Raw genomic sequence first — 57671 nt, 5'->3', positions numbered from 1 at the left:
TTTCTTCGCGAATCTATACTTCTTTGATTCATCCGGTTTCATTTTCCCATAATAAACACCAAACTTTATTGACGTTGAGCCCTGAATTGTTGCCCACGCCTTAGTCTTTGCCTCAACGTAATTGCAGAATGAAGCCGTACCTCTTCCTGTAACATAATCCTCAATTTTTAGATCTTTTATGGAATTAATTGGAAATTTATTGAGAAAATCACCTCGACTCGCTAGCGCTTTTGCTTCCTTATTTTCGTCATAAATTCGTTCAAAATGCGATATGTCTTTCTTTAATGATTCCGTGACATTCATTAGATATTCCTTTTATCAAGAGGTTTATTTCGTACAAAAAGCAGTGTTAACCTCAATAGTCTTGTTGAATTTCATTTGCTCTAACATTACTCCTAACACCATGCTTTTAAAACATTTATTACTCTCCGCATCACACTTACTGTATTGAATATGCTTTAATACAAAAAAATATAACCAAAGCATATTATGGATAATAAAGTTTATTACAGATTGGGTGAGCTAGAGTTCCATCACCGTATCACAAGGGACGAACTCAGATATCATGTTGAACAAAACTCTTTAAAGTTATCGTTTTTGTTCAAAGAGAAGCAATTCATCATTGGCACAGCTAATAATTCTGCATTTGAATTGATTGGTCATGGCAAGTTGAGTGGGGTGTTTTCAGCTTCTAACGAGCACTCAGCAGTGCTTTTCACAAAGACTAAGATTAAAACTAAAACGCTCGAAATTAGGAAGCTAAACTCTGGTACGTACTCGCACAACTACCCGTTTGCAATTAAAGCGCCCAATAGCGAAGTTTCCAAATATTCACCCAAAAAGTTAGAAGACCTCAAAGACAAAACGTATCTGGTTAAAAATTATCCTAGGTTACAACCATCAAGCGCAGCAGTCGGAGTAGCGTTTTTCGATATGCTTAAGTCTTTTGGTGACGGCAACGATGAAATTGAAAATCCGTTTTCAAAGAAACTCGAACAGGGAAATGCTCAAGAACTCTATTGTGACGAATTTACGCTTAACTTTTCCGATGCTTGCATACTTCACGATGATTTGGTTGCGCTTAACCTAATAGGCTTAAACAAGCCGTATAAACCGCATTCTGAAAGGTTTAAGGTCGAAAAAGTTGAACCAAAGGTTAAACCTAATAGGCTTAATGAAGAAAAATTAACTGACTATTATTCGAGAGGGTCTAAAACCAAGCGTATTGTTTCTAACCTAATAGGCTACGCTCCAAATAAAAGTGCATCAGAATTGTGGCTCATTCTAAGAAAAGCAGTAAGCGATGATGCCTTAACTGACCTAATAGACCCTGAGAGCGATATATTGGAAGTTACTCGAGACAAGATCTTGTGGAATGTCCCAGATGAGGCACATTCGAGTCAGAAACAAGTTATCAGACGCACATTCAACAACGTTGTAACAGAACTAAAAAAAGATTTGTCACGAAAACCATCACGTGATTAGTCGTGACAAATAAGTTCGTTCCTGAAGTTAGATTTAATTACTACAGGAACCGTCATGATGATAGATATAACACCACGACTACTATCTGAAAAAGAAGCCTCTCAGTATATCTGCATGAGCCGTTCTTTCTTGCGACAGGCAAGAATGGACGGTAATCGCGAAAATCGCACACCAGCCCCACCTTTTATCAAAATTGGCCGAGCTGTTCGTTATCTTCGAGAAGACCTTGATGCTTGGCTAGAAAGCTTCGTGCGACGCACCCACCTTTATCAGGATGAAGGTGTAGCGTAATGAAGAAACTATCAATACACCAAATCGAATTGCTCACCTTCTTCTATAACGGCGGAATTGTTGAGTTTTGTACCAGCGTGAGCCCCAAGTTAGGGGATTATCACTTCCCTGCCGAAAAGCCGATAAAGTTTTCTAAGACGGTATTCTTTTCGTTAGTTCGTATCGGGTTATTAAAAGAAACCAAAGAGGAAATGGAGTTTGGCATTCGTTGGAGCAATTTCTCGATTTCTAAAAAGGGAATGAAGCTGCACAACGAACTGGAGGGTCGTGATGAAAACGCATAAAGAAACTCCAATCGCTCGTTCTCTTGACGAGCTGGATAAAATTAATGGTGATTTTTACCGCTCCATATCAAAAGAAGATCGACTGTTTGTAAAAGAACGTATTTCGCATTTTAATGAAGTTATCCAGCAAATACTTATCAACCAATATCAGACCTTTGATAAGCCGTATAACGCTAATAGCTATTTGCGTGAAAAAACTGAAACACTTAATGCACTCATTCCAGAAAAGCTTATTCGTTATTTTAACGCGGGTGAATATGAACTAAGAGAACTTTCAGATGAGTGTTCGAAGCGCTGCGAACGTTTTGCGCTTTACACCTATCCGCTAGAAAACCGTAACGTAACGGGTCAAAAACCCGTTAACGGGAATATGGCGCTTTATAACGAATGCGCGCAGTTCGTTAACGGGTACGGCATCAACCCTCCAGAACTAAACAAATCCGTTAACGTTAACGGTGCAATCAAAAGAATGCAGGACAAATACTGGTGGCTTCGGAAGTTACGAAAAGTGCTACGCCGTACAGAAGAAAAAGTGCTAATTCACCTAGGGCAGGTACACAGTCGAAAAGGAAAGTACTGTAGTGATAACACAGTAAAACATCGTTTAATTCAAAAAGAGCTGCAAAGGCAGATGCTCGAAAATATCGCTATCGTTAACGAAAATAATGAGTCGTTTTCGCTTGCTGAATTGTCAGATAAAAATGTATCTAACCCCGTTAATCGTAAAAATGAACTTATGACACGTATGGCTGGTTATGAAGAAATAGCTAAGGAACTTAACCACAAAGCCTTGTTTGTGACGATTACATGCCCTTCTCGCTTTCATAATACATACGCTAAGTCTGGTGATAGAAACCCCAAATGGGATGGCTCAACACCTTATGAAGCGCAGCAATATTTAAATGATATGTGGGCGCTTGTGCGCGCTGATTTAAACCGTAAGGACATTAAGCTATACGGCTTCCGCATTGCTGAACCACAGCATGACGGAACACCTCATTGGCACATGCTTATTTTCTTAGAGCAACACCAATCGAACGAGCTTAAAGCCGTTATCGAACACTACGCGTTAAGAGAAGACGGCGATGAAGCAGGCGCTATAGAAAACCGTTGTGACTTTAAAGATATTGATTATTCAAGAGGCAGTGCAACGGGCTACATTGCTAAATATGTAAGCAAAAACGTTAATGGTGCAAACCTAGATAGTGATATTGACGGCGGCAATGCTGTTGAAGCGGCGCAGCGTGTTGAAGCATGGGCTAGTTGTTGGGGAATACGTCAGTTTCAACAATTAGGTGCAGGGGCTGTTACTGTATGGCGTGAACTAAGAAGACTTAGAGCGCTTTGCAACGAAACTAAACTCTTCTCTGATATTTTCGAAGCAGCGGATAAAGGCAAGTGGGCAGACTTTGTAAAACTTATGGGGGGCGTATTCTGTAAGCGCAACGATCAAGCCATTCGCCCTCTGTACAAAGAAAAGCTCGATACAGAAACAGGCGAACTTAAACAAAGCTATTTTGACGGAGTGGTTTCAATTTCTCTTCGAGGAATAAAGCTAGGCGAAAAAGAAGTGATTACTAGAATTCACGAATGGCGATTAGAAAAGCGTGGCACTAGAGCCGCATAGCGGCTCAGATGCTTTTACTTGGAGTTCTGTAAATAAGTGTACTAGTAACCGCTTTTTCTATACTACTACCGCTGTTAAAATGGGACTCTATTGATAACCAGTATATGAACAGAGTAATTTATGGCTGACGCAAAACGTTTTCTTGAAAATGACATTAAAGCGTTGGTTCTCGAAAAACTAAAAGCTAGAAGAATATTAAACCCCGGCGACTGCGTTATTAGCGAATTCACTGTGGACAACCATACACGCCGTACTGACCTACTTCTGGTTCGTAGAAAAGACATTTGGGCGGTAGAAATTAAGAGTGAATTTGATTCACTTGTTCGACTAGAAGAACAGGTCAAAACGTATTCTTCTTTCTTTGATAAGGTGATAGTAGTTTGTGCTCAAAAACATACTAATTCGGTTCTAAATATTTCCCCAATGAATATAGAAGTTTGGGAACTCAATCAGCAAAATCATATTAGAATTGTTAGAAGAGGTAAGATAGCTAAAGTTGTTGATAAACAAAATCTTTTGCGGCTTTTTAAGGTAAGTGAGCTACGAAAACTTGCTCGTGAGATTGGCACTTATGACCCCTCTGCAACAAAACGACAACTGTTAAGTATCCTATCTCGTGCACCGCTAGTGATGATAAGAAATACGATAATTGACGGAATAAGAAGCAGATATAAACTCACTTCGATGCATTTTTGGGAGAATACTAAAAATACAGCTGTATCTACTAAAACAATAAAACTGCTTAGTAAAAATACTAACAAAAAAATTGTTCAGGTTGACTGTGATATGCCGAAATGGCTTTAATTTATTTCATGAGAATTGAATAAGCGTCCAAGCTCAACAAAGGTCAATCAATCCATTCATCATCGGTGTCAATTTCCTCAATCTTCGTATTGTAGTGTAGCTGAGTATGCAAATGGATATTAATTCTTACAGCAGTTGCTTTAGCGGGAGAATTTATACCAAATTTATCTCCAAGTGCTGTTTGCTCAATCATTTGCGTTCCCCATAGCCTCAAGTCAGGCGTCCAATATTCTTCCGCCATTATTTTCTTCGCACACAATGTATATAACTCCTCTTTCTCACCATCAAGCGGCAAATTAGAGTCTTTATATTCTTCCCTTACATATCTCCAGTCATTTTTTAAAGGATAGTCTATCCGTGGGGAGGGAATACCGCCGCCGCCAGTAACTTTCTCAGCCCTAGCACCTCCTCTATCGGAATAGAATAAATTGCTGTTATGTCGCTCCCTTTTTAACTGATTAAACAGAATCCTTTCATGGATAGGATTCTCTCCCTTGTTGTATCCAGAAAACTGTGAGGGGAACGACGAAGCAGATATAGATATTGTGCTTTTTGGTAATACTTTTTTTATTAGGTCAATTCTTCCAGTTAAGTCTTCAACTTTAAAATCTTTTCCAGATATTTGACCTAAATCTAACATGATATGACAATTTTTAGGAGAGTATTTCGCGAGAGCTTTTAACGCTTTATCGACCTCATTTGTACCATTTTTTCTTGTTATTCTTACGACAACTCCTCTGCCAATTGAGCTGAGGCTTTCAATTTGATTATATAAATTCTCAATGCTACCCCATTGAACAGTGGGTATTGCAAAAGGCGTCTCATTAATAAAATTAAACCAATTTGAATATCCATTATTTGGATCCAACAAAGCATTAATTTCGCTAAAGACTTCACGCTCTGGATACTTACCAGTTAACAACCACTCCGCATTGTTTCTTACAAATGTTTCATCAATATCTGCAATCCAATACCGCTCACCGATTGATTTCTTTATTCTATCGATTGTTTTTTCGAGGGTTTTTGCTGTAGCCCAGCCTTTCAGTTGAAATAACGGAAGGAGTTTATTTTTGTCTTTATTGGGGAGCTCTTCCAGTGCATTCATTTCTGAAGGACTTATTGCTAAATATGGTATGTAGTAAAAACTTTCCATTTCGTCTATCGATAACAATTTTAGCTCCTTATTCCTTTCCTAGCCTAATCTTCATTGCAGTGATTGACACTTGAGCATCTGCCGCCAATTTCTCTATTTTTTCTTCCATTTTTTGAGCTTCGACATTTGCCATGGCTTCATTTACTAATGCTATGGGCATCAGGATATCCGCTGCTAGTCTATTAGCTTCAGTTTCCAGATTACTTGGAAGCTTCGATCTGTAAAGCACATCATCTACTAAACCATCTCCAATTAGGTCACGATGCAACAGAAAGTGAGCGATTTCATGAGCGACTGTAAACCTTTGACGTTCTTTCACATCATGACGGTTAACTCTAATTACATACTTACCCTCTTCAAGTCTGATCTCGCCAGAAATCCCTGCACCTAGTGTAGAACTTTTAACTGTTAAACCTAATTCCTTTGCAATGTTTCCAACCTTTACAGGAAACTCTTGATGGTATGACGCGATTATATTGCGGCTATCCTTTTCTAACTTTTGCCACTCATAAGAATAATTAGGCATGTTCACCCTTAGTATTATCTATTGCTCATCGTTATCAAAACTGTACAACTGACCGATTCCGCGATAAGTTTGCTTTTCCACTTCGAGCGCTATAATCCTATCAAAACGCCCCTCTTCTATATATTTTATCAACTGACTATTTACAGCACTATTTGCGACTTCTTCAGCTTTATTTTCAGCCGCAGTTCCTGCCACTTCACTTGCTTTCTGAGCAGATTTTTTCAACATATTACGAAAGCCGAACAATGAGAGAATTGCAATTCCGATACCAATAATCGTTAATAAAACGGTTACACCTGTAAGCATGATTGCCATCCAAAACTCAAAATCGAAGCCATTCTCCTCGTTAAATTTGTTTTGGAGTTTTACGATTTCATCTTTTTGGGCATCCAAGCTACTTTTTAGTTTAGTGATTCTGTCATCGAAAGAAGACTTTGCGGAGCCTAGATTTTCACTAGACTGAACTTGAGAGCTTAATTCATTTATCATCAATTGTTGCTTCTCTGAGCTAACTTTCAGTTCAGCCAGTTGCTTTTGAATTAAAAACTCAAAGTCTTGGGGATTAGACGTTTGCTGTTGGATATTAACATCTGAAACTCGAGCATCTTGTATTTCTGCACTGATTACGTGACAACAAAACGAAATGCTATAAATAATGAAAATTGTTTTAAGTTTTATAGATTTGAATTTGCTCATCCTTAACGCCACTTCCATTTTTGAACGACGTCCATGTTAGTCCAGTTTGTTGTAGATGCAAATAACTAGTTTTTTATAACGCGTGAAACTTTCTGCTACACATTTGCTACATATTTAAAAGAAGAGATTTTTAAGAAAACAGAATCAGGCTACAGCCCTTTAAAAATGGCACATCCGGCGCGATTCGAACGCGCGACCTTTGCCTCCGGAGGGCAATGTAATGAATTAGCTTTTCATGGGTTAGCCCTCAATCGCCCTACCAAAGCTTTTATCATTATTGAACACTTTAAACACCTCACACTGTTGTTTTTCCACCCGCTTTTTAATACGGGTAATTATTAGCGCTAATTGGGTTTATAATAGCGGTTAAACAGTTTTTGAATTACATCGACCAACTTGAGTAGAACATGGCCCATAAAGTACGTTATAAGTTTAAAGGTGTGGCAAAAGAGATAAATTTTTCTTACAGCCTCCATCAAAATATGCATGAAGCTGTGGCCGATGCTGAGGGAATAGACCTTTCCCAGTTCTTGCAAACTGAACAGCAACTCGCTGCTATCAGTAAAGACAAAAAAACCGTAAGAAACTTCAGAGATACCGAATTTGCAAAAATGGGGTTTTCTGAATTGTACTTTTTAAAAAACGGTCAGGAATGATGGTTGGGCCCGATAGGGTTCAAACCTCTGATACCGGAGCGCAATGCCATCAATCAGTTTTTGATTGATGGTCTTCAACCAACCCATGAAAAACCTCAATAGCCCTATCAAAGCTTTCATAATTGTCGAAATAAAGCTGGCTTAATCGGCTTTTCTTGATTTTGTAGGTAGCGCTGGCAAAGGCTAGCGCTTCTCTAAAGCTGTTGAACTCTTCATCGAATACTTTGAACTTTTCGCTCTGTGGTTTTGCCACCCGCGTTATATTGCCGTTTACTTCATAGTCGAACCCAGCAAATTGAAGGCGTGAAAGGGTTTCTTTACCTAATCGCATGCCGCCTTTTAGGCTTATTTGAAATGCGGCATCCATTTCTTCAATTTCTTCCATGCTCCAATGGTTATATACCCTAATGGCCTTTTTGTACTTTTCTGCCAATAGCTTTTTTAACACGGTAATTCTAGGTTCTAACGTGGCGTTATTTTCGTTTTTTAGCAAGTCAAAGCATTCGTTACATGAAGGTACGGAAATAAAGTCGGCCTGTAGGTGTCCGCTTTGCCAATCGTGAATGAATTTTATGGGCGGGATAAAGTCTTGGCGGGCCGCTTCGCAGCCGCAGTAAATACAGCGATTGAAGTCAGCCGAATGCACTGCGTTTAAGGGCTGATAGAATTTTTGATAATTCTTTACTGACATACTGCTACTTTTTCGAATGGTTGATGCTATTCGGGTGCTATTAATCCTGGCTACGTTAACACAGCGCACTTTATGTGAAAGTGAAATGTGTGGCATTAAAATGAAAAAAGCGCCACCTTTCGGCAGCGCTTTGCTTTATAGCTTAATCACTATTTATAACTGAACCACCAAAAGCTACAACCGCGACGGTCTGCTATGCGGGTCGCCTTCTATGTGATCTTTCGGTTCACGAGGTTTAGGTTTGGCCGCAATAGGCACATCTTCTTCACTTTCCTCTTCAATGTCCCATGTGCCTTCTTCGCTCCATGGGTCGTCGTCAGGGAATTCGCCAATGTTGATTTCTTTCACTGAATAGTCGGGCTGATAGCGCATGTCGTAATTAGCTGCCCGCACTATGGCAATACACAGCATTAAGGCTACGGCTAATAGCGGCACGCCCCCTATTATTGATGCGGTTTGTAGCGTTTCTAACCCGCCCACAAACATAAGCACAATAGGCATGAAAGATAGCGCAAAGGCCCAGAATAAGCGGTTCCAGCGTAGTGGTTCTTCGTCTACTTCTTTTTGCACTACAGCTGCCAGAATGTAAGAAATAGAGTCGAAAGTAGTGGCGGTGAATATTAGCGCCAATAGGGTAAATACAAAGATAACCACATAGTCCATAGGCAGCGTGTGAAGCATGGCAAAAATAGCCGCTGTTGGGCTTTCTTGGTTAAGTATGGTGACTACGTCTAGTTCGCCTGAAAGCTGTAAATACAGGCCGTAATTCCCCATTACCATGAAGAATAAAAAGCAGCCCATGGTGCCGAAGAACATAGAGCCTGCCACCATGGTTCGAATGGTACGCCCCCTTGAAATGCGCGCTATAAATAAGCCTACGCTTGGTGCAAATACTAGCCACCATGCCCAGTAGAATATGGTCCAGTCTTGCGGGAAGTGGGTGTTTTCAAAACCGTTAAATTCGGCGAAGGGTTCTAGCCATGTGGCCATTTTTATGATGTTGCTAAGTACTCGACCTAGGGCATCTAAACCTGTATTGGCCATAAACAACGTTGGGCCTACAATGAATATGAATAGCAACAAACCAACCGCCAGCCAAAAGTTTATGTCTGACAGCAGCTTAATGCCTTTTTTAAGGCCAACATACGCGCTGTAGCCGAATATGGCGGTACAGGTTACAAGCACAATTACTTGGGTAGTTAGCGATTTAGGTACCCCGAAGAGTTCGTGCACCCCTTCGTTTATCATAGGTGCTGCCAAGCCAAGCGTAGTTGCCCCGCCGCCTAACATGCCGAATATAAAGCTGATATCGATGATTTTACCTAGCCAGCCGTGGGCCATTTTCTCGCCTATTACCGGCATTAGGGCTTCGGATATTTTAAGTACGCTGTGGTTACGCACGTAGTAAAAGTAAGCAATAGGTACTGCAGGGATAAGGTAAATAGCCCAAGCTAGCGGGCCCCAGTGAAATATACCGTAGGCCGCGGCCCATTTGGCAGCTTCTGGGGTTTCGCCTTCTATATGAAACGGTGGGGCTTGGTAGTAGTACACCCACTCAATCATAGACCAGTACAAGATAGACGCCCCAATACCTGCGCAAAACAGCATGGCAGCCCAGGATACTGGCGAGAACTCAGGCTTTTCTTCAGGTTCGCCCAGTTTGATTTGCCCGATGTCGCTAAACATGATGTACACCATGAAGCCACCAGCCCCCACACCAAGTAGAAGGTACAACACACCAAGTTTACTGGTAACGAAATCTTTAGCAGCTGCCACCCACTGTGCGCCTTGGTCGGGCCAAATGATAAGGGGAAGAGTGACAGACAGAAGAAGAATAAGAGAGCCAAAAAAGGTAGGCTTATCAATAACGCTAAATGCGCTTTCCTGTTCAGTAGAGGCCTTCGGCGAGGCCACATCTCGGGTATTACTACTCATACACGATCCTTTGTTTTGTTTTTTATCGATGCCATTGTGCAATGAAGCTTTAAACGGGCAATCTTATTAAACAGTTTATCAGAATTATGTTATGCATGTTTTATTGCGGCTTTTAGCTGGTTGATAAATTAAACGCTAAAGCGGGACAGATGGGTATATTTGCGCGATTGAATTAACAGACTTTTCGCTGTAATAGCCGTAAAATATAAATATAAGATAATTTTTATATAAAGATTTGGGTTACCCATTTTTTATTGGTGAGTATTAAGGAGAGTGCGTTGGAATACTGGACAACAACACCATTTGAGCCTTTAGCAGGGCTTGCCGGAGGGCTACTTATCGGTACGTCGGTCGTATTATTGCTTTATACGCTTGGACGCATTGCCGGTATTTCAGGTATTGCCGCAGGGGCCATAACGCAAAACGGCATTGAACGCTATTGGCGACTGGCCTTTTTAGCAGGCATTGTTTTATCTGCCGTGCTTTACATGGTGTTTGTTGGTGATTTACAGATTCAAACTCAAATGAGCTCCACATGGCTGGTTGTGGCCGGCTTATTAGTGGGCTTTGGTACACGCCTTGGTTCTGGATGTACGTCGGGTCACGGTGTGGCAGGCTTATCTCGATTATCCCCCCGTTCTATTGTGGCAACGCTTACTTTTATGACAGCTGCAATTGTCACCACGAATATCATCAGACACCTGTAAATTACCGAGGAGCATATACTTATGAGAGCAATTATCGCCTCGCTTATTTGTGGGCTTTTATTTGGTTTAGGCCTTATTGTTTCGGGTATGAGCAACCCTGCCCGCGTACTTAACTTTTTAGATTTCAGTGCAAATTGGGATGCTACGTTAGCCTTTGTGATGGGCGGCGCTATTTTAGTGGCAGCACCGGGTATGTATTGGGTACGCAAGCGCAGCAAACCCTTGTTTGCGAATAAGTTTGATATACCTACCAGCAAAACCATTGATGCAAAGCTAATTCTGGGCTCTGCGGCTTTTGGCATTGGCTGGGGTATTAGCGGCTTTTGCCCAGGGCCTGCCGTAGTAGCGATTGCGTCGCTTCAAACTGATGTGCTGTTATTTGTAGGGGCCATGATTGTCGGCATGCTGGCCCAGCATTTGTTGAAGCCAAAAGCGGCTTAAAACATAAATACCACTACCCTTGCGGCTTTATCCCCTAGTGGGGATAAAGTTGTAATTATCCCTTTAAGGGGGTAAACGTGCCAGTCACTAACAAAAATGAAAATAGCTGACTTATCGTTTTGCGGTTTTCCCTTTCAATACACCTACCCCCAATGCGGCCATAGTTACCGCAACAACGCCGTTTAAGTAATTGAAAAAGGCATAGGGCGCATAGTCGAGTACGTCAACGCCCAGGGTCGCAGAATAGAACGCACCGGCGGTTGTCCACGGAATAAGCCCTGTGGTCATGGTTGCCCCCTCTTCTACCGATCGTGATAGCACCGCAGGGTCAAGGTTCTGCTGTTCATATTTTGGTTTAAACAGTTGGCAATTTAAAATAATAGAGATATAGGCCTCGCCCATAGCTAGGTTACCTAAAAAACCTGATGCTATGGTAACTGCAATTAAGGTTGCCGTACGTTTTACCCGTTCAACAATGCCCGCCAACAGCGCCGATAAAAAGCCCGCACCGTGTAATATTCCGCCTAATGCTATTGCCATTAAAGCAAGTAGTAACGTCCAACTCATACTGCTGATACCGCCCCTACCTAAAAGAGTATCTAAGTTCTCGATGCCCGTATTTTGCGGAGTGTTTTCCCACAGCGCGTTAAGCACATTAATGGTGTTGGCATCTTGGTAGAAAATGGCGATGATAACGGCAAGCAAAATGCTGCACGACATGGTCACTTCAGCCGTAACTTTTTTAATACTCAATACCGTAAGCAATACTAGCGGTAACAGTGTTATATAAGGCGCAAGATTGTAGTGGCTGGTAAGCGCTGCTCTAATTTCAACTACCTGTTCTACATTTAAATTCTGGTTTGCGTAACTGAACCCTATTACTAAGAAAATAACGAAAGTGAGAAGAAAACTAGGCAGCGTAGTAAGTAACATGGCGTACATATGCCGATAAAGGTTGGTGCCCGCACTCATGGCCGCAAGGTTAGTGGTATCAGAAACCGGAGACATTTTATCGCCAAAGGTTGCACCGCATACCACCATGGCCGCCACTATAGGTAGTGGTATGTTCATGGCGGTACCAATGCCCATTAGCACTACGCCCATAGTACCCACCGTTCCCCACGATGTGCCCGTAGCTACCGACATTACCCCACAAAGCACTAATCCCACTGCTAGAAATATGCTGGGGTTCAGCCAGCTTAAACCGAAATAAATTAGCGTTGAGATAGTGCCGCTTTGCATAAAGCTGGCGATAACCATGCCTATAAGAATAAAGATGTATATTGCAGGTATGGCCCGGGTTAATGCGCTGGTCATTAATTCGCGGATTTGCAGGTATGTGTGCCCCAAACTAAACGCATTAATACCGGCCCATAATAAACACATAAATATAAGCGCGTGCAGGCTAATACCTAGGCCAAACAACCCACCCGCTATTAGCGCGACAATAACGCTAAAACAAACCAGTGACTGAGCAAAACTAGGGTTACGTAAAGACTGAGGCGACATGAAGGGCTCGTTGATACGTTTTTAAAAAAATGAAAGTAGTGAAAACCAGTATAGCGACTTTGCTATGCGTTGGAACGACTTTGATAAGCTTTAAAAAGGAGTGAAACTGATCATTTAAGAGACTTCCTGCTTTGTTCTTTTGCAGGCGCGTAGAGGTGCTATAAACACACAGCAGTCAACTTTAACTTAAATCACGCGCTGCAGGATTAAATATCATATGTTGGCTGTGGTATAAAACACATATATACCATATTAGGTATATTTTAACTTTATACCAATTTAAGCATAAACTTGTTTTATACCATATTTGATATAAGCTTTATTTATTCATTATTTTGCACAAAAACCGTTATGAAAGTTAACACGCCGAAAGATTTAAGCGCTGTAATTAGAGACTGTCGGAAACTTAAAGGTTGGACTCAAGCCGAGTTAGCAGAGCGTATTGGCGTGTATCAAAAGGATGTTTCAAATTGTGAAACCAAGCCTGAAAAAATCTCGGTAGAGATGCTTATCAAACTGTGTGCTGCACTTAACCTTGAGTTTAGTGTTGGCAAGTTACCTAGCGTTGACGTATCAGCACCAGCAACTGCAAATACGAAAAAGTCACTGAGATTTTAATGGGACGAAAATCACACACCCGCACACTTTATTGTTCAATGAACGGGTTTCCAGTAGGTGAGCTTTATTCAAAAAAAGGACGTTTGAGCTTTAAATACACCACAGAATGGCTTGAAGTTGAGGGTGGCCGTGCAATTTCTCTCAGTCTGCCGATGCAAAACGCAGAGATAACGGGCGATGCCGTACATGCTTATTTTGAAAACTTACTACCGGATACAGGCGCTATAAGAGAACATATAAAAGACCGTTTAGGTGCAGATAGTGCCAAACCTTTCGACTTGTTGGCTAAAATTGGCAAAGATTGTGTTGGAGCACTCACATTCACAACAGAGCCCACCACTCGAGAAGCTCCCTCGCTATCACTTACTCCTTTGTCTGACGCTGATGTAGCCCAAACCATTAGAAATACTCGCCTTAATAAAATGTTGGGTATGAACTCAGAAAATGATTTCAGAATTTCTCTTGCTGGTGCACAAGAAAAGACAGCGCTAACCCTTTGGGAAAATAAATGGTGTCAACCACAGGGTTCAACGCCAACTACACACATAATAAAGCCTCCTATTCTTCACCACGAGAATTTAGGAATAAACTTATCTTCGAGTGTAGACAATGAATGGTTCTGCCAAACATTCATGAAAAACCTCGGCTTGAATGTGGCAAATTGTGAGATTGCACAGTTTGAAGATCAGAAAGTACTTGTGGTTGAACGATTTGATCGCAGAATTGATGAAGGTACTATTTTCCGACTTCCTCAAGAAGATATATGTCAAGCACTAGGGAAAGTGAGTGGTTCAAAGTATGAGGAAAAGGGCGGCCCAGGCTCTCAGCAGATAATGAACCTGCTATCTGGTTCTAAAAACGCATACGAAGATAGACTCGAATTTCTGCGTGTCCAAATTGTATTTTGGCTACTTGCTGCAATTGATGGACATGGGAAAAACTTTAGCATCGCATTAGATCAGGATGGTTATCGACTAACACCCATTTATGATGTGTTAAGTGCTTACCCATACTTTGGACAAGGAAATATTCAAGCGAAGAAAATAAAGATGGCAATGAAAGTCCACAGCAAGAATACACATTACAAGTGGAACGAAATTTTGGCCAGACACTGGCCTGAGCACGCTAAAAAACAAGGGATACCTGAAGCACAAACCCTCGCTATCATGGCATATTTGAGTAAAAAGGTAGAGCCAGCATTACACGCCTCTTTCAAGCAAGCAAATACGACTTTTGACATGTATGTTGGTGAAATTATTGCCGAGCGTACACTCACCTGCTTACGCAAAATAGCGAGTTTTCTAGAAAATTCCTCTGTCTAAGAAGCCGTACATGCTTCAATAAGCAAAGACCCACGGACTCATCAAGTCTTTCCCAATGGGCAGAATAGAAAGACACATCATTTGACACATAAAACACCATATTTGACCATTAAACCCATAACTCGCCATTTTTAATTAGTTAACTAACGCTTTTTATTAAGTGGCCATACTTAAAGGGTTACGTCACTACTAGCTATATTTGGTGTTTTATTAACAAAGTTGAATACAAGAAAAAACTGCTTGGCAACATAGCAAAACAAGCGAAAGCCGCCTCTATGGATCAAGAAGAGTTAACGCTATCTTGGAAAAGGTAATGGCCCGCCCTAGAGGATTCGAACCTCTGACCTCGGCCTCCGGAGGGCCGCGCTCTATCCAGCTGAGCTAAGGGCGGTTTATAGAACTAGTGAGATAATCACCGAACGTTTACAACAAGGAATACGCGACTACACGTATGCTGCAAACGGGGCGTAATAATACTGACGCCACGGGCTGGCTTCAACTCATTTATTAAAATCTCTTTAGATGGCTTGGCATAAGTGTTAAAAATCCTTACTTTTTATGGGTAATTGGCCTCAAATAGTTGTTCAGCCCCAATTAACCGTTATAATCTGGCCAGTTATATTTTAAACAAATTCATCATTGCCTGGAGACAGATGTGAAATTAAAGACTTGGTTAACTGTTGCTGCTACTGCGCTAACTGTTTTTGCAGCACAAGCACAAGAAATGAGTAACGATGAAATTGCCGATCGCATTAAGCCGGTAGGTCAGGTACATGTTGCAGGTGCAGCGGCAGAAGGTAGCGCTGCAGCAGCTGGCGGTGCAAAGTCTGGCGAAGACGTTTACAACTCTGCATGTGTAGCTTGCCACTCTGCAGGTGTTCTGGGTGCTCCTAAAGTGCACGTTGCAGCAGACTGGCAGCCTCGTTTGGACGAGCGCGGTCTTGACGGTGTATGGCAAAACGCTTTGAACGGTATTAACGCAATGCCTCCTCGCGGTACCTGTGGCAACTGTTCTGACGACGAAATTAAAGCCGCTATTGAGTACATGATTGAAGGTATCTAATACCTACACAATCACAACAACTTGATGGAAAAAGTAGCGTTTTACCCTCTAATCGGGTAATTTAACCTGTTGGGAAACGTTACTTTTTTTACTGGCGAGCGGAATGTCACAAGATTCGACGCAACACGAGTTGACGGAAGAAGAACTGCGCGAACTTATACCGCAGCTTCAACAACTCACCGAAAAATATAAGCGCGCTGAACGTGTTCAGAAGGCGCTATTTGATATTTCCGAACTTGCCAGCTCTGTAAGTCACCTTAACCGCCTTTACTCCGCTATTCACGAAATCATTGCCGATTTCATGAATGCCGACAATTTCTTTGTTGCCTTTTACGAACCTGAAAGCAACGTTGTCGACTTTGCCTATTTTATAGATGAATTCGACGAACAAACCGTTCCTCAGCTTCCTGCCGAGTCTTTGATGGACGGTATGACCGGCTATATTCTTAAAACCGGCAACTATCTATTTTACAAACGCGACGAAGAAGAAACCTTTGCTTCTGAGCACGATATCAAGTTGGTAGGCTCCCAACCTTTTGAACTACTAGGCGTTCCCCTAAAACGCGGTAGCCAAGTGATTGGGGCAATGGTTGTGCAAACTTATGATGAGGGTGTGCACTACAGCCAAGAAGATCTAGAGGTTTTGCTTTTTGTTTCCCAGCATATTGTTACCACGGTAGATAGGGTAAAGAACCGAGAGCTTACCGAACGCACCATTCGCGAACGTACCCGCCAACTTCGAAAGATTAACGACGACCTTCAAGAAGAAATTTTAGAACGTCAAAAAGTAGAGTCGTTACAGCAAGCGTTGTTCGAGATCTCTGAGTTGGCGGCAAATCTTGAAGGCGATATGAATGCCTTCTACTCAAGCCTTCACGATATTCTTGCACGGCTTATTAGCGCGCCGAACTGCTACATTGCTATTCTGGACAAAGAGAAAGAGATGCTGGAGTTTCCTTACTTCAGCGACTCCAAAGAAAAAGATATCAGTGCTAGACCGCTTGGCTTAGGGCTTACCGAATATGTATTACGTACGGGCCAAGCCGAGTTGATAAACCCACCCAAGGTGTTGGAACTTGCTGAGTCGGGTGACATAGATGTTTCTGTTGCTCAAACCATGTTAAATAGCGCTAACTCTTGGCTTGGTTCTCCCCTTGTTGTTGAGGGCGAAATAGCTGGTGTTATAGCGGTTCAAACTTATGGCAAGCTGGCAAAATATAATGCTCGCGACCAAGAGCTTCTTCGCTTTGTATCGCACCATATTGCGGTAGCCATTGAGCGCAAGCGCAACACTGAGTCGATGCAGCGCTACAACATTGAGCTTGAAGAGCGCGTGAAAGAGCGCACCGCAGAGCTTAACCGCGCGAACAAGTTTTTAAAGCAGCAAATTGAAGAGCGTAAAGAGATTGAGCTTAAGCTAATTCACGACGCCCACCACGACTCGCTAACCGATTTACCCAACCGCGCTATGTTCACAAGCCGGTTAGAGCTAGCCGTAGCTAGCAAGCAACGTTACAGCGATAACTTATTCGCGGTGTTATTTATCGACTTAGACCGCTTTAAAGTTATTAACGACACGCTAGGTCACCACGCGGGCGACGAGTTTTTAATTGAGGTCGCAAGACGTATTGCGCTGTGTATTCGCGGTCACGACCTACTTGCTCGGTTAGGTGGTGATGAGTTTGTTGTTCTGCTGGATAACTTTGAAGATGTGGCAGATGTTGAAGAAGTAGCCAGCCGTATTATTTCATCAATTTCAGAGCCGTTCTTACTAGATGGTCGCGAAATGTATTCCGGCGCCAGCGTGGGTATTGCCCACTTAGAAACCTATTATCGCAGCGCCGACGAAGTCTTACGCGATGCAGACGCCGCCATGTACCAAGCGAAGACGCTGGGTCGTGGCCGTTACGTGATGTTTGATAAGAGCATGCGTGAAAGACTAATAGAAGAGCTGGAGCTTGAGAATGAATTCAGGCGGGCCCTGCGTGAAGAAGAGTTTGATTACTTTTTGCAGCCAGTGATTGACTTAAATGACAAGAGCACGCTGTATAAAGAAATGTATATTCGCTGGTCTCACCCCGCCTACGGCAAAATAGCCCGCGAGCAATTTAGGCAAGTGGCAGAGCACAGCGGCCTAACGCTAGACCTTGATTTATTTCAGCTAAACAAAGCGTGCGAGTTACTCAACCACTACAAGAATACCGATGAGCCTATTAACAAAATAGCGGTTAATGTGTCGATTAACCATTTATTGCAGGCTTCTATGGTTAATCAAATGATAGATGTAATTGCAGCATCTGATATTACACCAAGCCAGCTTGTGTTTGAATTTGATGAAAATGATTTAAATCGGCGTTCGCAGTTTATCTTACCGGCAATTAAAAAGCTTAAACGCGCTGGCGTAACGCTTGTTCTTGATAACTTTGGTAGCGGATTAGCCTCGCTAAGTTATCTGTTTGCTTACCCTTTCGACTTCATAAAGATTGATCACCGATTTGTAAAATCACTCCCCCGCTCTCAGCGTAACTTGAAGCTTATTCAATCGGTGATGCTGATTTCTGAACACTTGAAGTTTCAGGTTATAGCCGAGGGTGTGGATTCTCGAGCCCAGCTTGACGCCTTAAATGAAATTGAGTGTTCGTATGGTCAGGGCAAGATATTAAAGCACGCAAAAGTGCTCGATATGGCACTGCTAGCCGGCTAAAAGTAAGTACTTACTTGCACCTCTAACCATACTACTTTTTCCCTAAAATACCTCTTAGGTTAGCAATACCCACCTGAGCTTTTTGCTGGCGCTCTTCTTTCGTTGCCTTTGGCTTTTGGTTTTCCCATTGTACGTCATCGGGCGGCAGCTCGAATAAAAAGCGGCTTGGCTCTGGATTAATCACTTCACCAAACTGACGGCGTTCTTTGGCAAGGCTGAATATAAGCTCACGCTGAGCTCGGGTAATACCTACGTAGGCTAGTCGGCGCTCTTCTTCTACATTGTCTTCATCGATACTGCTTTGGTGAGGGAGTAACCCCTCTTCCATACCCACTAAGAACACAATGGGAAACTCAAGACCTTTTGAGGCATGCAAGGTCATTAACTGAACCTGGTCCCCTTCCCCGTCGTCTTCGCCCCGCTCCATCATATCGCGCAGTATTAAGCGATTTACTACCTCTGTTAAGGTCATGGGTTGGTCGAGGTCATTGCCTTCTAGCATGTCGTTAACCCAGCCGAATAAGGTACTAACGTTGGCCATCGCCATTTCAGCGGCCTTGGGGCTGGCGCTGGTTTCATAAAGCCATTCTTCATAACCCATTGTGCGGATCATGGTGCGCACTGCATCTGCGGTGTTGCCACGTTCGGCGTTGTCCGACAGCTCAACTACCCAGCGAGCAAAGGTGGAAACCGAATGAAAAGCTTTGTCGGGCAGCACGCTGTTTAAGTTAGGATGCGTTGCGGCTTCAAACATAGACACGCCCAAACTATTAGCAAAGTTGCCTAACTTTTCTAGCGTAGCGCGACCTATACCGCGCCCTGGCGTGTTTATTATGCGCAGCAAAGCGTTATCGTCGTCCTGATTCACCAATAGCCGTAAATAGGCCATGATGTCTTTCACTTCGGCACGACCAAAGAACGACATGCCACCACTTATTTTGTAAGGAATGCGGTTGCTCATTAACAGCTTTTCAAAGATACGGCTTTGGTGATTCCCACGATACAAGATGGCGTAGTCTTTAAACTGAGTACGGTTCATGAACTTGTGCGCCAGCAGTTCAGCCACCACCCGCTCACCTTCATGTTCTTCGTTCTTCGCCTCTATCACTTTAAGCGGCTCGCCGTACTGTAACTCTGAGAAGAGGGTTTTATCGAACAAGTGTGGATTGTTCTGAATAAGAATATTCGCGCAATGTAGAATACGACCTGACGAGCGGTAGTTTTGCTGCAGCTTAATCACGTTTAATCGCGGAAAATCTTCTTGTAGCAAATGTAGGTTTTGCGGCTTCGCACCACGCCAAGAATAAATAGACTGGTCGTCGTCGCCAACCACGGTAAAGCGTGCGCGCTCGCCTACTAATAACTTTACTAACTCGTACTGACTGGTGTTGGTATCTTGGTATTCATCCACCAGCAGATAGCGAATTTTGCTTTGCCATTTTGCTCTGATCGTTTCGCTGCTTTTTAAAAGCAGAGTGGGCAGCAGAATAAGGTCGTCAAAATCTAGTGCGTTATAGGCTTTTAGGTTGTCTTGGTAGCGCTTATAGGCCTCTGCAAATTCTCTTTCGCCTGTGCTGGTTGCCGACTTTAATAAGGCATCGGGCAAGATAAGGTCGTTTTTCCAGTTCGAGATACAGCTTTGCAGCAGCTGAAGCTGATCTTTATCGCCATCGAGGGTGTCAGAGGTTAAGTCGTTAAGCAGGGCAAACGAGTCTTTATCATCGAACAGCGAGAACCCCGGTTTTAGGCCTAAGTCTTTTACATGGGCTTTAATAATGGTTAAGCCCATAGTGTGAAAGGTAGATACCTTTAACCCTCGCGCCTCTGGCTTACCCAAGGTCTGCGCCACACGTTCTTTCATTTCACGTGCTGCTTTGTTGGTAAAGGTTACCGCTGCAATATAGCGTGCCGGCATATCGCAGTTTCTAACTAAATGAGCAATCTTGTTCGTAATTACACGAGTTTTACCACTGCCCGCCCCTGCCAGCACCAAACATGGGCCAGACACATAGGTTACGGCAGATTCTTGAGCTTCATTTAGTTTCATTTAATTCCTAAAACAACGTACATTTGGGCGTAACACGGTTTTCATTGCATGTCGCGACGATACCGATAGAATAGCTTTCATATTTTGAGCTGCGCATTATAAGGGAATTCCATGTTGGATCCGAAGAAACTCGAAGATTTAGCGAAACAAATTGCTGATGCCGTACCACCAGGCGTTAAAAACATGGCTGAAGAAGCAGAAGGCCGAGTGAAAACAGTATTGCAGTCGCAGCTGTCGAAACTTGATTTAGTGACTCGCGAAGAGTTCGATATTCAAAGCCAAGTGCTTATCCGCACTCGCGAAAAGCTAGACGCTATGGAAAGTCGCATTGCCGAGCTAGAAGCGAAACTAGCAGAAAAGTAACTGTTCACAGCTTATAGAAAACTCAAAGGCGCCTTCATGGCGCTTTTTTTGTGGCTGAATACCATTCACAATGGTTTGTATTGGGCTAGGTACTTTTACTGTTACACCAAACAAAAATGCAGCGCCGTACCAAGCGTGATGGCTAAGCCAATGTAGTGGTTTTCAATAAACGCTGTGAAACAGCCTTCACGCTGGCGGCGTTTAATAAGTTGATATTGGCGCACGCATAGCAAAGCAGAAAACAGCACGGCTGTGTAGTAAGGCCATGTCGCATTGATTGTTACGCCTATACACCACAGAATAGTTAGCGCGCAGGCTTGCAACAACATTACTATTAGCACATCGTTTTTACCGAACAATATAGCGGTAGACTTAACGCCTATTTGCAAATCGTCGTCGCGGTCTACCATGGCGTACATGGTGTCGTACGCTACTGTCCATAGTAAGTTAGCAATAAATAACCACCAAGCGTACGTTGGGACAGTTTCTAGCACGGCCATAAAAGCCATGGGAATGGCCCAGCCAAATGCCGCGCCTAATACCACCTGCGGCAAGTGGGTATAACGCTTCATAAAGGGATAGCTTGCAGCAAGCAAAAGCGCTACAACAGATAACGCGATAGTTTGCCAGTTAAGAAACAGCACTAACACAAACGCAATGGCGATCAGTGCGCCAAATAACTGCAGCGCTTGTTTTGGCTTAACTTCCCCAGTTGCCAAGGGGCGCTGGGTTGTGCGCTTTACGCGTCCGTCCACTTTTCTGTCAGCATAGTCATTGATAACGCAGCCTGCTGAACGCATTACGACTACGCCAGCCACAAAGATAAGCGTAATACCTAAAGGCGGTAAACCTTGCGCCGCCATTAGCAGTGCCCACAATGTAGGCCATAGCAGTAAATAAATACCTACAGGTTTATCTAGGCGCATAAGTCGCGCGTATGCATTCCAATTGTGTTTCATAATTGTTGTTCGCTTTCCTTTTCGCTTGTCGCTGACTGACCGTAAGCCGGAGAATGAGGAAGAAAAACTTCTGCCACTATCATGCTGTAGTTATCTAACGTAAACAACGAGCGTCTTCCCCACAAGGTTTGGTTACTATTGATGCCAAACTGGGAGGCTTGGGCAGTACACAATTGGAACTGTGAGCGAGTGAACCGCGTGTCGTTAAACAAACGTTTTCCCAGTGGCTCGCGGCCTAAGTCAGAAAGCTCACTGTCTACAAATGCTTGAGGAATAATAGAGCGTGCAAACACCCAAGGTTGATGATTACCACACAGTAGAATTTCCCGAGCTTGATAACTGGTATTGCCGTTGTTGTGTAATAGCGATAACTCGTTGTCGTGAGGTATTTGCGTGCGCTGCCCAATAAGCTCCAGCGAAAAATGGTCACTTAAGGATTGCACTCGCTCGGTTAATGACCCTGTGTCTAACAACCAGTTTTTAAGCTGTGCATTAGGAATTGTGATGCCAGAAGGTGCTTGCCAGTCAACCGCCAAACCCACTGGAAAAGTGGCATTAAAACTCACACGAAAAGCCCGAATAATGAATCTGTTAGTATGATAACACGTCATGTGAGAATATTTTCACTTGGTTAAACTTTTGCAGTAGTGTGTTTGATTAGAGATTTGCTACACTACCAAGTGAATTTATTACTTTGGTGTTTCGGACTCCACTATGTTTAAGTCACTAGTTTTACGTGTATTTGCGGTTAGTTTTTTTGTTTTAGGGTGCAATTCAGCGCTGGCGCAAGATAAAGCCAACTATGCTTATTTGGGCTTAGAGCCAGAGATTGTTACCAACTATATTAGCGATAGCGCGCAAAAGCTGGGGTATGTTCGCGTGTCGGTTGAGTTGATGATTCACGATGTGAACCAACTGGAAATCGCTGAACACCATATGCCGCTACTACGCTCTACCGCCATTGAAATTTTCGGGCAGCAGCCAGCAGAAAAAGTAAAATCGTTAACCGGTCGTGAAGATATCCGTCGCTCTATTTTAAAAGCACTTCAGGATCACATGATGCAGGAAACCGGTGGTGAAGTGATTAAGAACGTTATTTTTACTAAGTATTTGTACCAAGGTGCTTAAGCAGAATAAAAGCTGCCTAAGCGACTAAAAAAGCGAGCTTTTAACGAGCTCGCTTTTTTGTTTCTATAGCAGTTTTACCGTTTTTATTAGCGTGTAATACGCTAATTATCTAGGTAAGCGCGACTTGCTATCCCATACCTATATGCTGCAGTACTAGACGCTTTAGTACCTTTTTAAGCTAAGGCCAGCGCTGACTAACTGCTAACGCTTTGCAGAACCCAAGCTTAGTATGGCGGCAAGTAAGCAGCCTGAAATAAGCCCCGCCGTATGTGCAGCATTTGCCATGCTCACCCACAGTATGTCGGCATAGCCAATTACCAACCAAACCAGCATAAAGCCTACAATAGAGTTTGGTAACGACAGCCCCCAACTAGGGCGCAACCAGCCAAGCCACCACACGAAGCCCATCACCGCATATACCACACCAGACAAGCCGCCAAACAAGAATAGATTACCTTGTACAGGGTCGCTAAATAGCGCTTGAGCGGCATTTGAAATTGTGGCTGATACTAAAAATACAATAAGCAACATGCTGATACCTAGAGTACGTTCAATTTTGGCCCCCAGCATGCCCCACCACAATAAATTGAATATGATGTGAAGTGCAGAGAAGTGGATGAACGCCGGGCCAAGCAGCCGCCACCACTCGTGATTTTGTAACAACACAGAAAACGGCTGCATCAATAAGTGCTGTGCAATGGGGGCAAATAACCCAAATAAAGACAATAGATAAACAGCAGCACACAGCACAAACACCACAGAAGTAAACGGCGCTTTAACCGCATCGGACATTATTTTGCTTAACGAAAAGCCGCTACCTGATGGGGCTAGCTGTACGTTTTTACCACTGTCCCATGCCGCTTGCTGATATTTAGGGTTCGTTGGATTTGCTAAAAAGTCTTCTGCGATAACTTTTGCGCGGTCTATATGCTCATTGTTATCCAGCACAACCACAAACTCTTTTTCGTGCTGTACTACGTTGGCCTTTATATGCTGACTGGTTAAATAGTTGGCAAGAAGGTGCGCCGGACTTTGCTGATTAAACGCAATTAAAGGATGACCCATAAGCTAGTTGTTACCCCAAAAGCTAAAAGAGTGTGAAGCGATAAAGATGTACAAGAGCGTGGAATTTAGCTCTCGTCATTGACACTTTATACTGAAATAGTGAAAGACCTGCAAAACATAAAATAAAGGTGCACATTGTGCACCTTTATAAAATCGCTATTCGGTTACTACCGGGTTCGCCTGTCGCCACGCTTCAAAGCCCCCGTCCATACTATAAACGGTCTCAAATCCTTGCTGAGCAATCACTTGCGCAGCCTGCTGGCTGCTTACGCCGTGGTAACACACTACAACAACTGGAATATCTTTGGGTGTTTGGTCAATAAACGCCCCAAAGTTATCGTTGTTAAGCGGTGCCGCATTGGGCATATGGCCATTAGCAAACGATTGAGGATCGCGAATATCCACAATAGTTACGTCGCCTTGAAAGTTAGCCACGTCGTTTACGCTAATGTGTGAGAATGTTGTCATTATTGCCAATCCAAAATAACTTTACCTGAGTGTCCTGACCCCATGGTATCAAACCCTTTCTGAAAGTCATCAATGGAAAAGGTATGAGTGATGATGGGTGAAAGGTCCAGACCGCTTTGTAGTAAGCTCGCCATTTTGTACCAAGTCTCGAACATTTCTCGGCCATAGATGCCTTTTATCACCAAACCTTTGAAAATAACTTGGTTCCAGTCGACAGCAACGTCTTGCGGAGGAATACCCAGCATAGCCACTTTGCCGCCGTGATTCATCTTGTCGAGCATGTCTCTGAAGGCTACCGGCACACCAGACATTTCAAGGCCCACATCGAAGCCCTCTGACATACCCAGTTCGTCCATAACGTCTTGTAAGTTTTCTTTACTTACATCAACAGCACGCGTAGCCCCCATCTTTTCAGCAAGCTCAAGGCGATACGGGTTGATATCAGTAATCACTACGTGACGGGCACCTACGTGTTTGGCGACCGCAGCCGCCATAATGCCAATAGGCCCTGCACCTGTGATAAGTACATCTTCGCCTACTAGATCGAAACTTAGCGCGGTATGAACGGCATTACCAAACGGGTCGAAGATAGACGCGAGGTCGTCGCTGATATTGTCTGGAATTTTAAACGCGTTGAAGGCAGGAATAACTAAATATTCGGCAAATGCGCCAGGGCGGTTTACACCCACACCTTCGGTGTTGCGGCACAAATGTACGCGGCCAGCGCGACAGTTACGGCAATGACCACAGGTAATATGTCCTTCACCGGATACACGGTCACCTACTTCGAAGCCTTTTACTTCTTGCCCCATACCCACTACTTCGCCCACGTATTCGTGACCGACGACCATAGGCACTGGAATAGTGTTTTGCGACCACTCATCCCAGTTGTAAATATGCATATCAGTACCGCAAATCGCGGTTTTGCGAATTTTAATCAGTAGGTCATTGTGCCCTACTTCAGGCTTTGGTGTGTCTTGTAGCCAAATACCTTTTTCCGCTTTCGCTTTTACTAGCGACTTCATGAAATCACTCCCATTTCACGGCCAACTTCGATAAACGCATCGATGGCTTTATCAACGTGTTCAAGGCTATGACCTGCTGACATTTGCGTACGAATTCGCGCTTGTCCTTTTGGTACAACAGGGTACGAGAAGCCGATAACGTAAATGCCTTTTTCTAACAGTTTGTCGGCCATTTCACTGGCTAAGCGGGCATCGCCCAGCATTACAGGAATAATGGCGTGATCTTTACCTGCAAGGGTAAAGCCCGCATCTTCCATGCGCTTGCGGAAATGGTTGGCATTTCGCCATAGATTAGCGCGTAACTCATCGCCTTCTTTCATCATTTCAAACACTTTTAACGATGCTGAAACGATAGGTGGCGCAACTGAGTTAGAGAATAGGTAAGGACGCGAGCGCTGACGTAGCCATTCAACAACTTCCTTTTTGCCTGACGTGTAACCGCCTGACGCACCACCAAGGGCTTTGCCTAAAGTACCAGTAATAATGTCTACACGACCCATTACACCGCAGTATTCATGGCTACCTTTACCATTTTCGCCCAAGAAACCCGTGGCGTGGCAGTCATCAACCATTACCATGGCATCGTATTTGTCGGCCAGGTCGCAGATTGAGGCAAGGTCGGCAATAACGCCGTCCATAGAGAATACGCCGTCGGTAGCAATGATTTTAAAGCGAGCGCCATCAGCATCGGCTTGCTTTAATTGCTCTTCTAACGCAGCCATGTCGTTGTTGGCGTAACGATAACGCTTGGCTTTACACAAACGTACGCCGTCAATGATACTCGCATGGTTTAGCGCATCAGAGATGATGGCATCTTCCGGTCCAAGAAGGGTTTCAAACAAACCGCCATTGGCGTCAAAGCAAGACGGATAAAGAATGGTGTCTTCGGTGCCTAAAAAGTCACTGATAGAGGCTTCTAGTTGCTTGTGAATGTCTTGCGTTCCGCAAATGAATCGCACAGATGCTACACCGAAGCCATGGCTATCTAAGCCTTCTTTCGCCGCTTCGATTAAGCTTTCATTATTTGCTAGGCCTAAGTAGTTATTAGCACAAAAGTTTATAACGTGCTCGCCACCAGCAACGCCAATATCCGCTTGTTGTTGCGACGTGATTACGCGCTCTTTTTTGTACAAACCATCTTCTTTCGTGGCTTCAATTTGCGATTGCAAATGAGAAATAAATGCCGCAGACATGCCATTCTCCAAGTGTGGGTATATGAAAACCGCTAGTGTAATGAAAGCGCATGAAAGGGTACACACCCTTGCGCTGTATTTAATGGGTTTGTCGACTAAGTTTGTAAATTATTCAGCACACTGACAACAAACGCTTAGATCACGCTCATTTTTTTTAAGTGCTAGGCAAAGTCTTTCCAAAAGCCGTTTTCTACTTTGTCTTTTAATGTGTCCCAAAGGTTTACTTCAGGTATAGGTCGGCTAATAAGATAGCCTTGGCCCTGATGGCAGTCGAAATGACAAAGCAACTCGTATTGCTCATTGGTTTCAATACCTTCAGCTACCACCTGCATGCCCATATTACGCACCATGGATATGGTGGAATGCACAATGTTTCTGTCATCTGCACTGCTGGCGATGTTGGCAACGAAAGAGCGATCTATTTTTATAAAGTCGGCGGGCAATGATTTTAGGTAACTTAGGGATGAATAGCCGGTTCCAAAGTCATCAATCGCTAACATGCACCCCATATCACGTATGGTTTGCATTATACCCGTAGCCCGTTTGATATCTGAGACCAACACGGTTTCAGTTAGCTCTAGGCAAACTTGATCTGGAGCGATATCGTTTTTAATAATTTGATGCTGTAAAAACTCGGGCAAGCTGGGGTCGAGGAACTGCCCCGCTGATAAGTTAATCGCCACCTTGATATCTGGGTAGCCGCTGTTTTTTAGCTCGTTAACTAGATGGGTGGAGCGCGTGATCACCCAATAATCTAACTCGAGCATAAATGACGTATTTTCAAGCAGAGGGATAAAGTCGCCTGGCGATATATGCCCTTTTTTAGGGTGATACCAGCGTAGTAGTGCTTCAAAGCCCATGAGCTTGCCGCTGTGCATGTCTATTTGCGGTTGTAAGGCAAGGCTAAACTGATTGCCTCTTAGCGCTTCGCGAGCTTCAGACTCTAATTCAACCTTTTGCATTACCTTAAGGTTCATAGTGGCGTCGTATACTCTAAACTCAGCACCTTTCTTCGCTTTGGCTTCGTACATCGCAATATCGGCGTGGCGCAGCAGCTCTACCGGTGTAGCGCGGGAGTGATTAGTAATGGCTATACCAATGCTGATTGAAACATAAAAAGTAACGCCGTCGACAATAATGGGCTCTTGAAACTCGTCGATAATTTTTTGCGCGACCGTATCGACATGTTTTTTGCTCTCTATATTCGACAGCAAAATAACAAACTCATCGCCCCCAAATCGCGATGCAATATCAGACTCCCGAATAGGACGGGAAATTCTCATTGCCGCAGCTTTAAGTAGCTTGTCGCCGACATCGTGCCCATGGCTATCGTTAACTTTTTTAAAGTCATCTAAATCCATAAACATGAGCGCTACTAACCTGTCATCTCGAATTGAGCTGGCCAGTTGTTTTTCAATTTGAAAGGTCAACATGTTACGGTTGGGTAGACCTGTCAGCACGTCGAACATGGCCATTTTCTCTAGCTTAGCGGTGTTTATCGCCATTTGACCGTCAAAGCTTTCTAGCTGGCGCGCTAAATCGTTCGCCGCTTCCTCAACCACATCGAGCTCGTCGGTAAGTTTAAATACAGGCAGCTTTTGACGCTTTGCCGCAACCGTATAAAATTCGCTAAATTTATGCTCAGCCAACATAGGCAGGCGTTCGCTTATGTCTAATAACCTTGTGCGATATTGATTTAAGAAAAGATAGAGCAACGACGAGAAAAGAAGAAATAATGCGATAGCGCTTGAAATAACTACGTACTGATATTGCTCGTTCTGACGTATCATTGCCGATACATCTTGAACGATAAGCAAATAAGGATGATCGCCTGCGGCATGGTCGAAAGGCAGAAGGCTAACCAGAAGCTGCTGGTTTTCTAACTCTACGTTTACCCCTTTTATTACGAGGTCGTCAACACGCCAGTTTTCAGGTAATGCCTTAATAAGCGAATTCAAAAATTGTTTGTTCGCAGCGGAAACCTGACTTGCTACCTTTAACTCAAGTTTTCCAACCTGAGGTTCATCTACCTGAACAATCGCCACTTTATATACATCGGTGGCACGGCTAAACAGATACAGTAATTCTCGCATGGAAGTAGACACAATAATAACCGGCACTTTATCGCTTGATGCCATTATAGGTATGGAAATGTAGTGAGTGCATACGCTTTCGCAGACCAGTAACGAACGGCTTTCAAATGATGCCCGAGTAGAATCCACAAGCTGCTTGATGGTGCCGTTAACGGGGTAAGCAGGTTTTCCAACAACACCGTTTTCATCGAATAGGTAAAGAGTTTCTACCTGAAAATTGAGGGTTAGGTATTCACTTAGGTCATCTAGCGTACTACGTAAATTATCAAGGTTATTAGAATACGCACCATTTTTACGGCTAATGATATCAATGAGGGTGATCATACGGCTATGAAGTATGTCTTCGAATAGCTGAACCCTGCGCTGGTTGCTAATTTGGCTTTCCCGCTGCTGCATCACAACCTGTGCTTCAGACTCTTGAATTAGCACGGTGGATATAACGATAGTAACGGTTAAAACCATAGCCAGTAAAATAGCAATGGTTTTCGTGGTAAAAGATACCTGAACCTTCATCTTTTACCCTTAAAACCAATACATCAATTGTATTGACCACATTTCCCAATGCTTATCAGAATGGGATGCCACATCTCGGTTTAATAAGCTGACTACACGCGTTGCTCCTTCAACCCAGTGATATTCGCCTTGTAATCGCCATTTAGGTGCAATATCCCAGCGTAAACCCACCGTGTAAGTATCTTGATACCCGAAGTAGGCAGGGATAAGGCCTCCCGTGCTTGCCTCTAGTTCTTTACCGTCACTGTCGGAGGTATCGTTAATATATTTATCGTAGCCAATAAGACCGCTGATTTCGTTGTTAAACAAATATCTAAACTGAACGAAACCACCTTCACCGGTGCGTTTTTCGGCAAAGTCAGGGGAAAATAGCCCCTGGCTGTTTTGTTTGTCGCGAATTATTTCTGCAGAAACTTCCCAGTGTTCAGCAAAGTATTGCGCAGATAACATAAGTCGCTCTATGTTCGCGGTGCCCGGCAAACCATCTTCATCCCGTGATGGCGTGTACTTAAAATCGGAATTAAGCCAACCAGCACCTATTTTCCATGTCATAGATGAAGGCTGCAAAAACACGCTTGCTTGATGTACGAAGTCTTGTCTGATTTTGCCTTTAACTTCGTTACCTAAGAGAAATTCGCGCTGAGAATCGTTTATATTCGAGCGTCCGTAGCTCCAATTAAGTTCCCAAGTATATTCCTTACCGTAATTAGAAAAACTGGTCAGTATGCCGTTACTGCCCAATGCAACATCGCGAAACCCGTCGTTATATACCGATTGAGGCAATATTGAGGTATATCGCGTTTGAGGGACATCTCTGGTCGATGAATAAAGCCAGTGGATGTTTTTAAAGCGTCCAGCGTGAATTTGCCCACGCCACCTGCCAGGTAAATTAGGCAGCTTCCAATCAACAAATAAATAATCGAGGCGAGCACCTTGCTCGAAACGATTCCCACCGTCTAAATAGTTAACTTGCCCAGCAATGGATATATTTTCAGCAAGCTGATAATAACCGTTCATACCAATCTCAGTGAGTTCACCCGTCACGTTATTATCATCAGTTATAAAACTACTGTCTTTCGACTGAGTTAAGCCCTGTGAAACATAGCCATGCCAGGTAAAATCTGATTGCGCGCTAACGATATGCGAGCTGAAGAGCCCAAGCGCTAAAGCGATGTATATTCTCATTCTAAATCTACCTCAACGCGTCTAAGCTTAACGATTTCCGTTCGTTCAACATAACCAATAGAACCCACCGTATTTTCCAATGCATCAACTAGCGCTTGATAAGAGGTTACTCTGATTGGTGTAATACCTTGACCAGAATAGGTAATTTGGTCCCAAAGACGAGACAGCTGATAAGGGAACATCTGAAGAATATCGCGGCAAAATTGACGGTGTAACTCGTCGCTGTCTTGCAGTACGAAAACGGTAATTTTAGTACCATTTTCCCAATACTGGCGCTGTCCCGTAAAAATCTGACGAAGTTCTGAGCGACTAAGCTCTTCAACCATTACACTTTCGTTCACCATGACGTTAAGTTCCGATGCATTTACTTTAGGCAAGCACATAAATAGCACTGCTAGTGTTAGCAGTACTTTTTTACACGCAGCAAAAGTATGAATCTCGGACAGCCATCGCAAAGCGGGCTTTTTCATTCAGTAACGACTCCCTGCTTAAAAGAAGTACACAGCACAACGCTAAGTGTAGATAATAGTTGGTAGTTTTACCTTACGATAAAAAAATTAAACGAGGAACGGCGCAACTTTTTGCTTAACCATGTCTACGGTAATTTTTTCCATTAACTGGCTTCCTTTGGCTCGCGTTCCCCACGGTAAGGCGCTCCAAGGCTTCCCTTTTTGCTCTTCTATGCATTCATCATAAATCGATACCAACCTTTCAAGATTGTTGTAAGGCCCTGTTCTACGAGGATTAGAGTGTGCGTATAGCCCAATAACAGGCGTGCCCACGGTAGTTGCCATGTGAGCAGGCCCAGTATCTGGTGCAATAACTAGGTGAGCATGCTTTAGTAACATAAGCAGCTGATGCAATGTTGTTTGCCCAGTAAAGTCTCTAAGCGGATATTTCACACTCGCTTTAATTGCATCAGCAGTTTTGCGGTCTAAATCTCCTGGACCGCCGCATAATATCACGGTGACACCGGCCTCTTGGATATAGTCAGCAATACTTGCGTATCGTTGCGGCAACCAATTTCTTTCAGCCTTACTTGCCGCTGGTGAAATAACGACATATTTACCCAAGGTTTTAGCTTGTTCTTCTCCCCACTTTGCATCTTCTGATGCAACTGGAATGTTCCAAGAAACTTCTTTTGGCTCAGGTACGCCCAATGCATCGGCGAAATCCATAAAACCTTTAAGCACATGGGCGTGCTTTGTGGCAGCCACACGTTTATTGGCAAACAACCAGTGCAGCTCCTTACTTCGTGCCCAGTCAAAACCTATGCGCTGTTTTGCTTTAATCACTCGCGAAGCTAAGTTTGCCCGTAGTGCCACCTGCATCATTAATAAAGCATCAAAAGTTTCACCGGCCACTTGTGCTTTGAGCGACTCCACCGCAGCCTTACCTTTTGATTTATCAAAAATAATAAACCGTACGTTTGGCATCAGCTTCACCAGCTGATACTCCACTTTCCCTATTACCCACGTAATTTCAGCATCGTTCCACTGTGATTGAATTCGAGTAACCATTGCAACGGCATGACACACATCCCCAATGGCCGATAAGCGCATTAAACAAATCTTTTTTCCCACAGAAGCTCTCTCGTTGCTGAAAAACCAAAATAAATCATTAGAATATGAAATTTACCATAAGTTGTGGGCAACATGGCGACAATGCGACGAGACATAGGTGCTGGGCACCACTTTATTTTCGATAACACCCTGGTCAGTCAGCCTAATACAGAAATGTTCAGCCCTGAATTTTGGCAGCTACAAAACAAGATAACAGGTCAAGCTAAGGGACGTGGTACAACCATCTTCATTGAGCATGAAGGTCAGCACTGGGTTTTACGACACTTTATGCGTGGCGGACTGATAGGTAAGCTACTCAGTGACCAGTACTTGTTTAATGGTATTGAACGCTCTAGACCTTTTGAAGAGTTTACATTGCTCGAATACATGCGAGGTGAAGGTCTTTTGGTACCTATACCTGTCGCTGCACGTATCCACCGCAGGGGCTTAATTTATCGGGGCGATATTATCACCCTTAACATTCCTAATAGCCAAGATCTGCACCACGTTTTGTGCCAGCAGCCATTATCAAAAAACGAATGGCATGAAGTGGGCCGAGCGCTGGCTCGAATGCACAATTGCCAGGTTTATCACCACGATGCGAATGTTCGAAATATTATGATTGATAGCGATAAGCAAATTTGGCTTATCGACTTTGACCGCTGTTCGAAACGTAAAGGGGATAGCTGGAAACAAAGTAACCTAGATCGTCTATTGCGCTCTTTGCATAAAGAGCAAGCCAAAAACCCGGTATTTCACTGGAAAGAAGACGATTGGACGGCATGCTTAGATGGCTATAACGAATTGGTGAAGCGTTAAAAACCGCGAATAATAAACATAATTACAGCAGTACTTAGCATTACTCGTTAATGTGGTACAGTAGCCTCGTTGAACCTATAAACCCTATACGACAATAAGATTCAATTTATGCACACTAGAGCACTTTACCCAGGTACTTTCGACCCAATTACTAACGGTCATGCAGACCTTATTGAGCGAGCATCTCAGCTATTCTCTCACGTTATCGTGGCTATCGCTTCTAACCCCAGTAAAAAGCCGCTCTTTACATTAGAGGAACGGGTAGAAATGATAAAGAAAGTTACTGCCGATCTGCCTAATGTTGAAGTAGTAGGATTTACTGGTTTACTAGCGGACTTTGCGGATGAACAAAACGCGACTATTTTGATTCGTGGTTTACGCGCGGTATCGGATTTCGAATACGAATTCCAGCTGGCCAATATGAATCGACGCCTAAACCCGAAGCTTGAAAGTGTATTTTTGACTCCAGCTGAAGAAAACTCGTTTATTTCTTCAACTCTAGTGAAAGAAGTAGCCTTACATCGCGGGGCTGTAGGTGGCTTTTGCCACCCCGTAGTAGAGCAAGCATTAAGAGACAGGCTAGGTAAAAAGAGCTAGGTAAACCGGCGTTGTTCAGCACAGCAGGTTTACAGAGTTGTGTTGCTTTAAGCTATCCTTCTAGCTGTGAACCTTTCTAGGTGTGACTCTTTTTTAGCTATTAGCGCTGGCAGCGAGTACAGAAAAAGGTGTTTCGCTGTCCTATTACCTTACTTTCAATAGCTTTGCCACACACTTCGCAAGGCTCACCTTTTCTTCCATACACATTTAAATGCTGAGCAAAGTAGCCTGGCTTACCATCGGTTTGTGCAAAGTCTTTAAGCGTAGTGCCACCTTGCTCGATAGCTTTCGCGAGCACTTGTTTTATATTTGCAGTAAGTGATTTGTAACGAGCGGCACTGATATTGCCCGCGGCTCTTCTCGGGTCGATACCTGCAAGAAACAGGGCTTCGTTCGCATAGATATTGCCCACACCAACAACGATAGCGTTATCCATAATGAAGTTCTTCACCGGACCTTTGCGGTTGCGCGATAAGCTGAACAAACGTTTATCATCAAAATCGTCTGTAAGGGGTTCAGGGCCTAAGTTGTCAAACATTGCTTGTTGCGTATCGGGCGCCTGAAATAAAACCGCTCCAAAGCGTCTAGGGTCGTTTAAGCGTAAACACTTACCAGTATTTAAAACAATGTCCACGTGGTCGTGTTTCACAATGGGTGTAGTTGCGTCAATGACGCGCAGTTTGCCAGACATACCTAGATGTAAAACCAGTGTACCTGTGGCCGTTTCAATTAGCAGGTATTTCGCTCTACGTTTTACCGCTATTACCTTTTGCCCCTCAACCAGTGAGACTTCCTCTGGTATGGGCCAGCGCATTCTACGTTCTCTTACCACCACCTGAGTAATGGTATTGCCGATTAGATGAGGGGATACGCCCAAACGGCTTACTTCAACTTCTGGTAATTCAGGCATTTATAGTGTCCAAGGTAATAATTTATCAAGGTCGGTATTGGTTAATGTGTACCAGTTATTTTCGAATTTGATCACTACCGGTGATGTATTAGGATAAATAGCGTAAACCTTGCCGTCGCTATTACCCGCCAGCCACACCACTACAATAAAGGGCTGTGTATTCAAGACCGATTCAGGTACTTCAGTTGCTGGATTTAACATAGCCCTTTGCCAATGTGAAAACTGCTCATCAGGTTTTACTGCAAGGCTGGTGTTAAGACTTTTTTGACGCCATTGTTGCCCTACACGCTCCAGGCTGTTGTTATCATGCTCAATCTTTAGCACGTAAGCATCTTCAGGCAATAAGCTGCGCGTTTGTACAGGCTCTTTCTTTGGCACCAAACTGTCTAAGTTAAACAGTGCAATCATAATGAGCATTGCAATGATAACGACGTTGTTCATTGCCCGCTGAGAAATTCTTGCCACGCGTTGTTCCTGTAAAATGGTCGGCTATAAATACCAGAATATAGTAATACCTCACTCTCTTATAAGCTAACTCAATATTTTTAGATGGCTTTGAAAATGTATGGGCGCTTGTTTACATAAACTATGAGTGGCTTAGCGTTTGACGCTGAGTTTTATGTGTCTTTTTATTTTAGAAGCAGGCTTTTTCAGGCTGATGGTAGCGTCTGATCTGATATAGACAAGGCCATTATTGGCCTATGATTTATTTGGGATCATTTGTGCGCTACGTTGCGATCTCGCAGAGATCTGAGAGGTATACGAGCAATTGCAGAGGATATAAAAGCAAAAAACCCAGCAAAGGCTGGGTTTTCGTGGAGACAAAAGCAAGCTAATTACTTGATTTTGGCCTCTTTGAACATAACGTGCTTACGCACAACGGGATCATACTTTTTGATCTCCATTTTGCCAGGCATGTTACGCTTGTTTTTGTCAGTGGTGTAGAAGAAACCTGTACCTGCTGAAGAAACTAGTTTAATTTTATCACGCATTTTCGGCTTCCTTAGATTTTCTCACCACGGGCACGGATGTCAGTTAGTACTGAATCAATACCTTTCTTATCGATGATACGCATGCCTTTAGCAGACAAACGTAGTTTTACAAAACGGCTTTCGCTCTCAACCCAAAAACGGTGTGTTTGAAGGTTTGGTAAAAAGCGACGACGTGTCGCATTTCGTGCGTGTGAACGGTTATTACCAACCGTTGGACGCTTACCTGTTACTTGGCATACTCTTGACATTGTATTTGTCTCCAGAACAACGATAACTGTCGCGTCAGTTAATCCCAAGCGCTCAAACAGTGGTTGGGTCAAATGACGTATTACTATAAATTAGAGGGCGCATTTTATACAGCAAAGGCAGGATCATTTCAATAAGAAAGTACAAAAAGGTTACTTTTACGTACTATTTTTGCACAAAATACCACCAGCACTCATTTTTCACTGCCTGTATTGTACTTTTCTCTTCGCAGTTAAGCTACGAATAAATACCCAATCTACACTTTAATTTCGTAGCTGAATTAAAATATCTACGGGCAAAAAAAAACGCCACATTCACGTGGCGTTTTTCTATTTAGTCAAAAAAAGGCGACCTTGTCTCGGTTAAATCTATCAACCTTGAAGGTCTGCGTAATAGCTGACCACCGTCGCGAGAGATTGGTACCCAAGGGAACAATCCACGTCCTTTCGATGGTTCTAGTAAGAACAAATCGGTAGGAATGGAAATATAGAAGCCTTTAGTAAAACTCCCCTCCCCATATTCTTCTGACGAAACATCGGTAAAGGCTGCATAAGCGCCTACTATAATGCCGCTATCAAAGCGCTTGGCGTAATCAATATTCACGCCTTTATCTTTCGCCAAGAATTGACCTGCACTAACCGTAATTTGCGTATCATCTAGGAATTCAGGCTGCCAATAGACACTTGCATGACCAGTTATTGTGTCGTAATCCTCTAAGCCTGTTTGGCTGTAAGGGTCACGCTGCTTAACGTAGTTGATATCGATGCCGTAGGCGACATTACTATCGACAGGACGATAAAGAATTTCACCGCCTACACCAGCAAACATGGTTTCGAGATAACCTGCGTATGCTTGAGCATAAAGATCTTCAGCAATATTGTCTTTGTAATTTAAAAACGCGGTATCTAACCATACATCGTTTTCAGACACATACTCACGCACCCGGGTACGCACACGAGGTAAAGACACGTCTTCACCATCCACTAAGTAATTAAACTTATCGAAGTTATCAAGAAGCGTCACTCGGGCGCTACTCACCACCGAGAAATTTTCATTAAACGCATAGCCACCGTTGAGTAATAGCCCAGTTTGATAAAGATAGAAATCTTCTGGGTTACCAAATGACTGAGTGAAAAAGAAATCGGCGCTATAGAAAATGCCCGACGTATTTTCAGGGTCGTAAGCTTCCATCACTTCTTTAGAAGGTGACGTTCTTATGTAAGTCTCAGCTATTTCTGCATCCACTGACTCATAGCGGGCAGCAGAGATAAAGGCTTCAGCATCTATTTGTGTATCGACCATAGGAATGCCGCCACGACTATCTACCATATGATAAGTTTTAACACTATCAGGCAGCTCAGAAGCCGCTACGCGGCCCACGCGCTCGATAGCTTCACCTTGATCGCGATACTTAACCTGCGTTCCATAGAAAGTCGCACTGTCCTCTTTAATTTCAGCATCAGATAAGATGAAACCACCCGATCTGAAAAGATCATTATAAAGACGCGATTTGTTCACACCTTTAACATTGGACGGGGCATTTCTTCCCATCAAGCTTCTAGGCGCATCATCGAATTTAATCTGAGAGGCGGTATTCATATTGAATCGATATGTAACACCAAAACCAATGGTATTTCCACGTTGGTAATTTAACGAGAAATCAAAGTCTTTGTAGCGATATACCGCGCCCACATTCCAGCGAGAATCTTGCTCTAACTGGCCTGCTCTGTCACGTGAGTAATCGTTCCCTTCAAACTCTAGCTTTAGCGTTAACGGCTCCCAAGGTGTTTGATACTCTACGCCACCAAAGAAGGCTGTGGTACCTTTGAAAAATTGGTCGTAATCTACCTTGCCACCGCGGCCTGAGAACCCGCCAGGACGCTCACAAAAGCTGTCTCTAACCTCACAAAATGGGTTAGTAATATCGTCTGCTGTACCTAAGTAGCCCCAACCTAAGCCTAAGTGGAAGTCGAATGGCCCCACCGATTTACTGGCGTTCACGTACTCACTTTCAAAGAAGCCTGTGCCACCAAAGTCTCTAAAGCCAACGCTGATATCAGGTAGGTAATAACTTTCTTTCCAAAGCCTGAATTTAACGTCTAGACCTTTATCTTTTAGGGTTTGGTCGCCACTGAATGATTCGACTTGGCTATATAAACGTGTACGTACGTCGGTATAGCGAGCGGTCGCTTCCATCCAATCATAAAGCTGGATATTAACTGACCAGAAGCGGTATTCACCGTTATCGGTATAGTTGATGGCCATTCCGCCTTCATCTCGCATACGTGCGGTTGGCGTTTGGATTAAGCCATTACCGCCTTGCACCATCTGCGAAGGCGTTACGCGAAGTTGAGTATCAGCAAGCGTGGCAGAAGATAATGCGCTGCCAATTACCAGCGCGAGTGTTTTTTTCTTGGATATTAATGGCGCACTCATTGAGGTAAAACCCTATGTACAGCTAACGCGGCAACCCGCTCATTTAATTGCTTAAGTTTATTGCTGAAAAGCTCTGAAGAAATAGGTACATAAACCTGGCTACCCGGCATAAGCTGAGCAAAATCTAAATTCCAGTAAGCAATACCCTTCTCTTCTATATTACCCATGGGGTCAATGACATAAACAACGCTTCTGTCGGCGTCTACCGCCTTTTTAACCGTATGAGCCGCCGTATAAATTGAGGTATCGCTTTGATGTTGATAAGCACCTGGCTTTATTACCGCGCCCGAGAAATGCACTACGTTTGGGCGCCCATTCAAACGGATCCAATATTTACCCGGTTGGAACATAGGGTTGTCTTCGAAGAACAACCTAGCTCGGTTGTAAGAAATAGGCATATTGATGCGCGTTGACACTGTCCATGACGACACTTGTTCAAACAAATTTTGCAGTGCTTTGTGAGTGTCTGAGTCTTTATCAAAGCTGGCCAGCAGTTCTCTTATTTGCGACAGCGCTATTTCTTTTTCTCTTTCAGCTGTTGGATTGGTCAAATCAAATGCAGAAGCTGTAGGCCAATACCAATCGCCATTATCAGCCACTATAGACAACACACTTGATAACCTGATTGGTCGGTCGAACTGATAAGTTTGCTTGTTCACCATCACGCTTACAAGACCGTCATTGGCGTACAAACTAGTGGATATAATAAGACCTAAGGCAATAAAAAGCGTAGAAATAAACTTCATTATTGCGTTACTCCTTGTTTGTTCATCTCACGCACTACACGGCTTAAATAAACCATGTCGTATACGTCTCCCTCAGGGCTGAACTTTTGTTTTGTGGCCATCAGCTCTTTCGTATGTTTGTGCAAGAAGTAGGTATTTTCCCACGACAGCCCAACATCTATAAAGGGGGTGTATTCTGAAAAGTCTACGGTTTCTACGACTTTAATAAGGGGCACAGAAAAACCTAGGTATTCGTGATTTTCCTCTCCCACAATGCGCCATGAAGAGTCTACTGGAACACCATAGCCAATTGCGTCGATATCCACTTTACGCTTCCAGCTAAAAGGCAAAACATCATTGGTGGCTAACGGATTATGCTGCAAATTACCTGTATAAAAGAGGTCGTTATCTAAACCTTCAGTTTTAACAATTATGCCGTGGTGCATGGTGAAGATAACTCTATCACCCGATACCCATTTATACTTATCACCATCAATATAGGCTAAGGCAAGAGAGGCTACGTCTCGCTCCCCTGCTTTAATTTGCATAATATCCGCCTTACTCGCCGCGATTTCTTCAACGGTGTAAGTTACTGTGCGGTCTTTTAAAGCAAGTTTAAGCGTATTGTAATAAGCGAGTGTTGTTGTGGAACAGCCCGAAAGAGAAAGGCAAAGGAAGCCGATAAAGGCCGATAGAATATGTAGTTTCATTAAAGTACGCCGACAAACACTAAGAATGTTGAAATTTTGCTGTAAAAATAAAAAAAGCCGCTAAAAGAAGCGGCTTTTTCGAATACTCTTAAATTTACTGTACGGTCGGCGCGTAAGTAAATGTAACAGGCACAGTAATTGTTTTAGTTACAGTGCTTGTACCAGAAGTAGTAACAGTAACAGTGTTAGTTGTACCAACACATACGCCGTCTACTAGTGGATCATCACCTTCACAAGTTGGTGTAGTTGTGATTGGGCCAGTCGGTGCATCGGCAGAGTTGTTGTTTGCAATACCAGCGACAATACCAGCAGCAACAACACCAGTAGCAATCATGCCACCACTTACACCACCAATACCTGAAGTTCCACCTTCGTTATCTTGTGCGTTAACACCAGCTACCATAGTAGCAGCTGCAAACAATGCAATAATTGACTTCTTCATAACAGTCCTTTAATAAAATTACCCACTAGGTCCTATGCTAAATCATTTTCAACCATTTGACTAGATTATAATCGACAAATGACTTAGAAATCTTATGTTAGCAAGCCACGCTGCGCAAATGAAATGGTTTCTTTATCTCCAACCACAAAATGATCAAGCACGGGCACATCGATCGATGCCATGGCATTTTTGATCTCGGCTGTTAGCCGAATGTCTGCATGGCTAGGTTCTGCTACGCCTGAAGGGTGATTATGGACCAAAATGATCGCCGCCGCGTTGTCGATCATAACCTGCTTGATCAATTCTCTCGGATACACTGCAGCGCTATTGATCGTTCCGTTAAACATGGTACGAAAAGCTATAAGTTGATGCTGGCTATCAAGCATCAAAAGCGCAAACTTTTCCCTTTCGCAGTCTCTTAATTTTGCCTGCAAGTAACGCTTAGTGTCATCTACGTTGTTAAATACATCTTGGCGTTTGAGTTTTATTTCCAAATTGCGCTTAAAAATTTCAAACCCTGCTTGGAACTGGGCATACTTACACGGCCCAATACCTGACACTTTTGAATAGCGTTCTTTCGTTGCGGTTACCACTCCTCGCAAACATCCGAGTTCGTTTAACAATTCATGCGCTACAGATAAGGCGCTTTTTCCTTTAACCCCTTTGCCCAGCAACACGGCGAGCAACTCAGCATCACTTAAGCTTTCTGCACCGTGCTGTAGTAGCTTTTCTCTTGGCCTTTCGCTTATCGGCCATACTTTTATCGACATGTACTTGGTCCGTTAACTCAATAAAACAGTGGTTATAGATGAATTGAAAGAGATTAACGACTGTATAAAAGGCGGGTTTCTTCTTTTGAAGTTGAGCAGATAAAAGACAAACAGTACGCAAACACCAAGATCGACTTTTGTTCAGCTATCCGATTTTTTGTCACCATGGTAGGCTAATATTAATATTTAGATTTCGTGTTCTTTTATGTCTATTGCTAATAAAAACATTTTGTTGGGCGTGACGGGTGGTATTGCCGCATATAAAGCTCCAGATTTAGTGCGAAAACTCACCGCATTAGGTGCAAACGTACGTGTTGTTGTCACCGATTCTGCCGCAGAGTTTGTGAGCACTTTATCGCTTCAAGCTGTGTCGGGAAACCCGGTGCATCAGCATCTTTTAGACCCAGCTGCTGAAGCTGCGATGGGGCACATCGAATTAGCAAAATGGGCCGACATCCTACTTATTGCGCCAGCCACAGCAAACACTATCGCTAAACTTGCTCAGGGCATGGCAGATGATTTACTAACCACGCTTTACTTGGCCACAACCGCTACGCTTTTTGTTGCCCCAGCCATGAACCAGCAAATGTGGAAAGCATCGGCGACACAGCGCAATATTGCTACACTTCAAGAAGACGGTGTAACTTTTATTGGCCCAGCAAGTGGTGAGCAAGCTTGTGGTGACGTAGGCTCAGGCCGCATGGTTGAACCTGTAGATATCGCCAATGTATTAAATGCCAATGAAGATAAGTCTTCAGAGTTAGCATTAGCGTTAAAAAATTTAGCGGGAAAACAAATTACCATTACCGCGGGGCCAACTAGAGAGCCGTTAGACCCGGTACGCTATATCTCTAATCACAGCTCTGGAAAGATGGGGTTTGCCATTGCGCAAGCTGCGGCCCAAGCGGGTGCGAGCGTAACGCTAGTTGCTGGGCCTGTAACGCTTTCTACGCCAGCCCTTTGTAACCGTATTGATGTTACCACTGCAGATGAAATGCTTAAGGCTTGTGAAAAACTTGTACCTTCTACAGATATTTTTATCAGTACCGCAGCGGTTGCCGACTATAGGGCATGCTCAGTGGCGGACAATAAAATAAAGAAAACAGGCGATGAGTTAACACTTACTTTTGTTAAAAACCCTGATATTCTAGCAACTGTATCTAACAGACAAGACCGTCCATTTTGCGTAGGCTTTGCAGCTGAAAGCCAAAATGTGGAAGATTATGCCCGCGGCAAGCTTGCCAAAAAGAAGCTAGATATGATTGCGGCAAATGATATAACGGCTGAAGGTCTGGGGTTTAATAGCGATAAAAACGCACTGCATGTGATATGGCAAGACGGTGATAAACGACTGCCCGCCACCAGCAAAAATGCGTTAGCCGAACAGTTGCTCGCACTCATTGCAGAACGTTTCGCTTTCAACAATAAAAATTAACAGATACTTTTTAAGTGTCGATAATAAAAACGATAAATATAAACGCTTTGGCGTAAGCCAACTTAACATGGAGCCCGGGTTGCTATAACTCGGTAGCGGAGGAATCACTTTCGTCATGCCTGCTGTCAAAAAAACAAATCGCAGAGCCCAAATTCTGCAAGCACTTGCTGGAATGTTAGAAACCAGCCCAGGTCAACGTATCACTACTGCTAAGTTAGCGGAAAAAGTCGGGGTGTCTGAAGCGGCACTATATCGCCACTTTCCCAGTAAAGCGCGAATGTTTGAAGGGCTTATCGAGTTTATTGAAGAAACGCTTTTTACGCGTATCAACAAAATTGTTAACGAAGAAAAAGACTCGCTCACGCGCTGTCAGCTAATTCTTCACCTTATTTTAGGCTTTGCCGAGAAGAACCCAGGCATTACCCGTATTTTGAACGGCGATGCGTTAATGGGTGAGCAAGACCGATTACGTGCGCGTATCGCTAAGCTTTTTGAACGTTTAGAAACCCAGCTTAAACAAGTGCTAAGAGAGCGCAAACTGCGCGAAGGGAAAACCCTTTCCGCCGATGAAGCGATTATCGCCAATATGATGATTTGCTATACCGATGGACGTATCAACGGCTTTATTCGCAGCGGCTTTACCCGCAAACCCACTGAGCAATTCAATGAACAATGGGCCGCGTTTAAACAAATGTTTGTGTAAGGCGCTAAATTTAAACTAAGCATCAGTTTTTTGTTTTTGCATATTACTGATGCTTTATTCTGGTCCATTACAACACAACTATTCGCAGTTAGTTTTTCTCAATATAATCAACTATGCGTAGCGAGCTTTTACCATCAGTAGGACCTACGTGATCTTCGGTATATGCCTCACGCTCTTCTTTATATAAATCTCTATTTTCTAATTGCTTTTCTATCGCACCTCGTAGTTCTTTATAGCTGTTTATATGAAGCCCAATATTTTGATAAATCACGTTATCTTTACCAAAGCGCTTCTTGAAGCGGTACTTGAAAATCCCCCGATATGACCACTTCAACTTAAAGAAATTACATACGATCACAGGTTTAGTTAACGCGACAAACTCAAAGAGTGTGCTCGATGCTTCACTGACCAAAATATCTGCTTCTTTCATAAATGGAAGTAACGATATGTCTGTTTCGGCTGCTACATAGGTGTTACTAAACTCTTCCCACTTTTTCAGTTTTTTCCGCTGATTTTTATAAGCTTCACGGGAGTAGGTAAAGGTGTGAGGCTTGATAAGAATATTGAAATCAGGAAAGTGGCTGGGCCAATTGTCAGGAAAACACTCAAGTGAACTTGGGTTAAACGTGGGAGCAAACAATAGGGTCGGCTTATTCTCATCTAAACCCAGTTCATTGTACTTTAAACCTGTTTCTGTATTGTTGAATAAGGGGTCGAGCTTGGAAAAGCCAACCTGAACAAACTCGTCATTCGGGTATAGCTCTCTAATCTTAGCTAAACGTAATTTACCCTCTATAAACCTAACAGTCATAGGCGTAGCTGATTTGTGATAGTAGCTAGGTTTAGGCCCAATACCATGACCGAGTTGGGCGGTTTTACTGGCTTTGTGAATATCATCTAAATAAGGAAAGCCATTGCCAAAGAAAATCCAGTCAGGGGTCTCTTTCAAATAAAAATCTCTAGCTGCTTTATCGTCATCTACCCAGCAAAACTCATAGCCTAGCGACAATAAAACTTGTTCGAATTTCTGAACGTTGTTTTTATTGCTATAGCAAACGAGTTGAACTTTATGACCGCGTTTAGCAAGTTCTTCACATATAGGAATAAATTGAGGTAAGTAATATACATTAACGGTGTCAAAAGCTATTTTCATAAATTTTCGTATTATTATTTATTGTAAGTATCAAAAAGAAATAAGCGACTGTGCGTAATACGTTATTTGTATTACAGTGTGCAAAATGCCATTCATAAAAAATGATCTATGCTTAACACTACCTTATCTAAATTTGGTTATCCCGATAATCTTCTTAAAACATACGACTACTGGCATGTTTTACTCAGACCTGGACAGGTAACCCTTGGTTCATTAGTTCTTATTTGTAAAGAAAATGTCTTTAACTATTCCGATATTTCAGAAGAGGCGGCTAGAGAACAAAAGATCGTTGTTGCGGATATAGAAAAAGTGCTCAAAAAGCGCTTCAACTTCTGCAAAATAAACTATTTAATGTTAATGATGGTAGATCCTGCTGTCCATTTCCACGTTATCCCTCGTTATGAACATCCAGTAATTTTTTGCGAAGAGTCTTTTGAAGACAAACACTGGCCCAAGCCACCTGTCTTAAGCGAAAAGCTTGAATTAGATGATGATTATTTTGCTGAATTAAGAGCAACGTTACGCGCTGACTTTGCATTACTTTCATCTACAAACGCATCCGAGACGGGCAAAAAATATCAAAGAATGTATACGTCAGGCTGCTTTGACATTTTTCACCAAGGGCATCTAAATATACTGAAGAAGACAAAAGCGCTTTGTGATTATTTGATTGTAGGTGTCTCTACCGACGAGCTTATCGAGAAGTCTAAAGGACGCCCACCACTTATTCCGTTTGAAGAACGAATTTCCATCCTCGAGTCTAACCGATATGTGGATGAAGTTATCCCTCAGGTGGATAAAAACAAACAAAGAGTGGTAGATGAATATAACATTGATGCGATTTCAGTGGGTTCTGATTGGAAAGGAAAATACCCTAGCGTAACCTGCGACATGGTCTATTTCGATTATACCCCCAACGTTAGCTCTACCGTGCTTAAAAGAAAGCTATAACAAATGTATGAGCTAGCAGTGATCTGCTAGCTCAAGCATAGTATTTTACTTACTAAACGTGTTACCGAAGAAGTCGCCCTCGTTCCATTTCGGCTTATCTTTTTGGTTTGCTAACGTCCAACCGATTTGTGCGTTGACCTTAGTGAAGGTCTCTGCAGCATTCCAGTTGAAAGGCTGATTAATATCATCACTAGGCTTGTGATAGTGCGTAGATAAGAACTTACCAAATACCTTGCTGCCATCTACGTTAGGATCTTTTGATTTAAGACCCGGCACCATAAATACTGAAGGTACACCTTGTTTTACAAACGCATAGTGGTCTGAGCGAGTGAAAAGTGCCTGCTCTGGCCACGGGTCCGGGCTTAGCTCGATATCTGCGTTAGCAGCAGCTTTTTCCACTGATTCTTGCAAATCACTATGGTTGGCACCAAAGGCTATAACATCAGCAAACTCGTAGGTCAGAATTGGCATATCTAGGTTTACGTTTGCCACCATTGATGTAACAGGTACGGTCGGGTTACGGGCAAAATAGTCTGCACCTAACAGGCCTTTCTCTTCACCGGTTACCGACACGAACAGAATTGAGCGCTTTGGCTTTTCTTTCATTTCGCTAAACAAGCGTGCAGTTTCTAACATCACTGACGTGCCTGACGCATTGTCCATAGCACCATTGTTAATGTTGTCTTTCTTCACTGTTTTGGCAAAACCAATGTGATCAGAGTGAGCAGAGAAAACCACGTATTCGTTTTTGAGCTCGGGATCTGAGCCTTCTAATATACCTACAACATTTGGGCTTGTAATGGTGTCGTGCACGCTCTTCTTGCTGATATCTACCACACCGTTTAGCGCAAAACCTTGCGGTACTTTGTCTGCTTCAAGCTGTGCATAAACGTCATCAAGGCTCTTTTCTGCGCCTTCAAATAACTTACGCGCAGCACCTTCACTCATATAAGCGCCGCCTTTAAGCTGAGAAAAGCTGTTAGCAGGCTCGCCGCTATCATCTAACCAGGCCATACGCGGCGTATGAATATAATTTAAGCGGCTTTGATAAGGGCGTACTTTTTCATTTTTGGGCGTAGTGATAGTAATCATGCCAATAGCACCATTGTCTACCGCATACTTTTGCTTTTGATAGCCAGACGCAAAGTGAGCGCCCTCTTCTGATGGAAAGTCACTTGGCTTGCCCGCAAGCGCTACTACGATTTTACCTTCTACATCTAGGTCTTTGTAATCGTTGTGTGATAGCTCGTCAGCTACAATACCGTAGCCAACAAATACCATTTCACCTTTTACATTGGCCTCAGTGCTAAGCAAACTCGGGCTAGCTAAGTATTCTTTGGGATAATCAAAATCGATGGTCTCGCCGTTTTGGGTGAAGGTAAACTTAGGAGACTCTTGAACCAGATTGGCTTTACGAAACGATACGTTTTGTACGTAACCATCTGTACCTGCCGGCTTCAATCCATATTTGGCAAATTCGGTAGCAATATAAAGCGCCGCAATTTCATGACCGCGAGAGCCAGTATCACGACCTTCAAGCAAATCATCTGCTAAGAAAAACAGATGTGATTTAATTCGCTGTGTATCAGGGTTAAAAGCATTGTCTGTCGATGCATGGTTGTGAGCAGTAGCAGCAAAGGTCATTGCTGTCATTGCACTACCTATTAGTAGTTTTTTTATCATTGTAATTTCACCGTATAACTAAGTGTGCGTCATGGTAACGCAGTTAATAGGCGAAATACCATTAAACTGCATACGTTTACCATGTGTTTCCTACCGTTGCTCGCATTTTAGGAGCAAGGTAAAATTGTTAGCCAAACGCCGGATCAGATTCCGGGAGTATTTATATTTTTTAGTGAAGAGCAGCATCCATGTCGAAAGACGATATTCTTTACCGCGTAAAGTTCATCAGCAACGGAGAGCATTACGAGTTATATGTAAAAACCCTTATACAAGGTGCTTTATTTGGCTTTATTGAGATAGGTGACTTTGTATGGGATAACCATACGAGCGTTGTTGTCGATCCTAGTCATGAAAGGTTAAAAGCTGAATTTTCAGAAGTAACAAAAACTTATATTCCTATGCACAACGTTTTACGCATTGATGCCGTAAACAAAAAAGGAACAGCCAAAATTACTAAATTAGAAAATAAATCTGATAAAGTAACTGCTTTCCCTAGCCCAATATATACACCAACGAAAGAGTAGCCACCGGCGTCAAACCGGTGAAGGTTACCGGAGACCCTTATGTATCGCCATCTGTTAGCAGCATTACTATTTATTTGCAGCGTTAGTTCACCTGCAAAAAGCCTTGATGATGAAAGCTTATACCAACTACTTGATGACATTTGGCAGTATGAGCTTTCGGTTTCCCCTCTTTTAGCCTCTCGCCAAGGCGATAGTTCCTTGGCCCATGTGCTACCTGATATTTCGCCCGAAGCACTTAAAGCACAAAATGAACAATGGCGTGCGTTTCAAAAGGCCTTAAGTCAGTACGAAAAAGACTCTATCTCTACTGAGGCTTATATTGCTTTGCTAATGCAGCAATACCGTTTAGCCAACTATGTGGATGAGTATACCTATCGCGCGCACTTAGTGCCCATCAATTCAGAATATGGCTTTCATGGTGCCATGGCCTCGCTTCCCAATTTATCAACCTTTAAGCGCGTAGAAGACTATCAAGCATACATTAGCCGCTTAAACGCGCTTAAGCCTTATTTTGACCAGCAAATTACTTATATGAAGCAGGCATTAAAAGAAGGCTACACGCAGCCTAAAGTCGTGCTGAAAGGGTTTGAAGACTCAGTTGCGTCGTATATTGTTGAAAATGCAGTGGACAGTGGTTTTTATTCTCCGTTTACTCGTTTTCCTGAGTACTTTACTGCCGAGCAAAAGGCAGCGCTTGCAGAGAAAGGCAAAGCAGCAATAAACAACAGTGTACTGCCTGCATATCAAATGTTTTACGACTTCATGGTAGAGGAATACATTCCTAACGCCCGTGAAGATATTGCCGCAAACAACTGGCCTGATGGTGTGGCCTATTACGCCAATAGAGCCAAGCATTACACCACTACAGATATGACCCCTCAGGAAATCCATGATTTGGGTTTGTCTGAAGTAAAACGCATTCGCGCGCAAATGCAGCAAATTGTAGATGAGCTTGGCTTTGATGGCGACATTAACGACTTCATTAGGTTTTTACGCGAAGATCCACAGTTCTATGCCACCAGCGCTAAAGATTTGCTAAAAGAGGCGTCGTTTATTGCAAAGAAAATGGACGCGAAACTCCCTTCTCTTTTTGAGTATCTACCAAGAACGCCCTACGGTGTAGCCCCCGTGCCAGATGCTATTGCACCTAAATACACAACGGGCCGTTACATCCATCCTAGCCGCGATGATCAGCCAGGATATTACTGGGTAAATACTTACGCTCTTGATAAGCGCCCTTTATATGCGCTGCCTGCTTTGACATTACACGAAGCGGTGCCGGGCCATCACCTTCAAATTTCATTAGCAGCAGAGCTTGAAGACTTACCTATGGTACGTCGCAACACTTACATTTCAGCGTTTGGTGAAGGCTGGGGTCTGTACTCTGAGTTTTTAGGTATTGAAGCAGGTATTTATGAAACGCCGTACGACAACTTCGGTCGCTTAAGCTACGAAATGTGGCGTGCGTGTCGCTTAGTGGTCGATACCGGTATGCATACAATGGGTTGGAGCCGAGAGCAAGCGGTGGACTATATGATGGAAAACACCGCGCTTTCAGAACACAACGTTAATACGGAAATAGACCGCTATATCTCTTGGCCAGCGCAAGCGCTGTCATACAAAATTGGTGAAATCAAAATAAAAGGCCTTCGCGAAAAAGCAGAGACTGCTTTAGGTGAGCGTTTTGACGTGCGCAAATTTCACCGCGCGGTGTTAGAAAATGGCTCAGTTCCACTTTTCATATTGGAACAAAATATCAACACGTTTATAGAAGAACAAAAGGCAAAATAAACATGATCGTTGCATTTGGAGTTATAGGATTACTTATCCTGTTTTTAATTTACTTTGTGCTGCGAGCGCAGAATTTGCAAAAAGAGCTGGCGCTGTTGCGCCACTCGAATAAACAGACCAGTAACAAGGTTACGTATGCTTATCGCAATCTTGTTCTTGTTACAGATGCGTTGGAAAAAAACCTTACCGCGCGTATTGAAAGTGCCTATAAAAGCCGTCTTATTGACCAAACTCAATACAATGCGCTGCACCCGCTTATGCGCAACTTTTCAACCATTATTATGGCTTGTTGTGAAAAAGGTATGTCCCTTGAAGAATCTTTAAATAAGGCATTACAGAATGAAGATGCCACTCTTGAGGAAATTCGTGAAGTGGTGAAGGCCCTACCTAGCAACGTTCGCATGGTATGGGCAAAAAATACAGCAGACGGATTTATTGCTTTTTGCCAAACCGTTACAGCAACCGTAAGCGGTACTGCAGCAAAATCACAAAAAGAACCGTCATCACAAGAGTAGCCTCTTACTCTTATCCCCATGTTAGCGCCGATAAAGTGCTAATTACGCGTTAGGGTCGCCCGCTTTACTGTGTTGTTAGGATTGGCGACCCTCGTCTATATCACTACTCTTTTAAAAGTTTAATCTTTTTACCTTTCCAAACTAATCAGTAAGTTAGCAGTTAAAACAACAAGACAAAAACCTTTTATCTTGAAAAGGGTTGTTGCTGGCCTATAATACTGTATAAAAATACAGTTTATTTTGAGTGCCATGAAAAAGTCGTTATCCGTACTTAACAAGCATCCCCATATTTGGCGGGCCAGAGATAAAAAGCAAAGTGAAGCTAAGTTTTCGCTGGGTTTTCCGTGTCTGGATAAAGCGCTTAACGGGGGCGTGGCTTCTACGGGGCTTGTACGTATTTCCTCACTAACCGGCGTGGGTGAGCTTTCACTCTTTAAACGGGTTATTTGTCAGCATCGCACCCACAAACTGGTGGTGTTTATTAACCCTCCTGGGCTACTTCAATCGCCATGGTTAGAAAATCTGGGGCTTAAAGCGCAACAGGTACTGGTAGTAAAAACAAGTGAAGAACAAGAGTCATTGTGGGCAGCAGAGCAGTGCTTAAAAAGTACGGCTTGCCATTGCGTGGTGCTGTGGAGTAATGCTGTAAATCAAAAAGAAGCACGCCGCCTACAAGTTGCAGCAACGCATAACGATGCGCTGTGCTTGCTGTATACTCCCCCTCAACATCAGACACTACAGACAAGTTTACAAGCCAGCACACCAAGCCAAAACGACAACTCATTGCCCATCACTTTAGATATTGCGCTACTTGGCAAACCCCACGCCTTGTCGGTGAATATACGCAAACAACGTCATGGGTGGCCAAAAGATAACATTGTTATTTCTCATCGGTGGACCCCTGACAATCACGCCATTAAATGGGCCATGGCACATAATACGCTTTCCGATCAGGCTTTACATTCTGTGAGCTAATAATGTTGTGGGCCTATATTTACTGCTATCAACTTACTTTAGACAGCCACTTCAAAGCGGCTACAAGTACACGTGCGCACAGGAAAGGGCTTAGAAACGAATCTGGAGACGAATCTAACGGAAATTCTTCGTCATTACCCTCGAATACACCTATTGCTGTGTATTGCAGCAAAACGAACAAAATTACGCAATGTAATGATATTGCGAAAAAAGAGGGCATTGAAATTGGTCATGGACTTGCCCAAGCCGCGGCGCTGTGCCCCTACGTGCATATTCTGCCTTTCAGTGAAGAAGCCGAAAAGCATATGCTGACGCAGCTAGCCCATAGGCTGTACCCTCTTGCTTCTGACATCGTACTAGACAGCCACATTCATTCGAATAGCGTAAATGGTCTGGCAGTTAGACTAGATAACCTAATCCATTACTATGGCGGGCATAAACCGCTGTGGAAAACCCTAACCCAAGCACTCGAAGAGGCAGATATTCGTTATCATTTTGCTAGCGCATGGACAATTGAGGCTGCAAAGGTATTAGCCCTTCATAAACATAACACCTATTTACATACGCAAAATGACATAAAGAAAGCACTAAGTACGTGCCCGCTTTCTATTACTGCTTTGTCACCTAAAGTCATTGACGCCTTGGCAAGGGTGGGTGTTACCCGTGTACAACAGCTATTGGCCATGCCGGTACAAGAGCTGGGACGGCGCTTCGACAATAACACCATTATGTATCTTACTGCGCTCAGAGGAGAAACCTTCCCTCGCGTTACGCTATTTAGGCCTTTAGAGCACTTTGATAACTTTACTTTATTGCCTTTTGATATTGAAAACACGCAGCACCTAACGCCTTTTGTCACGCAGCAGTTTGAGCATTTGTCTCACTATTTACGGGCCAGGAACTTGTATACATCGAGCATTAGCGTGCACATTCATTTCAGAGAAGCCCCTGTAATGGAGATTAATATTCAATCGGCACTTCCTCAGTCCTCAGTACAAAGTTGGCTACCACTGTTTACCCTTAAAACTGAGAACCTAGAGCTACCCGAGCCTGCCACAGCAATTGCGCTCACCTGTCAGCAGTTTGAAGAAATAGATTCGCAGAATGGCGACTTTTTTAGCGATAGGTTTAATGACGTTGCACAAAAACAATTGATTGGCCGCTTAAATGCCAAGCTAGGCGATAACAGTACGTTCCAACCTCGCGCTGCCGACAGCCATCAGTTTGAATATATGACGGTGACAGAGCCGAGCACCGGTAATTACGCTTATAGCAGTGACATTACGCCCACCTTTACCTTTGATACACCTAAGCCGCTTATTCAGGCGACCCAAATTTGCTTTGGCCCCGTGCGGTTACACAGTGAGTGGTGGCATGACAGCTCAACAAAGCGAGATTATTTCATCGCCCAGACTGAGCAATGTGTAAGGCTTTTAGTATTTAAAGACGAAGAGAGCCGCTGGTGGGTACAGGGCCTTTTTTGTTAGCCGCATGCGGTTAAAGAAAAGGTAAAAGCTAAATCATGAAATACAGCGAACTCTTTTGCCAAAGTAACTATAGCTTTCTTTGCGGCGCCTCTTCTCCCGCAGAGCTTGTGACCACGGCTTCTTTTCTTGGCTATGACGCGCTTGCTATTACAGATGAGTGCTCAGTAGCGGGAGTCGTACGGGCTTTCGATGAAATAACCCACCAAGGCCTGCCTATTAAGCTTATTGTTGGCAGTTACTTTGTATTTGATGACACTTTATCTTTTGTGCTGTTGTGCCCGAACAAAGCAGCCTACAGCGAACTGTGCCGAATTATAACTAACGCCAGGCGTCGCTCCGAAAAAGGAGAATACCAACTGGCCGAGTGGGATTTGCGTACCATTCGCCACTGCAAATTTATTTGGCTACCAAGCGGAAAAGAAGCCCACGACAAGCATTGGGCTGAGTGGCTGCAAAAACATCCCGGCATCGATGCCTATATTGGTGCTCAGCGTCTATTAGACGGACGAGATCATCAGAGGTTTGCGCACTACAATCATTTACAGTCTACCTACCCCTTTCCGGTTATTGCCTGTACAGGTGTACTCATGCATCACGCTGACAGGCTACCACTTCAACATGTTTTACATGCCATACAACAGCATACCAGTGTAGATAAAATAGGTCGGGAAGCATTGAGTAACGCAGAGCGTAGCCTGCGCACCATACAAAAAATAAAAAAGCTCTATCCTGAGAAGTGGATAGCCAATACCAATGCCCTAGCCCAGGTATTCACGTTTACTTTAGAAGAGTTGCGCTATCACTACCCTTCGGAACTTGTACCAGAAGGGTATACGCCTACATCGTATTTACGGGAGCGCGTAGAAGCCGGTATTAAAGTGCGCTTTCCAGAAGGTATAACCTCTGAAATCCGCCAAATTATAGAAAAAGAACTGACACTTATTGCCGAGCAAGAATACGAGTATTTCTTTTTAACCATTTACGATATTGTTCAGTTTGCCAAGCGGCAGCGCATTTTGTATCAAGGGCGAGGCTCTGCGGCTAACTCTGTGGTGTGCTATTGCCTAGAGATAACAGCCGTAGATCCTAGGCAAATAAGCGTACTATTCGAGCGTTTCATATCCAAAGAACGTAACGAACCACCCGATATTGATGTGGATTTCGAGCATCAGCGCCGTGAAGAGATCATTCAATACATTTATCAAAAATACGGCAGAGAAAGGACCGCTATCGCGGCTACCGTTATTTGCTACCGCTTTAAATCAGCGTTTAAAGATGTGGGTAAAGCGCTTGGTTTTAGCGAGTCACAACTTGATTTTGTAGTTAAACAAATCAATCGCCGAGACAGCGTTATTCCGTGGAAGTCTCAGCTAGCGGGGCTTGGACTAAACCCTGAAGAGCCTAGAGTACAGCAGTTAATTACCCTTACCGAAGCTTTACTAGGCACGCCCCGACATTTGTCGCAGCATGTGGGTGGTTTTGTTATTAGCGCAGGTCCACTTTACGATCTTGTCCCTGTTGAAAATGCCGCAATGGAAGACCGCACCATCATTCAATGGGATAAGGATGACATTGAAACCTTGGGCCTGCTAAAAGTGGATGTACTAGCGCTTGGGATGCTAAGCGCTATACGCCGCGCATTTTCTCTTATCAATAAACAGTATGCTATTGAAACCAGTATCCCATTTATTACCAAGCTCGGGGATGACAAACAGGTTTTCGATATGATTTGTCGGGCAGATACAGTCGGCGTTTTTCAAATAGAATCACGGGCTCAAATGTCTATGCTGCCAAGGCTCAAACCTCGTCGCTATTACGATTTGGTCGTACAAATAGCTATTGTACGGCCAGGACCGATTCAAGGCGACATGGTCCACCCTTATCTGATACGTCGCCACGGCAATGAAACCATTAGCTACCCGTCTAAAGATGTGGAAAAGGTGCTATCTCGCACTATGGGTGTGCCTATCTTCCAAGAACAAGTGATTCAACTTGCTATGGTTGCCGCTGGCTTCAGTGGTGGAGAAGCCGACCAGTTGCGACGCGCTATGGCTAGCTGGAAAAAAGACGGCAGAATTTTTGAGTTCAGAGATAAACTCATTAAAGGTATGACGGATAAAGGCTATGAAAGTACGTTCGCTCATAACTTATTTGAACAAATCAAAGGCTTTGCAGGGTATGGTTTTCCCGAGTCTCACTCAGCGTCTTTTGCGGTATTAGCTTATGTGTCTTGTTGGTTGAAGTTTTACTTTCCCGTAGAATTTTACGTGGCGCTATTAAATAGCTGGCCTATGGGTTTTTATTCTCCTTCTCAGTTAGTTCAAGACGCTAAGCGTCACCATATACGAGTAGAGGCGCCCTGCGTGAACCAGTCAAGCGCAGAGCACACTTTGGTTGTAAAGGGCCAAGAAAAGTACATACAGCTTGGCCTTAAGCTTATTAAAGGTTTAAGTGAAGCGTCGTCCCAAATTATTGTGAAAAACCGTTCAGATAAAGGCTACACAAATGTTGAACAGTTACAGCAGCTATCTTTAAAAAGCAATGAACTAGAGGCACTTGCCAGTGCAGATGCACTTCGTACTATATCAGGAAACCGGTACGAAACTCGTTGGCGAATTATGGATACCCAAACGCGTTTACCGCTATTTGATACCGATGATTTTTATGCAGATAAAAGTGCCGCAACCCTTGGCGCTAAACCCTCTGAAGCAGAAAACTTGCTTGAAGATTATGCCTCGACAGGCTTGTCTGTAAATAACCATCCTATTTCACTGCTTAAGCGACAACATGAGCTTAAAGACATAAGCTGGTCAAATTCACTTAAAGACAAAAAAAATAAGTCTGTTGTTAAAGTACTTGGGGCAGTAACTGGTCGACAGGCCCCAGGTACTGCCGCAGGTGTTACCTTTCTAACTTTAGAAGATGATATAGGCAATATGAATGTTGTGGTATGGCAAGCTACTGCGCGTGCTCAGCAACAAACTTTTTTGAAAGCAAAGCTTCTTCAGGTTAACGGTATTATTGAACGTTCAAAAGAGGGGGTTATTCACATTATCGCGGGTAAGCTTATCGACCGTACATCTTGGCTCGAAAAGCTAACTTTAAACTCTAGAGATTTTCACTGAACCTTTTACAGAGGCAAAGCAATAGATTATGGTGTGCGAAACGGTTACTTTTTGAATGATAATGCCTTTTTTGTTAAGTAACATATAGATGAATCCGCTATACCTGTAGAGAACAGTTGTCATTTTTGGAGTATAAAATGAAGCGATGGATTGCGCTTTGTATTATCTGCTTATTCAGTCTTAGTAGTTACGCAGATAAATATATAGTTGGCGCACAAAATTTAGCGTACTTCCCTCACTACGATTTTTCGTCTCCAGTAGATAAAGGCGTAGCCTGGTCAGTTCTAGAAGCCTTTTCTGAAGCTTCTGGGCATGAATTTATTTATTTGAGTTTGCCCATTAGACGGCTTCAACTCGAGCTAGTTAAAGGTAATGTTGATTTTGTATACCCTGATAACAGAGGCTGGTATAACAGCATCACCACTTCCAGCGATAAGCATTTTTCACTCCCCTTAACCAATGCAGTAACAGGTACTATCGTTAAACAAGAAAATGCTGGGCTAGGTATTGATAAGATAAGGCATCTAGCCATGCCGCTAGGGTTCACACCGGTAAACTGGCAACAAAGAATAGACGATAAACATACACAAATTACTTGGGTTACGAATATACAACAGGGCTTAGCCCTTTTATATCAAGAACGCGTCGACGGATTAGATTTGGAATACTTTGTTAGTCAAAGCTCTGCACCGCTAGCATATGAGAAAGACGCGTTTACTTTAGATTTAACGCTTCCACATAACGAAATCCCTTTTTCTTTGTCTACCCTTTATCATAAAGACATTATTAGTGAGCTGAATGATTTCATATCCTCAAACCCCGAATTAATTGATAGTATTAAAGCGAAATACGGAATAACCCCGTTTGAGCAATTATCTCAGCAGCTTCTTAACGAACAAGGATTGGAAATTGAAGAGGTTTGGAAATAATGTCTGCCGCTTTGTAGGTGTCGTCACTTTATTACTGACGTTCACTATTTCAAGCCCATTTGTTTGTGCCGAAACCTATATCGTTGGTGCACAAGACATAGAATATTATCCGTATTACAACTTTGCATCAGAGCACGATAAAGGGTTAGGTAGAGCTATTCTTGAGGCCTTTTCCAAGAAAACTGGACATAACTTCATTTACTTAAGTATGCCGGTTAAGCGCCTTCAAATAGAGTTAACAAAAGGCAATGTGGATTTCGTCTTTCCTGACAATCCTGAATGGTATAACCAAATCACACATAAGCTCGGTAAAGTTTATTCTGAGCCACTTACCGACACGTTTGCAGTGACTCTGGTAAGAAAAGAAAACCAAGGCACAGAGCTTAGTCACATTTCAAAGCTTGCAACGCCCGAAGGGTTCTCGCCTGTTAAATGGAAACAACAGATTAAAAACGGGTCAGTTGAAGTAATAGGCGTTAGCAGTATTTATGAAGGCCTTAGGCTTTTACAAAACAATAAAGTGGATGCTTTTGATGTGGAATACCATGCCTCATTATACTTTATACAACGCTTTCCACAGTCAGTTTCTTTTGTTGCCGACTTAACGCTACCTAATGATGCTATCTCATTTTCCTTATCGACATTAAATCACCCAGACATTATTAATGAATTAAATACCTTTTTGCTGACTAATTCTGACGAAATAAATGATATAAAAGAAAGGTATGGTATTGAAGATATAGCGCAACTGAAAAAACAGTTGATGAATGAGCAAGGTATCAATAAAAACGCGCTATGGACCCCCTTGTAAAAACTTCAATAATGTCAGTAATGTAGACTTTTCAAAACTAAAGCCTTTCTTATTAAATGGCCCTATCCAACTGAAATTGCTGCTATTTTTCGGTTGGATAATTTTTTGCTTGTTGATTATCAGATCAAGGAGCAATTATGAAACAGTTATCACTACTTTTATTTTCTTTTCTAATCATTTTTACCACCAATAACGCTCAGGCAAGGCAAACTGTCAGTGTCGACTATATGCACGGATTTGATGATATTGACGGTATGCGCTTCGCATACAGACCACTTGAACAAACATTAGCGACAGATTGGTTTGGCGACATAAAGCTTTACTGGGAAGTGAGTGCGGTTGTTTGGGAATATGGCGAAAACGATACACATAGCACTAGTTATGGCGCGTCACTGACGCCTGTTTTCATGAAACAGGTATCCACGCTATATGACAAGTATCCTGTATATATAGAAGCAGGCATTGGCGCAAGCTACATTGGCGATCAAAAAGTAGCAGGTAAAGATATTGGGTCTAACTATCAATTTGAAGACAGGTTAGGTGTGTTTGTAGAGATTGATAAGAAGCAACATGTTGCCCTGCGTTATATGCACTTTTCAAACGGTGGCTTTAATAACGACAACCCAGGACTAGACTTCCTAAACCTATCCTACGCCTACCACTTCTAAACGCAAAAACCCGCCGTTAGGCGGGTTTTTCTTAATGGGACCTGGCAGTGTCCTACTCTCACATGGGGAAACCCCACACTACCATCGGCGCTAATACGTTTCACTTCTGAGTTCGGGATGGTCTGGGCCGACATGTCGGTCAGGTGGTACCGTATCGCTAT

57 protein-coding genes, 1 tRNA gene and 1 rRNA gene (1 of these 59 running past the window's edge) are annotated in these 57671 nt (G+C 43.2%); 28 read left to right on the top strand and 31 right to left on the bottom strand.

All coding sequences use genetic code 11. The features are described from left to right. On the bottom strand, positions 1–303 hold the start of the coding sequence (locus IW644_RS10390) for a DUF3883 domain-containing protein (protein WP_269917537.1). Its footprint begins 840 nt before the window's first position; 303 of the gene's 1143 nt are visible here — the first part of the coding sequence; the start codon lies at positions 301–303; its stop codon lies off the left edge, out of view. 186 nt (positions 304–489) lie between these two features. Between IW644_RS10390 and IW644_RS10385 the strand changes: the two genes are divergently transcribed. The 5 genes from IW644_RS10385 (at position 490) to IW644_RS10365 (ending at position 4491) form a co-directional block, all read left to right on the top strand. Beyond that, positions 490–1485, top strand: a complete 996-nt coding sequence (locus IW644_RS10385) for a hypothetical protein (protein WP_269917536.1) — start codon at positions 490–492, stop codon at positions 1483–1485. Between the two features lie 54 nt (positions 1486–1539). Beyond that, positions 1540–1776: a helix-turn-helix transcriptional regulator gene (locus IW644_RS10380; RefSeq protein WP_269917535.1), complete on the top strand. Its 237-nt coding sequence runs from the start codon at positions 1540–1542 to the stop codon at positions 1774–1776. Next, positions 1776–2060: a hypothetical protein gene (locus tag IW644_RS10375; protein WP_159579920.1), complete on the top strand. Its 285-nt coding sequence runs from the start codon at positions 1776–1778 to the stop codon at positions 2058–2060. Before IW644_RS10380 ends, IW644_RS10375 begins: the two co-directional genes overlap by 1 nt. After that, positions 2047–3687, top strand: coding sequence for a replication endonuclease (locus IW644_RS10370; RefSeq protein ID WP_269917534.1), 1641 nt, complete (start codon positions 2047–2049; stop codon positions 3685–3687). The genes IW644_RS10375 and IW644_RS10370 overlap by 14 nt, the downstream gene beginning before the upstream one ends. 120 nt (positions 3688–3807) lie before the next feature. Beyond that, positions 3808–4491 carry a sce7726 family protein gene (locus tag IW644_RS10365; RefSeq protein WP_269917533.1) on the top strand — a complete coding sequence of 228 codons (684 nt, stop codon included), beginning with the start codon at positions 3808–3810 and terminating at the stop codon, positions 4489–4491. Between the two features lie 43 nt (positions 4492–4534). On the opposite strand, the gene IW644_RS10360 is transcribed toward IW644_RS10365, so the two are convergent. Genes IW644_RS10360 through IW644_RS10350 form a run of 3 tightly spaced genes read right to left on the bottom strand, consistent with a single transcriptional unit; the run spans position 4535 to position 6866 of the window. Next, positions 4535–5662 carry a beta family protein gene (locus tag IW644_RS10360; RefSeq protein WP_269917532.1) on the bottom strand — a complete coding sequence of 376 codons (1128 nt, stop codon included), beginning with the start codon at positions 5660–5662 and terminating at the stop codon, positions 4535–4537. A gap of 10 nt (positions 5663–5672) precedes the next feature. After that, positions 5673–6170: an ImmA/IrrE family metallo-endopeptidase gene (locus IW644_RS10355; protein WP_269917531.1), complete on the bottom strand. Its 498-nt coding sequence runs from the start codon at positions 6168–6170 to the stop codon at positions 5673–5675. Between the two features lie 18 nt (positions 6171–6188). Beyond that, complete coding sequence (locus IW644_RS10350; RefSeq protein WP_269917530.1) at positions 6189–6866, bottom strand: hypothetical protein; 678 nt, start codon at positions 6864–6866, stop codon at positions 6189–6191. Between the two features lie 407 nt (positions 6867–7273). Here IW644_RS10350 and IW644_RS10345 point away from each other — a divergent pair, with 407 nt between their 5' ends. Further along, complete coding sequence (locus tag IW644_RS10345; protein WP_024015448.1) at positions 7274–7522, top strand: DUF2960 family protein; 249 nt, start codon at positions 7274–7276, stop codon at positions 7520–7522. 49 nt (positions 7523–7571) lie between these two features. Here the strand turns inward: IW644_RS10345 and IW644_RS10340 are convergent, their stop codons facing one another. Then, entirely contained in the window at positions 7572–8213 is a 642-nt protein-coding gene (locus tag IW644_RS10340) for a hypothetical protein (RefSeq protein WP_269917529.1), read from the bottom strand. Between the two features lie 174 nt (positions 8214–8387). Then, the gene (locus IW644_RS10335) at positions 8388–10148 is read right to left on the bottom strand and encodes a BCCT family transporter (RefSeq protein WP_269917528.1); all 1761 of its coding nucleotides are present in this window, start codon (positions 10146–10148) and stop codon (positions 8388–8390) included. A gap of 278 nt (positions 10149–10426) precedes the next feature. Between IW644_RS10335 and IW644_RS10330 the strand changes: the two genes are divergently transcribed. Both IW644_RS10330 and IW644_RS10325 read left to right on the top strand, forming a co-directional pair. Continuing rightward, positions 10427–10855: a YeeE/YedE family protein gene (locus tag IW644_RS10330; protein WP_269917527.1), complete on the top strand. Its 429-nt coding sequence runs from the start codon at positions 10427–10429 to the stop codon at positions 10853–10855. 21 nt (positions 10856–10876) lie between these two features. Further along, a complete protein-coding gene (locus IW644_RS10325) occupies positions 10877–11296 on the top strand; it encodes a YeeE/YedE family protein (protein ID WP_269917526.1) in 420 nt (139 codons plus the stop codon). A 111-nt stretch (positions 11297–11407) separates the two neighbouring features. Here IW644_RS10325 and nhaC read toward each other — a convergent pair whose 3' ends face one another. After that, positions 11408–12805: a Na+/H+ antiporter NhaC gene (nhaC, locus tag IW644_RS10320; RefSeq protein ID WP_269917525.1), complete on the bottom strand. Its 1398-nt coding sequence runs from the start codon at positions 12803–12805 to the stop codon at positions 11408–11410. A 351-nt stretch (positions 12806–13156) separates the two neighbouring features. On the opposite strand from nhaC, the gene IW644_RS10315 reads away from it, so the two are divergent. Together IW644_RS10315 and IW644_RS10310 are read left to right on the top strand one after the other, a co-directional pair. Further along, complete coding sequence (locus tag IW644_RS10315; protein WP_269917524.1) at positions 13157–13423, top strand: helix-turn-helix domain-containing protein; 267 nt, start codon at positions 13157–13159, stop codon at positions 13421–13423. Continuing rightward, the gene (locus IW644_RS10310) at positions 13423–14745 is read left to right on the top strand and encodes a type II toxin-antitoxin system HipA family toxin (RefSeq protein ID WP_269917523.1); all 1323 of its coding nucleotides are present in this window, start codon (positions 13423–13425) and stop codon (positions 14743–14745) included. Before IW644_RS10315 ends, IW644_RS10310 begins: the two co-directional genes overlap by 1 nt. Before the next feature lie 314 nt (positions 14746–15059). Here the strand turns inward: IW644_RS10310 and IW644_RS10305 are convergent. Then, positions 15060–15136, bottom strand: a tRNA-Arg gene (locus tag IW644_RS10305). Between the two features lie 264 nt (positions 15137–15400). On the opposite strand from IW644_RS10305, the gene IW644_RS10300 reads away from it, so the two are divergent. Next, the gene (locus IW644_RS10300) at positions 15401–15808 is read left to right on the top strand and encodes a c-type cytochrome (RefSeq protein ID WP_179981921.1); all 408 of its coding nucleotides are present in this window, start codon (positions 15401–15403) and stop codon (positions 15806–15808) included. 103 nt (positions 15809–15911) lie between these two features. Next, positions 15912–18512, top strand: a complete 2601-nt coding sequence (locus tag IW644_RS10295; RefSeq protein WP_269917522.1) for a bifunctional diguanylate cyclase/phosphodiesterase — start codon at positions 15912–15914, stop codon at positions 18510–18512. A gap of 31 nt (positions 18513–18543) precedes the next feature. Here the strand turns inward: IW644_RS10295 and rep are convergent, their stop codons facing one another. After that, entirely contained in the window at positions 18544–20559 is a 2016-nt protein-coding gene (gene rep / locus IW644_RS10290) for a DNA helicase Rep (RefSeq protein ID WP_269917521.1), read from the bottom strand. 111 nt (positions 20560–20670) lie between these two features. Here rep and ubiK point away from each other — a divergent pair, with 111 nt between their 5' ends. Next, the gene (gene ubiK, locus IW644_RS10285) at positions 20671–20922 is read left to right on the top strand and encodes a ubiquinone biosynthesis accessory factor UbiK (RefSeq protein ID WP_012516595.1); all 252 of its coding nucleotides are present in this window, start codon (positions 20671–20673) and stop codon (positions 20920–20922) included. Positions 20923–21023: 101 nt separating this feature from the next. Here ubiK and ubiA read toward each other — a convergent pair whose 3' ends face one another. Next, positions 21024–21881, bottom strand: coding sequence for a 4-hydroxybenzoate octaprenyltransferase (gene ubiA / locus IW644_RS10280; protein ID WP_269917520.1), 858 nt, complete (start codon positions 21879–21881; stop codon positions 21024–21026). Beyond that, complete coding sequence (locus tag IW644_RS10275) at positions 21878–22447, bottom strand: chorismate--pyruvate lyase family protein (RefSeq protein WP_269917519.1); 570 nt, start codon at positions 22445–22447, stop codon at positions 21878–21880. Before IW644_RS10275 ends, ubiA begins: the two co-directional genes overlap by 4 nt. Before the next feature lie 148 nt (positions 22448–22595). Between IW644_RS10275 and IW644_RS10270 the strand changes: the two genes are divergently transcribed. Further along, positions 22596–23009: a flagellar basal body-associated protein FliL gene (locus IW644_RS10270; RefSeq protein ID WP_269917518.1), complete on the top strand. Its 414-nt coding sequence runs from the start codon at positions 22596–22598 to the stop codon at positions 23007–23009. A 201-nt stretch (positions 23010–23210) separates the two neighbouring features. Here IW644_RS10270 and glpG read toward each other — a convergent pair whose 3' ends face one another. From glpG to IW644_RS10230, 8 genes are all read right to left on the bottom strand, one after another. Continuing rightward, entirely contained in the window at positions 23211–24074 is an 864-nt protein-coding gene (gene glpG / locus IW644_RS10265) for a rhomboid family intramembrane serine protease GlpG (RefSeq protein WP_269917517.1), read from the bottom strand. 156 nt (positions 24075–24230) lie between these two features. Beyond that, on the bottom strand, positions 24231–24542 hold the full coding sequence (gene glpE / locus IW644_RS10260) for a thiosulfate sulfurtransferase GlpE (protein ID WP_118490912.1): 312 nt from the start codon (positions 24540–24542) through the stop codon (positions 24231–24233). Next, positions 24542–25567, bottom strand: a complete 1026-nt coding sequence (tdh, locus tag IW644_RS10255) for an L-threonine 3-dehydrogenase (protein ID WP_179981912.1) — start codon at positions 25565–25567, stop codon at positions 24542–24544. Before tdh ends, glpE begins: the two co-directional genes overlap by 1 nt. After that, positions 25564–26760 (bottom strand): glycine C-acetyltransferase, encoded by a 1197-nt coding sequence (locus tag IW644_RS10250; RefSeq protein ID WP_136783231.1) that lies wholly within the window; start codon positions 26758–26760, stop codon positions 25564–25566. The genes tdh and IW644_RS10250 overlap by 4 nt, the downstream gene beginning before the upstream one ends. Positions 26761–26921: 161 nt before the next feature. Then, entirely contained in the window at positions 26922–29366 is a 2445-nt protein-coding gene (locus IW644_RS10245) for a bifunctional diguanylate cyclase/phosphodiesterase (RefSeq protein ID WP_269917516.1), read from the bottom strand. 9 nt (positions 29367–29375) lie between these two features. Beyond that, positions 29376–30551 carry a hypothetical protein gene (locus IW644_RS10240; protein WP_269917515.1) on the bottom strand — a complete coding sequence of 392 codons (1176 nt, stop codon included), beginning with the start codon at positions 30549–30551 and terminating at the stop codon, positions 29376–29378. Further along, positions 30548–31021: a hypothetical protein gene (locus IW644_RS10235; protein ID WP_269917514.1), complete on the bottom strand. Its 474-nt coding sequence runs from the start codon at positions 31019–31021 to the stop codon at positions 30548–30550. The genes IW644_RS10240 and IW644_RS10235 overlap by 4 nt, the downstream gene beginning before the upstream one ends. An 87-nt stretch (positions 31022–31108) precedes the next feature. Next, positions 31109–32134, bottom strand: a complete 1026-nt coding sequence (locus tag IW644_RS10230) for a glycosyltransferase family 9 protein (RefSeq protein ID WP_333473854.1) — start codon at positions 32132–32134, stop codon at positions 31109–31111. A gap of 72 nt (positions 32135–32206) precedes the next feature. Between IW644_RS10230 and IW644_RS10225 the strand changes: the two genes are divergently transcribed. Both IW644_RS10225 and coaD read left to right on the top strand, forming a co-directional pair. Further along, positions 32207–32932: a 3-deoxy-D-manno-octulosonic acid kinase gene (locus IW644_RS10225; protein ID WP_269917513.1), complete on the top strand. Its 726-nt coding sequence runs from the start codon at positions 32207–32209 to the stop codon at positions 32930–32932. A gap of 108 nt (positions 32933–33040) precedes the next feature. Further along, a complete protein-coding gene (coaD, locus tag IW644_RS10220) occupies positions 33041–33529 on the top strand; it encodes a pantetheine-phosphate adenylyltransferase (RefSeq protein WP_039222500.1) in 489 nt (162 codons plus the stop codon). A gap of 100 nt (positions 33530–33629) precedes the next feature. Here coaD and mutM read toward each other — a convergent pair whose 3' ends face one another. The 9 genes from mutM to radC all read right to left on the bottom strand — a co-directional run bounded on the left by mutM (position 33630) and on the right by radC (position 40760). Next, positions 33630–34439: a bifunctional DNA-formamidopyrimidine glycosylase/DNA-(apurinic or apyrimidinic site) lyase gene (gene mutM, locus IW644_RS10215; RefSeq protein ID WP_269917512.1), complete on the bottom strand. Its 810-nt coding sequence runs from the start codon at positions 34437–34439 to the stop codon at positions 33630–33632. Next, positions 34440–34904: a hypothetical protein gene (locus IW644_RS10210; protein WP_179981905.1), complete on the bottom strand. Its 465-nt coding sequence runs from the start codon at positions 34902–34904 to the stop codon at positions 34440–34442. A gap of 371 nt (positions 34905–35275) precedes the next feature. Further along, a complete protein-coding gene (gene rpmG / locus IW644_RS10205) occupies positions 35276–35431 on the bottom strand; it encodes a 50S ribosomal protein L33 (RefSeq protein WP_012516577.1) in 156 nt (51 codons plus the stop codon). An 11-nt stretch (positions 35432–35442) separates the two neighbouring features. Beyond that, entirely contained in the window at positions 35443–35679 is a 237-nt protein-coding gene (rpmB, locus tag IW644_RS10200; RefSeq protein ID WP_012516576.1) for a 50S ribosomal protein L28, read from the bottom strand. A 331-nt stretch (positions 35680–36010) separates the two neighbouring features. Continuing rightward, positions 36011–38113 carry a YjbH domain-containing protein gene (locus tag IW644_RS10195; protein ID WP_269917511.1) on the bottom strand — a complete coding sequence of 701 codons (2103 nt, stop codon included), beginning with the start codon at positions 38111–38113 and terminating at the stop codon, positions 36011–36013. Further along, positions 38110–38859 carry a capsule biosynthesis GfcC family protein gene (locus IW644_RS10190; protein WP_179981903.1) on the bottom strand — a complete coding sequence of 250 codons (750 nt, stop codon included), beginning with the start codon at positions 38857–38859 and terminating at the stop codon, positions 38110–38112. The genes IW644_RS10195 and IW644_RS10190 overlap by 4 nt, the downstream gene beginning before the upstream one ends. After that, complete coding sequence (locus IW644_RS10185) at positions 38859–39548, bottom strand: YjbF family lipoprotein (protein WP_269917510.1); 690 nt, start codon at positions 39546–39548, stop codon at positions 38859–38861. The genes IW644_RS10190 and IW644_RS10185 overlap by 1 nt, the downstream gene beginning before the upstream one ends. Positions 39549–39642: 94 nt before the next feature. Further along, positions 39643–39990 carry a hypothetical protein gene (locus IW644_RS10180; protein ID WP_179981901.1) on the bottom strand — a complete coding sequence of 116 codons (348 nt, stop codon included), beginning with the start codon at positions 39988–39990 and terminating at the stop codon, positions 39643–39645. A gap of 92 nt (positions 39991–40082) precedes the next feature. Next, on the bottom strand, positions 40083–40760 hold the full coding sequence (gene radC / locus IW644_RS10175) for a RadC family protein (protein WP_269917509.1): 678 nt from the start codon (positions 40758–40760) through the stop codon (positions 40083–40085). A gap of 205 nt (positions 40761–40965) precedes the next feature. Between radC and coaBC the strand changes: the two genes are divergently transcribed. Continuing rightward, on the top strand, positions 40966–42195 hold the full coding sequence (coaBC, locus tag IW644_RS10170; protein WP_269917508.1) for a bifunctional phosphopantothenoylcysteine decarboxylase/phosphopantothenate--cysteine ligase CoaBC: 1230 nt from the start codon (positions 40966–40968) through the stop codon (positions 42193–42195). Positions 42196–42310: 115 nt separating this feature from the next. Continuing rightward, positions 42311–42898 (top strand): nucleoid occlusion factor SlmA, encoded by a 588-nt coding sequence (gene slmA / locus IW644_RS10165; protein WP_012516568.1) that lies wholly within the window; start codon positions 42311–42313, stop codon positions 42896–42898. An 88-nt stretch (positions 42899–42986) separates the two neighbouring features. Here slmA and IW644_RS10160 read toward each other — a convergent pair whose 3' ends face one another. Next, entirely contained in the window at positions 42987–44051 is a 1065-nt protein-coding gene (locus tag IW644_RS10160) for a CDP-glycerol glycerophosphotransferase family protein (RefSeq protein WP_269917507.1), read from the bottom strand. A 108-nt stretch (positions 44052–44159) separates the two neighbouring features. On the opposite strand from IW644_RS10160, the gene IW644_RS10155 reads away from it, so the two are divergent. Beyond that, complete coding sequence (locus IW644_RS10155) at positions 44160–45002, top strand: adenylyltransferase/cytidyltransferase family protein (RefSeq protein WP_269917506.1); 843 nt, start codon at positions 44160–44162, stop codon at positions 45000–45002. 45 nt (positions 45003–45047) lie between these two features. Here IW644_RS10155 and IW644_RS10150 read toward each other — a convergent pair whose 3' ends face one another. Beyond that, positions 45048–46685 (bottom strand): M28 family metallopeptidase, encoded by a 1638-nt coding sequence (locus tag IW644_RS10150; protein ID WP_269917505.1) that lies wholly within the window; start codon positions 46683–46685, stop codon positions 45048–45050. A gap of 188 nt (positions 46686–46873) precedes the next feature. Here IW644_RS10150 and IW644_RS10145 point away from each other — a divergent pair, with 188 nt between their 5' ends. The 9 genes from IW644_RS10145 to IW644_RS10105 all read left to right on the top strand — a co-directional run bounded on the left by IW644_RS10145 (position 46874) and on the right by IW644_RS10105 (position 57510). Beyond that, the gene (locus IW644_RS10145; protein ID WP_269917504.1) at positions 46874–47209 is read left to right on the top strand and encodes a DUF1820 family protein; all 336 of its coding nucleotides are present in this window, start codon (positions 46874–46876) and stop codon (positions 47207–47209) included. A gap of 39 nt (positions 47210–47248) precedes the next feature. After that, the gene (locus IW644_RS10140) at positions 47249–49000 is read left to right on the top strand and encodes a DUF885 domain-containing protein (RefSeq protein WP_269917503.1); all 1752 of its coding nucleotides are present in this window, start codon (positions 47249–47251) and stop codon (positions 48998–49000) included. Between the two features lie 2 nt (positions 49001–49002). Then, complete coding sequence (locus IW644_RS10135) at positions 49003–49515, top strand: hypothetical protein (protein ID WP_269917502.1); 513 nt, start codon at positions 49003–49005, stop codon at positions 49513–49515. A gap of 249 nt (positions 49516–49764) precedes the next feature. Further along, positions 49765–50490, top strand: a complete 726-nt coding sequence (locus IW644_RS10130; RefSeq protein WP_269917501.1) for a recombinase RecA — start codon at positions 49765–49767, stop codon at positions 50488–50490. A gap of 2 nt (positions 50491–50492) precedes the next feature. Further along, on the top strand, positions 50493–51977 hold the full coding sequence (locus IW644_RS10125; protein ID WP_269917500.1) for a Y-family DNA polymerase: 1485 nt from the start codon (positions 50493–50495) through the stop codon (positions 51975–51977). Between the two features lie 35 nt (positions 51978–52012). After that, on the top strand, positions 52013–55102 hold the full coding sequence (locus IW644_RS10120) for an error-prone DNA polymerase (protein ID WP_269917499.1): 3090 nt from the start codon (positions 52013–52015) through the stop codon (positions 55100–55102). Between the two features lie 137 nt (positions 55103–55239). Further along, a complete protein-coding gene (locus tag IW644_RS10115) occupies positions 55240–56031 on the top strand; it encodes a hypothetical protein (RefSeq protein ID WP_269917498.1) in 792 nt (263 codons plus the stop codon). Next, a complete protein-coding gene (locus IW644_RS10110) occupies positions 56012–56842 on the top strand; it encodes a substrate-binding periplasmic protein (RefSeq protein ID WP_269917497.1) in 831 nt (276 codons plus the stop codon). Before IW644_RS10115 ends, IW644_RS10110 begins: the two co-directional genes overlap by 20 nt. A 137-nt stretch (positions 56843–56979) precedes the next feature. Next, on the top strand, positions 56980–57510 hold the full coding sequence (locus tag IW644_RS10105) for an acyloxyacyl hydrolase (RefSeq protein ID WP_269917496.1): 531 nt from the start codon (positions 56980–56982) through the stop codon (positions 57508–57510). 39 nt (positions 57511–57549) lie between these two features. Here the strand turns inward: IW644_RS10105 and rrf are convergent. Next, positions 57550–57671, bottom strand: a 5S ribosomal RNA gene (rrf, locus tag IW644_RS10100); the annotation flags it as partial.

Source organism: Alteromonas sp. PRIM-21, assembly GCF_027563165.1.
In the GTDB taxonomy this organism is placed as follows: domain Bacteria; phylum Pseudomonadota; class Gammaproteobacteria; order Enterobacterales; family Alteromonadaceae; genus Alteromonas; species Alteromonas macleodii_A.
Note: the sequence above shows the minus strand (reverse complement) of the source record. Positions and strands in the feature narration are given on the sequence as shown.

What these genes read in the sequence shown, in the direction of transcription:
- IW644_RS10385 (WP_269917536.1), top strand. Translation starts at nt 490, where the DNA reads ATGGATAATAAAGTTTATTACAGATTGGGTGAGCTAGAGTTCCATCAC.
- IW644_RS10380 (WP_269917535.1), top strand. Translation starts at nt 1,540, where the DNA reads ATGATGATAGATATAACACCACGACTACTATCTGAAAAAGAAGCCTCT.
- IW644_RS10375 (WP_159579920.1), top strand. Translation starts at nt 1,776, where the DNA reads ATGAAGAAACTATCAATACACCAAATCGAATTGCTCACCTTCTTCTAT.
- IW644_RS10370 (WP_269917534.1), top strand. Translation starts at nt 2,047, where the DNA reads ATGAAAACGCATAAAGAAACTCCAATCGCTCGTTCTCTTGACGAGCTG.
- IW644_RS10365 (WP_269917533.1), top strand. Translation starts at nt 3,808, where the DNA reads ATGGCTGACGCAAAACGTTTTCTTGAAAATGACATTAAAGCGTTGGTT.
- IW644_RS10355 (WP_269917531.1), bottom strand. Translation starts at nt 6,170, where the DNA reads ATGCCTAATTATTCTTATGAGTGGCAAAAGTTAGAAAAGGATAGCCGC.
- IW644_RS10350 (WP_269917530.1), bottom strand. Translation starts at nt 6,866, where the DNA reads ATGAGCAAATTCAAATCTATAAAACTTAAAACAATTTTCATTATTTAT.
- IW644_RS10345 (WP_024015448.1), top strand. Translation starts at nt 7,274, where the DNA reads ATGGCCCATAAAGTACGTTATAAGTTTAAAGGTGTGGCAAAAGAGATA.
- IW644_RS10340 (WP_269917529.1), bottom strand. Translation starts at nt 8,213, where the DNA reads ATGTCAGTAAAGAATTATCAAAAATTCTATCAGCCCTTAAACGCAGTG.
- IW644_RS10335 (WP_269917528.1), bottom strand. Translation starts at nt 10,148, where the DNA reads ATGAGTAGTAATACCCGAGATGTGGCCTCGCCGAAGGCCTCTACTGAA.
- IW644_RS10325 (WP_269917526.1), top strand. Translation starts at nt 10,877, where the DNA reads ATGAGAGCAATTATCGCCTCGCTTATTTGTGGGCTTTTATTTGGTTTA.
- nhaC (WP_269917525.1), bottom strand. Translation starts at nt 12,805, where the DNA reads ATGTCGCCTCAGTCTTTACGTAACCCTAGTTTTGCTCAGTCACTGGTT.
- IW644_RS10315 (WP_269917524.1), top strand. Translation starts at nt 13,157, where the DNA reads ATGAAAGTTAACACGCCGAAAGATTTAAGCGCTGTAATTAGAGACTGT.
- IW644_RS10310 (WP_269917523.1), top strand. Translation starts at nt 13,423, where the DNA reads ATGGGACGAAAATCACACACCCGCACACTTTATTGTTCAATGAACGGG.
- IW644_RS10295 (WP_269917522.1), top strand. Translation starts at nt 15,912, where the DNA reads ATGTCACAAGATTCGACGCAACACGAGTTGACGGAAGAAGAACTGCGC.
- rep (WP_269917521.1), bottom strand. Translation starts at nt 20,559, where the DNA reads ATGAAACTAAATGAAGCTCAAGAATCTGCCGTAACCTATGTGTCTGGC.
- ubiK (WP_012516595.1), top strand. Translation starts at nt 20,671, where the DNA reads ATGTTGGATCCGAAGAAACTCGAAGATTTAGCGAAACAAATTGCTGAT.
- ubiA (WP_269917520.1), bottom strand. Translation starts at nt 21,881, where the DNA reads ATGAAACACAATTGGAATGCATACGCGCGACTTATGCGCCTAGATAAA.
- IW644_RS10270 (WP_269917518.1), top strand. Translation starts at nt 22,596, where the DNA reads ATGTTTAAGTCACTAGTTTTACGTGTATTTGCGGTTAGTTTTTTTGTT.
- glpG (WP_269917517.1), bottom strand. Translation starts at nt 24,074, where the DNA reads ATGGGTCATCCTTTAATTGCGTTTAATCAGCAAAGTCCGGCGCACCTT.
- glpE (WP_118490912.1), bottom strand. Translation starts at nt 24,542, where the DNA reads ATGACAACATTCTCACACATTAGCGTAAACGACGTGGCTAACTTTCAA.
- tdh (WP_179981912.1), bottom strand. Translation starts at nt 25,567, where the DNA reads ATGAAGTCGCTAGTAAAAGCGAAAGCGGAAAAAGGTATTTGGCTACAA.
- IW644_RS10250 (WP_136783231.1), bottom strand. Translation starts at nt 26,760, where the DNA reads ATGTCTGCGGCATTTATTTCTCATTTGCAATCGCAAATTGAAGCCACG.
- IW644_RS10245 (WP_269917516.1), bottom strand. Translation starts at nt 29,366, where the DNA reads ATGAAGGTTCAGGTATCTTTTACCACGAAAACCATTGCTATTTTACTG.
- IW644_RS10240 (WP_269917515.1), bottom strand. Translation starts at nt 30,551, where the DNA reads ATGAGAATATACATCGCTTTAGCGCTTGGGCTCTTCAGCTCGCATATC.
- IW644_RS10235 (WP_269917514.1), bottom strand. Translation starts at nt 31,021, where the DNA reads ATGAAAAAGCCCGCTTTGCGATGGCTGTCCGAGATTCATACTTTTGCT.
- IW644_RS10225 (WP_269917513.1), top strand. Translation starts at nt 32,207, where the DNA reads ATGGCGACAATGCGACGAGACATAGGTGCTGGGCACCACTTTATTTTC.
- coaD (WP_039222500.1), top strand. Translation starts at nt 33,041, where the DNA reads ATGCACACTAGAGCACTTTACCCAGGTACTTTCGACCCAATTACTAAC.
- mutM (WP_269917512.1), bottom strand. Translation starts at nt 34,439, where the DNA reads ATGCCTGAATTACCAGAAGTTGAAGTAAGCCGTTTGGGCGTATCCCCT.
- rpmG (WP_012516577.1), bottom strand. Translation starts at nt 35,431, where the DNA reads ATGCGTGATAAAATTAAACTAGTTTCTTCAGCAGGTACAGGTTTCTTC.
- rpmB (WP_012516576.1), bottom strand. Translation starts at nt 35,679, where the DNA reads ATGTCAAGAGTATGCCAAGTAACAGGTAAGCGTCCAACGGTTGGTAAT.
- IW644_RS10195 (WP_269917511.1), bottom strand. Translation starts at nt 38,113, where the DNA reads ATGAGTGCGCCATTAATATCCAAGAAAAAAACACTCGCGCTGGTAATT.
- IW644_RS10190 (WP_179981903.1), bottom strand. Translation starts at nt 38,859, where the DNA reads ATGAAGTTTATTTCTACGCTTTTTATTGCCTTAGGTCTTATTATATCC.
- IW644_RS10185 (WP_269917510.1), bottom strand. Translation starts at nt 39,548, where the DNA reads ATGAAACTACATATTCTATCGGCCTTTATCGGCTTCCTTTGCCTTTCT.
- IW644_RS10180 (WP_179981901.1), bottom strand. Translation starts at nt 39,990, where the DNA reads ATGAAGAAGTCAATTATTGCATTGTTTGCAGCTGCTACTATGGTAGCT.
- radC (WP_269917509.1), bottom strand. Translation starts at nt 40,760, where the DNA reads ATGTCGATAAAAGTATGGCCGATAAGCGAAAGGCCAAGAGAAAAGCTA.
- coaBC (WP_269917508.1), top strand. Translation starts at nt 40,966, where the DNA reads ATGTCTATTGCTAATAAAAACATTTTGTTGGGCGTGACGGGTGGTATT.
- slmA (WP_012516568.1), top strand. Translation starts at nt 42,311, where the DNA reads ATGCCTGCTGTCAAAAAAACAAATCGCAGAGCCCAAATTCTGCAAGCA.
- IW644_RS10160 (WP_269917507.1), bottom strand. Translation starts at nt 44,051, where the DNA reads ATGAAAATAGCTTTTGACACCGTTAATGTATATTACTTACCTCAATTT.
- IW644_RS10155 (WP_269917506.1), top strand. Translation starts at nt 44,160, where the DNA reads ATGCTTAACACTACCTTATCTAAATTTGGTTATCCCGATAATCTTCTT.
- IW644_RS10150 (WP_269917505.1), bottom strand. Translation starts at nt 46,685, where the DNA reads ATGATAAAAAAACTACTAATAGGTAGTGCAATGACAGCAATGACCTTT.
- IW644_RS10145 (WP_269917504.1), top strand. Translation starts at nt 46,874, where the DNA reads ATGTCGAAAGACGATATTCTTTACCGCGTAAAGTTCATCAGCAACGGA.
- IW644_RS10140 (WP_269917503.1), top strand. Translation starts at nt 47,249, where the DNA reads ATGTATCGCCATCTGTTAGCAGCATTACTATTTATTTGCAGCGTTAGT.
- IW644_RS10135 (WP_269917502.1), top strand. Translation starts at nt 49,003, where the DNA reads ATGATCGTTGCATTTGGAGTTATAGGATTACTTATCCTGTTTTTAATT.
- IW644_RS10130 (WP_269917501.1), top strand. Translation starts at nt 49,765, where the DNA reads ATGAAAAAGTCGTTATCCGTACTTAACAAGCATCCCCATATTTGGCGG.
- IW644_RS10125 (WP_269917500.1), top strand. Translation starts at nt 50,493, where the DNA reads ATGTTGTGGGCCTATATTTACTGCTATCAACTTACTTTAGACAGCCAC.
- IW644_RS10120 (WP_269917499.1), top strand. Translation starts at nt 52,013, where the DNA reads ATGAAATACAGCGAACTCTTTTGCCAAAGTAACTATAGCTTTCTTTGC.
- IW644_RS10115 (WP_269917498.1), top strand. Translation starts at nt 55,240, where the DNA reads ATGAAGCGATGGATTGCGCTTTGTATTATCTGCTTATTCAGTCTTAGT.
- IW644_RS10105 (WP_269917496.1), top strand. Translation starts at nt 56,980, where the DNA reads ATGAAACAGTTATCACTACTTTTATTTTCTTTTCTAATCATTTTTACC.